The sequence below is a fragment of the Streptomyces roseicoloratus genome (assembly GCF_004117935.1).
GTDB classification, from domain to species: domain Bacteria; phylum Actinomycetota; class Actinomycetes; order Streptomycetales; family Streptomycetaceae; genus Streptomyces; species Streptomyces roseicoloratus.
In genome coordinates this window covers 1-56,152 of the sequence record NZ_SDOY01000091.1, presented here as the reverse complement: position 1 = coordinate 56,152, position 56,152 = coordinate 1, and the positions used below count along the sequence as shown (strand labels likewise).

The window sequence follows — 56,152 nt, the reverse complement described above, 5'->3', positions numbered from 1 at the left end:
CCCGGCCTTCTCGCCCCCGGCCTTCGTGCCGGCTTCCGCGTCCTGGCCCGCGGCCTCGGCCTCGGCCTCGCGCGCGGACGCGACGACGGCCTGGCTGTCGTCGATGAGGCCGGGCGGCGGGGCGATGACGGCGCGCTGGTTCTCCAGGTCGATCTCGGTGACGATCTCCGAGACGAAGGGGATCATCAGCTCGGTGCCGTCGGGCCGCTCGACGATGAAGAGGTCCTGCGACGGCAGGTGGGAGATCTCGGAGATGACGCCGATCTCGGTGCCGTCGGCGAGCACGACGTCGAGGTCGACGAGCTGGTGGTCGTAGTACTCGTCCTCCTCCTCGGGCAGCTCGTCCGGGTCGATGTCGGCGATGAGGAGGATGTTGCGCAGGGCCTCGGCCCCGTTGCGGTCCTTGACGCCCTCGAAACGCAGCAGCAGCCGGCCGCTGTGCACCCGGCCGGATTCGATGGTCAGCGGCCCGGCGGAGGCCGGGTCGGTGTGCAGGACGGCGCCGGGTCCGAGCCGGAGCTCGGGCTCGTCGGTCCGCACCTCGACGCTGACCTCGCCCTTGATGCCGTGGGCGCGGCCGATGCGCGCGACTACCAACTGCACTGGTGATCTCTCCTGTCGTACGGCAACGGGCCGGGGTGGGCGGTCAGCCCTCCCCGGCCCGTGCCGGTGTCAAACTTCAGCGGACCTGGTCCACGTCGACGAGGTCGACGCGGATGCCACGGCCGCCGATGGCGCCCACGACGGTGCGGAGCGCACGCGCGGTGCGGCCGTTGCGGCCGATCACCTTGCCGAGGTCGTCGGGGTGGACCCTGACCTCGAGGACGCGGCCGCGGCGCAGGTTACGCGAGGCGACCTGCACGTCGTCGGGGTTCTCGACGATGCCCTTCACGAGGTGCTCGAGAGCCTCCTCGAGCATGGTCAGGCCTCGGGAGACTCAGCGGCCTCGGCCGAGGAAGCAGCCTCGGCCTCGTCCGCCTTGGCCTTCTTGGCCTTCGGGGTGATGGCCTCACCCTTGGCGTCGTCGCCCTCGAGAGTCTTGGCGAACTCGTCGAAGGAGGCGCGCTTGGCTTCCTTGGTCGCCGGGGCGAGCAGCGGCTTCTCCGGGGCCGGGAGGCCCTTGTGCTTCTGCCAGTCACCGGTGAGCTTCAGGATGGCGAGAACCGGCTCGGTCGGCTGGGCGCCGACGGACAGCCAGTACTGCGCACGCTCGGAGTCGACCTCGATGCGCGACGGGTTGTACGTCGGGTGGTAGAGGCCGATCTCCTCGATCGCACGACCGTCCCGGCGGGTGCGGGAGTCGGCGACGACGATGCGGTAGTGCGGCTGGCGGATCTTGCCGAGGCGCTTGAGCTTGATCTTGACTGCCACTGGAGTGGTGTCTCCTGGTCTTGACGTGGTTGGGCACTTGAGATGCCACGTGGGGTTGCGGTACTCGGGTGCCCGATGGACGCGTCAGCCGGAGGAGAGAGGGGTCCTGTGCGACTGTCGAGTACAGCTAGCCATTGTGCCACACGCCGTGGGGTGGGCCGTCCGCGGTCCACCGGCTCCGGATCCCCCGTCACGGTCCCCGTCGCGGATCCACGCGCCCCGGACCACCGGCCCGCGTCCGCCGGCCCCGGGTCCCCCGTCCCGGGTGCGTCGCCGAGGCGGGTCAGTTCGCGGCGCCCACCGTCTCCGGGATGCGGAACGGCTTTCCGCAGCCGCCGCAGACGATCGGCGCCTGGGCGAGCACGGACGGCACCACGCGCACGTTGCGCCCGCAGTCGCAGACGGCCTTGACCCGGACGCCTCCGCCGGACGAGCCGTGCCGGGCGGCCGGGCCGCGGAAGGAGCGCTTGGTGTCGGCGGCGGTCGCGACGGTGTGGGCCTTCAGCGCGCGCTGGAGGCGCTCGATGGTGGGCCGGTAGCGTCGCCGGGCCTCCGGATTCAGGGTGACCAGGGAGAAGCCGCTGCTGGCATGCGGCTCCTCGGGGTGGTCCAGGCCCAACTCCTCGGCGATCGCGAGGAATCTCCGGTTGTGATAGCGGCCGGCCCGTGAGGTGTCGCGGACACCTCGGGCGGCGGCGATGCCGTGGACTGCCTCGTGAAGCAGTCGTTCGAAGGAGAGCTCGGCGCCACAGGCTGACGACGACTCTCCGATCAGGGACTCGGGCGCGGCAAGGTCCGGCAGCTCGGGGTGGTGCCGCTGAATGTCGGCCCACGCCTGTGCCAGCTCTGCGGCGAGAACAGGTGGTGTCGTGCTCACGTCGGGTACAACGAGCCGGATCCCCTCCGGGTTCCATTACGGGGCAACTCAAATATTTTGCACGTACCCGTCAGTCGGTACGGATGTGTGGGGAGCGCGCGTAGCGGCGCATACGCCCCGGCGCACGGGCAGGTCACGCGCGCCGGCGCGGTGTGTGGGAGGACAGTACCGGGCGTCTGCCCGAACTCGGGCATCACCCCCTCCTCCGGCGGGAGTTCATGGCCGGATTCCGCGCCCGGCGTCCGGCGCGGAAGCCCGTCGCGCCCCAGCACTGGACGACGGCGCGCTCGCGCTGTTCCCTGACTACGGGGGGTCGTCGTCCGAGTACGGATCCGAGTGACGGATTGGGGCGCTTTCCATGACACCTACGCTCGTCCCGCACCACCCCGCCCGCGACTGGGCCGAGATCCAGGAGCGGATGCTCGTCCCGCTGTACGAGGCGGTGTACGGCCGGCTCGGCGTGGGCGCCGGCTCGCGGGTGCTCGGCCTCGGCTGCGGCTCGGGCCTGGCCCTGCTGATGGCGGCCGGGCGCGGGGCGCGGGTGGCCGGCGTCGACCGGGACCACGCGCGCGTGGCACTGGCGCGGGAGCGGCTGCCCGAGGCTCCGCTCGTGGTGTCCGGTCCGCCCTGTGGCCCCGTGCCGGTGCCGCCGGAGGGCGGGACGCCCGGGCTGCGTGTCGTCGCGGAACTCCCGGAACCGTCGGAGCTCTCGGACCTCGGGCTCGCGGACCTCGGGCTCGCGGACTCCCGGCCCGCGGACTCCGGGCTGCGGGAGAGTGCCCCGTACGACGTGATCACGGCCTTCCACGGCACGGTGACCGCAGAAGGTACGGCCGGATCGGCCGGCTCGGCCGGACGTCTGGCGGCGGTCACTCCGATGGCCGAACCGGGTGCGGCGTTCGTGCTCGCCGGCTGGGGCCCCGCGGAGCGGTGTGCGACGAGCTCGGTGCTGCGGGTCGCGGCGCGGCTGACGGGCGGGTGCCCGGCGGGCCGGGACGCCCTGGAGGAGACGGCCGAGGCGGCGGGTCTGCGGCCGGACGGCTCGGGTCGGGTGGCGTGCCCGTTCGGCTACGCCGACCGGGACAGCGCGGTGCGCGGACTGCTGTCGACGGGCGAGTTCGACGCGGCCGTCCGGGCGACGGACCCGGACCAGGTCGAGAAGGAGCTCCTGGAGGCCCTGGAGCCGTACGTCCGCGCGGACGGGACGGTGTGGATGGCGAACGTCTTCCGGTACGTGATCGCCCGAATGGCCTGAAACCGTGCCGGAACCGCCGGCCTCCCCCGCCTCGCGCCCCCACCACCCGCCCCGATGACCCCGGCCCCGCCCAAGCTCCGGCCCGCCCCACCCGGCCCCGCCTACAGCCCTTCCCCTTCCCCTTCCGCTTCTCCCTCCTCCCTCCCCTCCTTCCCCAGGCGCGGAATGCCCGCCGCCCGGTAGGCCTCCGCCTCCTCCAGGGTCTCTTCGGCCAGGAGGGCCTCGGCCAGGGCATCGAGCTTCTCGCGGTGCTCGCGGAGTTGGTTCAGGGCGCTCTCGTAGCACTCCTCGACGATGCGGCGCATCTCCTCGTCGACGGTGTCGAGGGTGGCGGGTGCGGCGGAGAGGCCGTAGGCCTGCTGGGCGTCGCCGGGGATGGCGGTGAGGCGGCCGACGCGTTCGCTCATGCCCCAGCGCCCGGCCATGCCACGGGCGATGGTGGTGACCTGTTCCAGGTCGCTCTCGGCGCCGGTCGTGATGACGCCGAAGACGACCTGCTCGGCGGCCATGCCGCCGAGCGCGCCGATGATCCGGCCGCGCAGGTAGTCCTCCGTATAGGCATATTTATCCGACTCGGGTGTGGACAACGTGACGCCGAGGGCGCGGCCGCGCGGGACGATGGTGATCTTGCGGACGGGGTCGGCGCCGGGCTGGAGCATGCCGAGGAGGGCGTGGCCGCTCTCGTGGTAGGCGGTGCGGCGGCGCTCCTCCAGGGGCATGACGAGGGGGCGTTCGGCGCCGAGCTGGACCTTTTCGAGGGCGTCGGAGAGGTCGGACCGGGTGACGGTCTTCTGGCGGCGCTTCACGGCGAGGAGGGCGGCCTCGTTGGCGAGGTTGGCGAGTTCGGCGCCGGTCATGCCGGGGGTGGTCTTGGCGACGTGCTCGAGGTCGACGTCCTGGGCGAGCGGGATCTGCCGGGTGTGGATCCTGAGGATGGCCTCGCGGCCGCCGCGGTCCGGCGGGTTGACGTGGACGATCCGGTCGAAGCGGCCGGGGCGGGTGAGGGCCGGGTCGAGGACGTCGGCGCGGTTGGTGGCGGCGAGGACGATGACGCCTTCGGAGCCGGTGAAGCCGTCCATCTCGGTGAGGATCTGGTTGAGGGTCTGCTCGCGCTCGTCGTGGCCGCCCATGCCGGCTCCGCCGCCGCGGGCGCGGCCGATGGTGTCGATCTCGTCGATGAAGATGATCGCGGGCGCGACCTTGCGGGCCTCGTTGAACAGTTCGCGGACGCGGGAGGCGCCGACGCCGACGATCATCTCGATGAACTCGGAGGCGGAGGCGGAGAAGAAGGGCACGCCCGCCTCGCCGGCGACGGCCCGGGCGAGCAGGGTCTTGCCGGTTCCGGGCGGGCCGGCGAGCAGCACGCCGCGGGGCATCTTGGCGCCCATGTCGCGGTAGGCGCCGGGGTTCTTCAGGAAGTCGACGACGTCGTTGAGCTCGCCCTCGACCTCGTCGATGCCGGCGACGTCCTCGAAGGTGGTGCGCCGGCCGGCTTCGAGCTCGACGGGCTTGGGCGGGGCCTTGCGGCCGAGCATGCCGCCCGCGCCGCCCATGCCGGCGCTCATGCGGCGGGCGATGAACACCCACAGCAGGACGAGCAGCAGCATGGGGGCGAGCGAGATGAGCAGGTTGGCGAGGAAGCTGCGTTCCTGGACGACGGGTTCGGCCGTGACGGTGACGTTGTTCTTGGTGAGCTGGGCCCACAGGTCGTCGTCGGCGAAGGCGGGCCGCTGGGTGGTGAACTTGGTGTAGTCGCCGTCGCCGTTCGGGGCGGGCTGTTTGTTCTTCAGCTGGCCCTGGATGGCGTCGCCCTTGGAGTAGATCTTGGTGACGTTGCCGGCGGCGACCTGCTTGTCGAACTCGGTGTAGGAGATCGTCGGCCCGTCCTTCTCGTTGAAGAAGGACAGGACGAGGTTGGCGATCAGGTAGACGACGAGTGCGGTGAGGATGAGCCCGCCCCAGCCGCCGGGCATCTTCTTCCTGGCCGGCGGGGGCGGCGGTGCCCCTTCCGAGCGCCAGGGCTGGTCGGTCCGGTCGCGCGGGGGTACGGGGTTGGCCACGGGCTCTCCTCGGGGTGGCAGTGGCCCCAGTATCGAAGAGCGCCCTCTTCCCGGCATTCCGGATGATCCGGGCGAAGGAAAAGGGGCCCGGGGCGGTTTCCCACCACCCCGGACCCCTTCCCGGACGTCCTCACCGCCGGGCCCCGCCCGTACGGCATCACCTCTGGCCCCGCCCGTACGGCATCACCTCTGGCCCCGCCCGTACGGCGTGACGGTCGGCCCCGCCCGTACGGCCTCATCACCGCCGGGCCCCGCCCGTACGGCCGGAGCCGCAGGCGGTGCGTGCACCGCCCGGAGCAGATGGATCAGCCCATGAACTTCTTGAACTCGTCCGGCAGCTCGAAGTCGCCCGGGCCCTGGCCCGCCGCCGGCAGGCCGAAGGCGCCGCCGGCCTGCGCCTGCTCGCGCTTCGCCTGGGCGGCCTGTTCCTCGGCCTTGCGCTTCATCGGGTTGCCGCTCTTGCGCTTGCCCTTGGCCTGCTTGATCTGCTTCTTCTGCCGGCCGGGGCCGCCGCCCATGCCCGGGATCCCCGGCATGCCCGGCATGCCGCCGCCCTGGGCCATGCGCGACATCATCTTGCGGGCCTCGAAGAAGCGCTCCACGAGGCCCTTGACGGCGCTGACCTCGACGCCGGAACCCTTGGCGATACGGGCGCGGCGCGAGCCGTTGATGATGGTCGGGTCCTGGCGCTCGGCCGGGGTCATCGACTTGATGATGGCGCCGACGCGGTCGACCTCGCGCTCGTCGATGTTGGCGATCTGGTCCTTCATCTGGCCCATGCCGGGCAGCATGCCGAGGAGCTTGGAGATGGAGCCCATCTTGCGGACCTGCTCCATCTGGGCCAGGAAGTCGTCGAGGGTGAACTCCTGGCCCTTCTTGGACGCCAGCTTGGAGGCCATCTTGGCGGCCTCTTCCTGGCTGAAGGTCTGCTCGGCCTTCTCGATGAGCGACATGATGTCGCCCATGCCGAGGATGCGGGACGCCATGCGGTCCGGGTGGAACGCGTCGAAGTCGTCCAGCTTCTCGCCGTTGGAGGCGAACATGATCTGCTTGCCGGTGACGTGCGCGATGGACAGCGCGGCACCACCGCGGGCGTCGCCGTCGAGCTTCGAGAGCACCACGCCGTCGAAGCCGACGCCGTCGCGGAAGGCCTCGGCGGTGTTGACCGCGTCCTGACCGATCATGGCGTCGACGACGAAGAGGACCTCGTCGGGCGAGACGGCGTCGCGGATGTCCGCGGCCTGCTGCATCAGCTCCTGGTCGATGCCGAGGCGGCCGGCGGTGTCGACGATGACGACGTCGTGCATCTTCGACCGGGCGTACTCGATCGAGTCCTTGGCGACCTGGACCGGGTCGCCGACGCCGTTGCCGGGCTGGGGGCCGTAGAAGCCGACGCCGGCGCGGTCGGCGACGACGCCGAGCTGGGTGACGGCGTTGGGGCGCTGGAGGTCGCAGGCGACGAGCAGCGGGGTGTGGCCCTGGCCCTTGAGCCAGAGGCCGAGCTTTCCGGCGAGGGTGGTCTTACCGGCACCCTGGAGACCGGCCAGCATGATCACGGTCGGCGGGTTCTTGGCGAACCGCAGTCGGCGGGTCTCGCCGCCGAGGATGCCGATGAGCTCCTCGTTGACGATCTTGATGACCTGCTGCGAGGGGTTCAGCGCCTTGGAGACCTCGGCCCCGACGGCCCGCTCCTTGACGTTCTTGATGAACGCCCGGACGACCGGCAGCGCGACATCGGCTTCGAGCAGGGCGATACGGATCTCGCGCGCGGTGGCGTCGATGTCCGCCTCGGACAGGCGCCCCTTGCCGCGGAGGTTCTTGAAGGTCGCTGCAAGGCGGTCGGAGAGGGTATCGAACACGGCGGTCGCGGATCCTCGGTGTCGGGGGCGGGTGGACTGTCCTCCAGGGTATCCGGCCGTTCGGCGTGTGTGGCTTCGCCCGTCGGATCGAGGGCGAAGCGACGGAATCCCCGACGTGGGCGGGGAGTGCTCGCCGTGGGCGGGGAGTGCTCACCGCAGCGCCTCCTCCAGGGTCTTCGCCAGCCCCGCCGCCTCCTCCGGCGCGAGGAGGGAGCCGTCCGGCCGGGTCACGTAGAGGGTGTCGACGGCGTTGGCGCCGAGGGTGGAGACGTGGGCGCTGCGCAGCCGGACGTCGGCGCCTTCCAGGGCGCGGCCGATGCGGTGCAGCAGGCCGGGGGCGTCCTGGGCGCGGACCTCCAGGACGGTGGCGAGGCGGGAGCCGGCCTCGGCGACGGTGACCCGGGGCGGTGGGGCGGTGACGCCGCGGCGCCTGGGCTGGGCGGCGTCGCGTTCGGCGAGCCGGGCGGGGACGTCGAGGGAGCCGTCGAGGGCGCGGGCCAGGTCGGCGCGGAGCCGGTGGGCCTCGGGCAGGGAGCCGTACTCGGCGGCGACCCGCCAGTCGAGGATGAGGACGGGGCGGCCTTCGCCGAGTTCGCGGGGCAGGGCGACGGCGCGCAGTTCGGCGGCGCGGACGGTGAGGCGGTGGAGGGCGAGGACGCCGGCGACGGCGGGCAGGACGCCGGGGCGTTCGGGCACGGCGACGAGGAGTTCGACGCCGACCGGTTCGGGTTCCTCGCCGGCCTGGACGGGTTCGGTGTGGAGGGCGAGGACGGGTTCGCCGGTGCGCAGGGCCTCGATGCCGAGGCGTTCCTGTTCGGCGCTGGGCGCGGCGGCCTCGGGGTCGGGGAGTTCGTCGCCGGCCAGGACGGCGGCGACGCGTTTGACGAGGTCGGTGACGAGGGAGGCGCGCCAGGACGACCATGCGGCGGGTCCGGTGGCGAGGGCGTCGGCCTCGGTGAGGGCGTGGAGGAGTTCCAGGGTGCCGAGGGTGCCGACGGCGTCGGCGACGGTCCGTACGGTGGCGGGGTCGTCGAGGTCGCGTCGGGTGGCGGTGTCGACGAGGAGCAGGTGGTGGCGGACGGCGGTGGCGATGACGGCGGTGTCGGCGCGGTCGAAGCCGATGCGGGTGGCGACGTCGCGGGCGATGGTCTCGCCGGCGACGGAGTGGTCGCCGGGCCAGCCCTTGCCGATGTCGTGGAGGAGGGCGGCGACCAGCAGCAGGTCGGGCCGGTGGACGCGGCGGGTGAGGGAGGCGGCGCGGACGGCGGTCTCGACGAGGTGCCGGTCGACGGTCCAGGTGTGGACGGGGTTGCGCTGGGGGCGGCACCGGACGCGTTCCCAGTCGGGCAGGAGGCGGGTGACGATGCCTTCGGCTTCGAGGGCTTCCCAGACGGGGACGGTGGTCTCGCCGGCGCCGAGCAGGGTGACGAGGGCTTCGCGGGCTTCGGCGGGCCAGGGCACGGGGAGGGGTGCGGCGGTGGCGGCGAGCCGGCGGACGGCGTGCAGGGAGAGCGGGAGGCCGGCCTGGGCGGCGGCCGCGGCGGCCCGCAGGGGCAGGGCGGGGTCGCGTTCGGGCCTGGCGCCGAGGGCGAGGACGGCCTCGCCGTCCATCTCGACGACGCCTTCGGCGAGCGGGGTGCGGGGTGGTGGCGTCTTGGCGGCGCCGGAGCGGCCGAGGAGGGTGCGGAGCCTGGGCCGGGTGGTGCGGGCCTTGATGACGCGGTTCACCTCGCGCCAGGTGACGTCGGAGGCGTACGAGACGGTGCGGGCGGCCTCGTAGACCTGGCGGAGCAGGGTGTCGGCGTCGAGGAGGCCGAGTTCGGAGGCGACGGCGTCCTGGTCCTGGAGGGCGAGCCGGTCGGTGGTGCGGCCGGTGGCGAGGTGGAGGGCGTCGCGGGCGTCGAGGAGGCGGCGGCGGGCGTCGTCGAGGCCTTCGCGGGGGGCGTCGGCGAGCCAGGAGGCGGCGACGGCGCGCAGGGCCTGGGCGTCGCGGAGGCCGCCGCGGGCCTCCTTGAGGTCGGGTTCGAGGAGGTACGGGAGTTCGCCGGAGCGTTCGGCGCGCTCGCGGCACAGGGCGTCGAGTTCGGGGAGGCGGCGGACGGCCTGGTTGCGCCAGTCGGCGAGGACGGTGGTGCGCAGGGCGGCGACGAGGGCGGGGTCGCCGGCGACGGGCCGGGCGTCGAGGAGGCCGAGCTGGACCTTGAGGTCCTCGCCGGCGGTGCGGCGGGCCTCGGCGGTGGTGCGGACGGAGTGGTCGAGGGCGAGGCCGAGGTCCCATACGGGGTACCAGAGGCGGTCGGCGAGGGCGGCGATGGTGCGGGGGTCGGCGCTGCCGTCGTGGAGGAGGAGCAGGTCGAGGTCGCTGCGCGGGGAGAGTTCGCCGCGGCCGTAGCCGCCGACGGCGACGAGGGCGACGCCGCGGGGCGGTGCGGCGGCCTCGAACAGTCCGGCGAGCCAGTCGTCGGTGAGCCGGGCGAGGGCGGCACGGCGCGGCGGCCCGGACCGCGCCTTCTCGGTGAGAAGGCGCAGCCGGGCCGCCGCGTAACCGCTGGGTCCCGAATCGTCGGTTTCCTTGTGTGCGTCGAGGCTCGTCACCAGCGGCTCCTGTCCGTTTCCGGGGGTTACAGCGCGTCGGGTCCGCGTTCGCCGGTGCGGACGCGTACGGCGGTCTCGACCGGCACGCTCCACACCTTTCCGTCACCGATCTTGCCGGTGCGGGCGGCCTTCACGACGACCTCGATGAGCTGTTCGGCGTCGTCGTCCTCGACGAGGACCTCGATGCGGATCTTGGGGACGAGGTCGACGGTGTACTCGGCGCCCCGGTAGACCTCGGTGTGGCCGCGCTGGCGGCCGTATCCGCTGGCCTCGGTGACGGTGAGCCCGTGGACGCCGAAGGCCTGGAGGGCCTCCTTGATCTCGTCGAGCCGGTGCGGCTTCACGACCGCGGTGATGAGCTTCATGCGTCCACCTTCGTGTTCTGCGTCGGAGCGGCGGCGGGGACAGCGGTGCTGCGGGGGGCGATGCCTCCGCCGGCGCCGCTGAAGTCGTAAGCGGTCTCGGCGTGCTCGACCTGGTCGATGCCGGAGACCTCGTCGTCCTCGCTGACCCGCATCCCGATCGTCTTGTCGATGATCAGGGCGAGGATCGCGGAGGCGATCAGAGAGTAGGCGAGGACGGCGAAGACGCCGATGGCCTGCTTGCCCAGCTGCTCGAGGCCGCCGCCGTAGAAGAGGCCCTTGGCGTCGGACTGGACGCCGCCGGTGGCGAAGAAGCCGACGAGGAGGGAGCCGATGATGCCGCCGACGAGGTGGACGCCGACGACGTCGAGGGAGTCGTCGTAGCCGAACTTGAACTTGAGGCCGACGGCCATGGCGCAGAGCAGGCCGGCGATGGCGCCGATGGCGATGGCGCCGAGCGGGGAGCAGGAGCCGCCGGACGGGGTGATGGCGACGAGGCCGGCGACGGCGCCGGAGGCGGCGCCGAGGGTGGTGAAGGCGCCGTGGCGGATCTTCTCGTAGGCGAGCCAGGCGAGCATGGCGGCGGCGGTGGCGACCTGGGTGTTGACGAACATGACCGCGCCGACGCCGTCGTCGTTGCCGAGCCACGAGCCGGCGTTGAAGCCGAACCAGCCGAACCAGAGGAGGGCGGCGCCGAGCATGACGAGGGGGAGGCTGTGCGGGCGCATCGGGTCCTTCTTGAAGCCGACGCGCTTGCCGATGACGAGGATCACGCCGAGGGCCGCGGCGCCGGCGTTGATGTGGACGGCGGTGCCGCCGGCGAAGTCGATGACGCCCATCTCGAACAGCCAGCCGCCGGAGCCCCAGACCCAGTGGGCGACGGGGAAGTAGACGACGGTGGCCCACAGGGTGATGAACAGGGCCCAGGCGGTGAACTTGACGCGGTCGGCGAGGGCGCCGCTGATGAGGGCCGGGGTGATGACGGCGAACATCAGCTGGAAGACGGCGAAGACGTACACGGGGATGGTGTAGCCGTCCCACAGGTCGGTGATGCCGATGCCGCTGAGGCCGACGTACTCGGAGGACCAGCCGAAGAGGGAGGCGGAGTCGGTGCCGAAGGCGATGCTGAAGCCGTAGAGGACCCACAGGATCGTGACGATCCCGAGGCTGATGAAGCTCATCATCAGCATGTTGAGGGTGGACTTGACGCGGACCATGCCTCCGTAGAAGAAGGCGAGACCCGGGGTCATCAGCATGACCAGGGCGGAGCAGATGAGCATGAACCCGGTGTTCGCGGCGGACAGCGTGGGCGTGTCTGCCGCCAGGGTCGTGATGGCTGCTGCCATCGGCGTCTCCTCGTCGTCGGTACGGCCTGTGCGGGGGCGGGGCCGGAGAGCGGCTTCGGCCATGAGGGGTGGCCGGTTATGCGCCAGAGATTCGCGCAGGCCGGTTTCCGCCGATGCCGCTCGATGTTTCACGGCAGTGACGAAGCCGCGGGCCGTGTTACGCCGCCGTGAACGCGAGGGTCACGGACATGTAACGCCCCCGCCTCCGGGGGCCGCGACCATCGCCCGGGGAGCCCCCGGGCCGCCCGCCCCCGCGCCCCGCTCGGCCCCCTCGCTCCTGAGGCCCTCCGTGAGTGCGCGCGCCGGCTCGGGCGCACAAGGAGTCCGGCCGCGCCGTCCGTCCGTGTGTCCTTGCGGCGGGGGAGCCGAGTCGGGCTTACGGGACGGCCGGCGCGGCCGGGGTCTGCGGGGTGGTGCGGTGGTACGGGGCGGGGACCGCGGGGCTCAGACGGCTTCGGCGGTCTCGGGGAGCAGCGCGGTGAGCCGGTCGGTGAGCTGGACGACCTCGGCGACGTCGCCGTAGTCGCGGGCGGCGGTGTCGACGGTCTTGCGGAGCCGGGTGTTCACGCGTTCGGACCGGACCTTGCGGGCGATGCCCAGGGCCTTCTCGGCGAGGACGACGGACTGCTCGGGCTCGCGCTTGAGGAGGTGGACGGTGGCCATGCCGATGAGGTTGAGGGCGTACGAGCGCTGGTGTTCGGGGTCCTTCTCGAAGAGGTCGACGGCCCGCTCCATGACGGGTTCGGCCAGGGAGGCGTAGGTGGGCGAGCGGCCGGCGACGTAGGCGAGGTCGCGGTAGGAGTGGGAGTTCTCCCCGTTGAGCTCCGCCTCGGAGAAGAAGCGGATCCAGTCGGGCTCGGGCTCGCCGTCGAGGCCGACGTCGGCGAAGGTGTCCTCGGCCATCCGCACGGCCCGCTTGCACTTGGAGGGCTGGCCCATGTTGGCGTAGGCGCGGGCCTCCATCGCATACAGCATGGCCTGGGTGCGCGGGGTGGCGCAGTCCCGACTGCCGTACTGGGCGAGGTGGATGAGTTCGAGGGCGTCGTCGGGCCGGCCGAGGTGGATCATCTGGCGGCTCATCGAGGACAGGATGTACGAGCCGAGGGGCTTGTCGCCGGCTTCCTTCGCCGCGTGCAGGGCGAGGACGAAGTACTTCTGGGCGGTGGGCTGGAGGCCCACGTCGTAGCTCATCCAGCCGGCGAGCTCGGCGAGTTCGGCGGCGCACTTGAAGAGCCGCTGGGCGACGGCGGCCGGCTGGGGCTCCTGGAGCAGGTCGGTGACCTCGTGGAGCTGGCCGACGACGGCCTTGCGGCGCAGGCCTCCGCCGCACTGGGCGTCCCACTGGCGGAACATGGCGGTGGTGGACTCGAGCAGGTCGAGCTCGACGGGCGAGAGCCGGTGCGGGCGGCGTTCGTCGGCGGCCGCGGGCCGCTCGGGCTCGGCGACCGGGGTGGGCACCAGCCAGCGCTGCATGGGCTCGATGAGCGCGGGCCCGGCGGCGAGCTGGAGCGAGGAGCCGAGGAAGCCGCGGCGGGCGAGCATCAGGTCGCTGCGGGAGAACTCGCTGAGCAGGGAGACGGTCTGCGGTCCGGCCCAGGGCAGGTCGACCCCGGACACGGACGGCGACTGGTGGGCGGTGCGCAGTCCGAGGTCCTCGACGGCGACGACGGAGCCGAAGCGCTCGGAGAACAGCTCGGACAGGATCCGCGGGATGGGCTCGCGGGGCTGCTCGCCGTCGAGCCAGCGGCGCACCCGGGAGGTGTCGGTGGAGATGTGGTGCGCGCCCATCTGGCGTGCCCTGCGGTTCACCTGGCGCGCGAGCTCGCCCTTCGACCAGCCGCTGCGCACGAACCACGAGCTCAGCTGCTCGTTCGGGCGCTTGCCGGCAGTCGTACCGTCTGCGCCGTTGCCGCCCACTGGAACGCCCCCATCCACCTGATGTCGTCTGCGCGAACCCTTGCCAGAATGCCGTGTTCCGCGGCGCCCGTCCGGCGTTTTCGCTCCTTCGAACGGAAAAACGGCTTGCCTCCGGCATACCCGCTCGTGCGCTCCACCCCGGGGGGTTCGTGCACCGAAGGTAATCCTACGATCACCCGTCCGGGCATGGCGTTTCAAGAAACGCCACCATTCGCCACCCCTTCGAATGAACTCGCCGCGGGCGGAACGCGATTCACTTGACAGGTGAAGGATCGGGATCGGTGAACCGGGGCACGGGGAGGCGCGTGTCGCGGTCCGCACCACCGGCCGCACCACCGCACGCCCTGGGCAGCGGCGGACCGTGGCAGAACGTGACGGCGGATCCCGTTCCGTAACCACCAGCGCGTCCGACCCGTTGGAGGGGGCATGGGCTTCACGATCGGCGGCATTCGTGAGAAGCGGACCGGCTCACGGCGCCGCGTACGCACCACGGAGTGCACAGCGGTGGCCGAGTACACCGGACTGTGGGGCTGGGACGTCGTCCCGGGAGCGCGGGCGGCCGGCGGCCGGTGTTCCTGCGGCGATCCCTCCTGTACGGCCCCGGGCGCGCATCCTCTCTCCTTCGCCGAGCCGGTGCCGGCCGGGGCGGGTCTCGACGTCGCGACCAAGGCGTGGTCGGAGTACCCGGGAGCAACGATTCTGCTGCCGGTCGGCCGGTCCTTCGACGTGATCGAGGTGGCGGAGGCCGCGGGCCGGCGGGCGCTGGTCCGCCTGGAGCGGATGGGGCTGCCGCTCGGGCCGGTGTGCGCGACGCCGACGGGCCGGGCGCGGTTCTTCGTGGCCCCGGGCGCGGCGGCCGAGCTCCCGCAGCTGCTGTACCGGATGGGCTGGGACGACGCCGGCCTGGACCTGCACTGCCTGGGCGCGGGAGCGCACGTCACGGCCCCGCCGTCGGACCTGGGCGGTCTCGGCCCGGTCCGCTGGCTGCGGCCGCCGACCCTGGACACGGCCGGGGCGCCGCCGCAGGCCCGGCTGCTGCTGGGCACGCTCGCCTACATCTGCCACCGCACGCACTTCTGACGGACGCCGCCGGGCCGGCCGGCACGCGCCGCGAGGACGGGAAGGGCCCCTGCCGTTGAGCTGCGGCAGGGGCCCTTTCTCATACGCGGTGCGCGGTCCGGCGCGGTGCGCGGTCCTGGACGGGTGGCCGGTCCGGCGCGGTGCGCGGTCCGGACGGGATGCGCGGTCCTGGACGGGAAGCGCGCCGGGTCTGAGCCCCCCGAGGAGCGCGCCGGGTCTCAGTCCCCGATGAGGGCGTCGACGAACGCGCCCGGCTCGAAGGGGGCCAGGTCGTCCGGGCCCTCGCCCAGGCCGACGAGCTTGACCGGGACGCCCAGCTCGCGCTGGACGGCGACGACGATGCCGCCCTTGGCGGTGCCGTCGAGCTTGGTCAGGACGATGCCGGTGATGTCGACCACCTCGGCGAAGACCCGGGCCTGGATGAGGCCGTTCTGGCCGGTGGTGGCGTCGAGGACGAGGAGGACCTCGTCGAGCGGGCCGTGCTTCTCGACGACGCGCTTGACCTTGCCGAGCTCGTCCATGAGGCCGGTCTTGGTGTGCAGCCGGCCGGCGGTGTCGATGAGGACGACGTCGGCCTTCTCGGCGATGCCCTCCTTGACCGCGTCGAACGCGATCGACGCCGGGTCGCCGCCCTCGGGTCCGCGCACGGTGCGCGCGCCGACCCGCTCGCCCCAGGTCTGCAGCTGGTCGGCGGCGGCGGCGCGGAAGGTGTCGGCGGCGCCGAGGACGACGGACTTGCCGTCGGCGACCAGGACGCGGGCGAGCTTGCCGGTGGTGGTGGTCTTGCCGGTGCCGTTGACGCCGACGACCATGACGACGCCCGGGGTGTCCTCGGGGCTCTCGGTCTTGACCGTGCGGTCGAGGTCGGCGCCGAGGAGGGTGATCAGCTCCTCGCGGAGCAGACCGCGCAGCTCGTCGGGCGTGCGGGTGCCGAGCACCTTGACGCGCTCGCGCAGCCGCTCGACGAGCTCCTGGGTGGGGGCGACGCCGACGTCGGCGGTGAGGAGGGTCTCCTCGATCTCCTCCCAGGTGTCCTCGTCGAGGTGCTCGCGGGACAGCAGCGAGAGCAGCCCCTTGCCGAGCGAGTTCTGGGAGCGGGCGAGCCGGGTGCGGAGCCGGACGAGACGGCCGGCGGTCGGCTCGGGCACCTCGATCTCGGGAGCCGCGAGCTCCTCGGCGGCGGGCTCCTCGACGACGACCGGGGCCTCGGGGGCCTCGGCGGCGGGGAGCTCGACCTCCTCGACGGTGCGGCGTGGTTCTTCCCGCGGTGTCTCCGCCTCGTCGCCGACGTGCGGCTCGGCGGGCGGAGCGGTGATGGTCGGCGTGGTGGACGGCGGCTGGGCCGGCGGCAGCTGCTTCTTCTTGCGGCCGCTGACCACGAGCCCGCCGGTCACGACGACCGCGACGGCCAGAGCGATGACTACAGCAAGGATGAGTTCCATAACGTCGTCCAGTATCGGCCACGACGGCGGCGGGAGCGGAGTACGCCGTGAAGGGGTCGGGAGCGTTGCGCGTAAAGTGTGCGAGTTCCCCCACATCTGTACGACGGAGTACCCCTATGCCCCACGCGTCCGAGTCCGAAGACGCGCAGAGCGGCGGCGCCCTGGAGAGCCGCGGCCTCGAACCCGTGCCCGACGCCGAGCGGACCGGCCGGGTCCGCGAGCTGTTCCCGACGTGGGTCGCGGCGAACATCAGTGTGCTGCTGCTCACCATGGGCGCCGGCCTGATCGTGTCCAACGGCCTGAACTTCTGGCAGGTGCTGGTGGTGGCGGTGGCCGCGCCGGTCCTGTCGTACGGGATCGTCGGTCTGATCTCGATCGCGGGGAAGCGGGGCGGAGCGCCGGGCATGGCCTTGTCGCGGGCGGTCTTCGGTCAGCGCGGAAACCTTTTTCCCGGCGCGCTGATCTGGGTGGCGCGCTGGGGCTGGGAGACGATCAACGCGGTCACCGGCGCGTACGCGGTGCTGACGGTGCTGGATCTGCTGTTCGGCGTGCGGTCGAACACGTTCCTGATCGTGGTGACGCTGCTGGCCTTCGTGTCCTGCACGTTCCTGGTGTCGGGGCTCGGGATCACCGCGCTGCGGGTGTGCAGCACCTGGTCGACGTATCTCTTCGGCGCCTTCTCCGTGCTCGTCCTGGTCTACCTGGTGGCGGACACGGACTGGTCGGCGGTGTTCGCGAGGCCGGCCGGTTCGACGGCGATGCTGGTCGCGGGCGTCGGCACGATCGCGGCGGGCGGGATCAGCTGGGTGCCGTCGGGCCCGGACTTCACGCGCTACCTGCCGCGCACGGCCTCCTCGAAGGGCGTGGTCGGCTCGACGGTCGGCGGTGCGGGGATCGTGGTGCTGCCGATGGTGCTGATGGGCGCGGTGATGGCGGTGGCGACGCCGGACCTGGCCTCGGCGCAGGACCCGGTGTCCTTCATCGGCGAGCTGCTGCCGGCCTGGATCTCGGTGCCGTACCTGCTGATCGCGCTGATCGGGATGCTGCTGATCAACTCGATGTCGATGTACTCGGCGGGCTTCACGGCACAGACGCTGGGCATCCGGGTGTCGCGGGCGGCGGCGGTGAGCGTCAACGCGGTGATCAGCCTGGTCTTCGGTTTCCTGCTGATGGTGGTGGCGAGCAGCTTCATCGGTTCGTTCATCTCGTTCCTGACGCTGCTGGCGGTGGCGTTCTCGGCGTGGATCGGCGTTTTCGGCGTCGACATGCTGAGCCGTCGGACGTACGACGCGGAGGCGCTGATGGACACGACGCGGACGAGTGCGTACTGGTACCGGGGCGGTTTCGCCTGGCAGGCGATGACGGCGTGGGGCGTGGCCCTGGTGGCGGGCCTGCTGTTCACCCGGGTCGAGTGGTTCGCCGGCCCGCTGGCCTCGTCCTGGATCGGCGAGAACGGCCTGGGCTGGGCGGCGACGATCGTGGTGGCCGGCGTGCTGTACGCGGTGCTGCCGCGGGAGCGCGGGGCGGCACGGGCCGCGGCGGGCCCGGCCGAGGGGCGCGGGGACGCGGCCGGGGGCGTTTCCGGGGGCGTTTCCGGGGAGGGCGGGGCCCCGGCCGAGGGGTGCGAGACCGTTTCCATCTGACGCCGCGTCAGTTACCGTCCCCCTTCGCAGGCATTCCACCCGCGGAGGGGGACTTCCCATGCCGTTCACCGTCGTCCGCTTCAACCTCGTCGACCCGCACGCCGATCCGGAGTCCCTCTCGGCCCGCTACCGGGCGGCTCTGGAGATGGCGGCGTACGCGGACGCGCGGGGCGTGGACACCGTGCAGACCGAGGAGCACCACGGCGCCGCGAACAACTGGCTCCCCTCCCCCTTCGTCTTCGCGGGCGCGGTGTTCGGCGCGACGCGACGGATCGCGGTGACGGTCTCGGCGGTCATCGGGCCGCTGCACGACCCGCTGCGGCTCGCGGAGGAGATCGCCGTGCTGGACCTGCTGAGCGGCGGGCGGCTGGTGACGGTCGCCGGGATCGGCTACCGGCCGGAGGAGTACGAGGAGCGGGGCGTGGACTGGGGCCGCCGCGGCAGGCTCCAGGACCTGCTCCTGGAGACGCTGCTGGCGGCGTGGTCGGGCGAGCCGTTCACGTATCGGGGCCGTACGGTGCGGGTCACCCCGCGGCCCTTCACCCAGCCGCATCCGCTGCTGCTGGTCGGCGGCTCGTCGAAGGCGGCGGCGCGGCGGGCGGCACGGCTCGGGCTGCCGCTGTTCCCGAGCGCGCACCTGCCGGAGCTGGAGGCGTACTACCGGGAGCAGTGCGCCGCGTTCGGCACGGAGGGCTGGACGATGATGCCGGAGCGGGAGACGCCGCTGCTGCACGTCTCGGAGGATCCGGACCGGACCTGGGCGGAGTACGGGGAGCACTTCCTGCACGAGGCGCGGACCTATGCCTCCTGGCAGTCGAAGGACATCCGCTCGGCGGTGCGCTCGGCGGCCGTGACGGTGCCGGAGCTGCGGGCGGAGGGCGTGTACCGGGTGGTGACGCCGGAGGAGTGCGTGGCGCTCGGCGGGGAGCTGGGCAGTCTGGTGCTGCATCCGCTGTGCGGCGGGATGCCGGTCGAGGAGGGCTGGCGGAGCGTGCGGCTGTTCTGCGAACGCGTACTGCCCCGGCTCGGGGCGTAGGCCTCGGGCCGGGGCAGTTTCGTGGGCGAGGAGGGGGCAGCGGGGTTTAGCCCATCTCCTCCAACGCCTTGCCCTTGGTCTCCCTGACGTACCTGAGCACGAAGGGGATCGAGAGCACGGCGAAGACCGTGTAGATGACGTACGTGCCGGAGAGGTTCCAGTCGGCGAGGGACGGGAAGCTCGCGGTGATGGCCCAGTTGGCGATCCACTGCGCGGAGGCGGCGACGCCGAGGGCGGCGGCACGGATGCGGTTGGGGAACATCTCGCCGAGGAAGACCCAGACGACCACGCCCCACGAGAGGGCGAAGAAGAGCACGAAGACGTGGGCGGCGACGAGCGCCACGACGCCCTGGGTGGTGGGCAGCTTGCCGTCGACGAGGTCGGCCGAGAAGGCCCAGGCCTCGAAGGCGAGGGCGATCGCCATGCCGACGGAGCCGACGAGGGCGAGCGGCTTGCGGCCGACCCGGTCGACCAGGACCATCGCGATCACGGTGCCGACGATGTTGATGATCGACGTGGTGAACGAGTAGAAGAACGAGCTCGACGGGTCGACGCCGACGGACTGCCAGAGCGTGGCGGAGTAGTAGAAGGCGACGTTGATGCCGACGAGCTGCTGGAAGACGGAGAGTCCGATGCCGACCCAGACGATGGGCAGCAGCTTGAACCGGGAACCGGCCGCCATCAGGTCCCTGAAGGTGGACTTGTGCTCGCTGCGCATGGCCTGGTCGATCTCGGCGACCCGGCGGTCCAGGTCGACGCCGTGGCCCTCGACCTCGGCGAGGACCTCCTTGGCCCGGTCGACGCGGCCGACGGAGATGAGGAAGCGGGGGGACTCGGGGATGGCGAAGGAGAGCAGGCCGTAGAGGACGGCGGGGACGACCATCACGCCGAGCATCCACTGCCAGGCCTCGAGTCCGGCGATCTCGCCGCGCTGGTCGCCGTCGGCGATCTGGAGGATGCCGTAGTTGACCAGCTGGGAGATGGCGATGCCGATGACGATGGCGGCCTGCTGGAAGGAGCCGAGGCGGCCCCGGTACGCGGCGGGCGCGACCTCGGCGATGTAGGCGGGGCCGATCACGGAGGCCATGCCGATGGCGAAGCCGCCGACGATCCGCCAGAAGGCCAGGTCCCAGAGGGCGAAGGGCAGCGCGGATCCGACGGCGCTGACGGCGAAGAGCACCGCGGAGATCTGCATGCAGCGGATGCGGCCGATGCGGTCGGCGATCCGGCCGGCGGTGGCGGCGCCGATGGCGCAGCCGATCAGGGCGATGGCGATGACCTGGGCGAGGGTGCCGGAGCCGATGTCGTAGCGGTCGCGGATCGCCTCGACCGCGCCGTTGATGACGGAGCTGTCGTAGCCGAAGAGGAAGCCGCCCATCGCGGCGGAGGCCGTGATGAAGATGACGTGGCCGATGTGGTCCGGATGGGCCGAACGGCCTGACGAAGGCGGTGTGGGCGCCTGCGCGGTGCTGGTCACGGGGACTCCTCGGGGCTCCGGCAGCATCGCCGGTGCGGTGGGGGGCGAGCCCTTCCAGTGGGGCACAGGTTCACGCCGCGCACCACTTGAAGGTAAAAGCAACGTTGCAGAGACTATTCCTTCAGGTTTCGAAGTCAAGAGTTGATGTCGTATGACTTGAAACGCATCCTGGATCGCCTTGCGTTCACAAGTTGAATCGATCTTGGGGTGTGAAGGTGAGGCACCGGAAGAGGGAGCCGGCCGGGGCGGCAGGTCAGCGCAGCCGCTGGCTGATGACCTTCGAGACGCCGTCGCCCTGCATCGACACGCCGTACAGCGCGTCGGCGACCTCCATCGTCCGCTTCTGGTGCGTGATGACGATCAGCTGCGAGGACTCCTGGAGCTCCTGCATGATCCGGATCAGCCGCTGCAGGTTGGTGTCGTCCAGCGCCGCCTCGACCTCGTCCATCACGTAGAACGGGCTGGGACGCGCCTTGAAGATGGAGACCAGCAGCGCCACGGCCGTCAGCGAGCGCTCGCCGCCGGACAGCAGCGAGAGCCGCTTGACCTTCTTGCCCGGCGGCCGGGCCTCGACGTCGACGCCGGTGGTGAGCATGTCGTCCGGGTCGGTGAGCACGAGCCGTCCCTCGCCGCCGGGGAACAGCCGGGAGAAGACGCCTTCGAACTCCCGGGCGGTGTCCCGGTACGCCTCCGTGAAGACCTGCTCGACGCGCAGGTCCACCTCCTTCACGACCTGAAGGAGGTCCGCCCGGGTCTTCTTCAGGTCCTCGAGCTGCTCCGAGAGGAACTGGTGCCGCTCCTCCAGCGCCGCGAACTCCTCGAGTGCGAGCGGATTCACCTTCCCGAGTTGCTGGTACGCCCGTTCGGCGGCCTTGAGCCGCTTCTCCTGCTCCGCGCGGACGAAGGGCCGCGGCTGGTTGCGCGGGTGCCCGGGGTCGTCCGGAACGGTCTCGCCCTCGGCGGGCGGTGACGGCGGTACGGGCTGGTGGGGGCCGTACTCCTCGACGAGCACGGTCGGCTCCACGCCCAGCTCCTCCAGGGAGCGGGCCTCCAGCTGTTCGATCCGCAACCGCTTCTCCGCGCCGAGGACTTCGCCCCGGTGCACCGAGTCGGTGAGCTTGTCCAGCTCCGCCTTGAGGTCGCGGCCCCGGCCGCGGGCGGCGGCGACGTCCTGCTCGCGGGCGCGCCTGGCGGCGTCGGCGAGCGCCCGCTCCCGCTCGGCGCGGGTCAGCGAGACCTCGACGTGGGCGAGCAGCTGACGGGCGCCCGACGCGACCGCCGAGGCGACCTCCGCCTCGTGGCGCAGCCGTGCCCGGCGCTGCTGGGCGCGGGCCCGCGCCTCGCGTTCGGCGCGGGCCGCGCGGTCCAGGGAGTCGGCCCGGCCGGCGAGGCCCTTGACGCGTTCCTCGTGGGTACGGACCTGGAGCCGGGCCTCCATCTCGGTCTGGCGCGCGTTGGAGCCGTCGATCGCGAGCCGGTCGCGCACGGAGGTGTCGGGCTCGTCCGCCCCGCCCTCCCCCGCCGCGGCGCTCTCCTCCGCCACGAGCAGCCGCTCGGTCAGTTCCTCGGCCTCGGCCAGCGCCTTCTCCAGGGCCTCCGCGGCGCGCGCGGCCGCGGAGGCGGTGCGCTCGGCCTCCCCCGCCGCTCCCCTGGCCTGCCCCGCGAGCCGTCCGAGGCGCTGGGCCACGGCCGACTTCTCCCGGTCCGCGGCCCGTCGCCGCTCGCCCAGTTCCTCCACCAGGACGGCGGCGGCGCGGCGCCGCTCGGCGGCCGCCACCTTGGCCGCCTCCAGCTCTTCGCACCGCACGTCGAGGCCGGCGAGCTCGGCCGCCGCCTCGTCCACGGACGCCTGCACCTCCAGCAGGCTCGGCGCCCCGGCGGACCCGCCCTGTGCGAAGTGCGCCCCGAGCAGGTCGCCTTCGGCGGTGACCGCGACGAGGCCCGGGTGGGCCCGTACGACCTCGACGGCCCGGTCGAGACCGTCGACCACGACGACGTCCTTCAGCAACCGGCCGACCGCGCCCATGAGTTCGTCCGGTCCTTCGACCAGCCGGGCCGCCGGGACGGCGCCGTCGACGGCGGGCGGCGCGGGCGGCTCGGCGGCCCCGGCGAGCAGCAGGGAGGCACGGCCCGCGTCCTGCTTGCGCAGCAGGCGGAGGGCCTCGGCCGCCGTGGCCGGGTCGGTGACGGCGAGGGCGTCGGCGGCGGCGCCGAGGGCCGCGGCGACGGGGATCTCGTGGCCGGGGGCGACGGTCAGGAGTTCCGCCGCCGGGCCGAGGAGGCCGGTGAGGCCGGCGGTGAGCAGGGTGCCGGTGCCGTCCTTGCGGCGCAGACCGAGGGCGAGGGCGTCGCGGCGGGCGCGGGTCGCGGCGCGGGCGCGGTCGGCGTCGGCGGCGGCCTCGCGGGCGGTGGTGAGCGCGGCTTCGGCGTCGGCCAGCTCGCGGCGGGCGGTCTCGTGGCGTTCGGCGAGTTCGGTGTCGTCGGCTTCGAGGCCGTCGACCTCGGCCTTCAGCTGTTCGTACTCCTCCTGGGCGGCGACCGCGCGTTCCCGGGCCTCGTCGCGCGCGGCGGCGAGGCGGTCGATCTCGGCCTGGGCGGACGCGGCGCGCGAGCGGGCGGCGTTGACCTGGCCGTGCAGCCGGGCCAGGCCCTCGCGGCGGTCGGCGATGGCGCGGGCGGCGTCCTTGAGCCGGCGTTCCTCGACGGCGAGGGCGCGTTCGAGCTCGGCGCGGTGGGCGACGGTGTCCTCGAGGGCCCGCTGGGCGGCTTCGAGGGCGGCCTCCAGTTCGGCCTCCTGCTCGCGGATCCGGGCGGCCTCGCGTTCCATGTCCTCCGGGTCGCGGCCCCGCCGCTCCTCCGGCGGCTGTGCCGTGGCGCTCTTCACGCGCGCGTCGGCGAGCGAGACCGTGCCGCGCACCCGCTCGGCGAGCTGCGACAGCTCGTACCAGGTCTGCTGGGCGCGCTGGAGCCGCGGCGCCAGCCGGCGGACCTCGTCCTCCAGGGCGGCCTCCCGGGCGAGCGCCGTCTTCAGTTCGGCCTCGGTGGCCTCCTTGCGTGCGAGCAGGGCGGCCTCGTCGGCGACCTCGGCCGTCAGGGCTTCCCGGAGGCGTACGAGGTCGTCGGCGAGCAGCCGGAGGCGTGCGTCGCGCAGGTCGGCCTGGATGACGGCGGCGCGGCGGGCGACGGCGGCCTGCCGGCCGAGCGGTTTGAGCTGGCGGCGCAGCTCGTCGGTGAGGTCCTGGACGCGCGCCAGGTTGGCCTGCATCGCGTCGAGTTTCCGCAGCGCCTTCTCCTTGCGCTTGCGGTGCTTGAGGACGCCGGCGGCCTCCTCGATGAAGGCGCGGCGGCCCATGGGGTCGGCGTGCAGGACGGAGTCGAGCTGGCCCTGGCCGACGATGACGTGCATCTCGCGGCCGATGCCGGAGTCGGAGAGCAGGTCCTGGATGTCGAGCAGCCGGCAGGTGTCGCCGTTGATCTGGTACTCGCTGCTGCCGCCCCGGAACATGATCCGGGTGAGGGTGACCTCGGCGTAGTCGATGGGCAGCGCGCCGTCGGAGTTGTCGATGGTCAGCGACACCTCGGCACGGCCGAGCGGCGGCCGCCCGGTCGTGCCGGCGAAGATGACGTCCTCCATCTTGCCGCCGCGCAGCGACTTGGCGCCCTGTTCTCCCATGACCCAGGACAGGGCGTCCACGACGTTGGACTTGCCCGAGCCGTTGGGCCCGACGACGCAGGTGATTCCCGGTTCGAACCGCAGCGTGGTGGCGGAGGCGAACGACTTGAAACCGCGGAGCGTCAGGGCCTTGAGGTGCACGCCTGCGGACTCTACCCGGGGTCCCGGGTTTCACCCGTGAAGGTGCAGGGCACACCCTTGGCCAGGGAGGGTGGGACACCTGGGGGCAGGGCGCCCGCGCGAGAAAGAGGTGCGCAAGAAAGAAGGGACGCCGAAGCGCCCCTTGCATATCCAGTTGTGCGGCAAGAGTGTTTCTCACCTGGCCCCTCGGGTCGGGGACTCAGGTGAGCGCGGGCTCCGCCTTGGTGACGTCGAGATCGATGCTGTCCAGCAGCGACTCTCCCGTGTGCTGAGCGGCGGCAGCGTTGAGCGCGTCGTTCTCCGACTGGATCCGTACAAGCTCGGACTCCAGGTCCTGGACGCGCTGCTGAAGCCGTCGCATCTCGGAGAGGAGTCGCGGGTCGGAGCCGCCGACGTAACCGAGAAGCGCCTTTGCCATGATGGATGGTCCTCCACACTGAGTGACCGACCGAAGCGGTGTGGGTCGTGAGGGATTCGCACCCGCGGTGCTCGACCATGCTCTTTGTCGTGCCCGTTCTCACGGTCGAACAGCTAAGGTGCGCGGGGCTTCCAGAGTCTCACCAAAAAGTTTGACGGTCAACACGATCACGCCCGACATCAAGGGGTCACCGGGGGGCTGCGGCCGCGGAAAGGGCGGCGGCGCCTCGCAACTCGGTGCCCGAGGGGCGTGGAGATCATCCTTACTCGCGCAGCCTGGCACGGCAAGCCCTTCTTGGCAACCACCAGGCCGTTTTCGCTTCCGCGACCGTTCACCGCACCCCCGTCCGAGAGCGTTCGAGGCCGTCGGACAGGGGTGCGGGAGGGGTCGCGGGACGGGGCGTCAGCGGATGGCGAAGGTCTCGTAGCCGCCGCGCGGGGTGGCCCATATCTCAGTGACGCCGTCCACGCGCCCGGGCGTGTCGGCGGAGCGCAGCCAGTCCAGCAGTCGGTGGCAATTCTCACTCGGCCCCTCGGCCACGACCTGGACCCGGCCGTCGTCGAGGTTCAGGGCGAAGCCGACGAGCCCGCCGATCTCCAGGGCGTTTGCCCTGGTGAACCAGCGGAAGCCCACTCCCTGTACCCGGCCGCGCACCCAGGCGGTCATCCGTACGTCGTCAGTCATGCCTGCACGCTAACGGGCGAATTGCGGAAGGAGCACGTCAGCCCGGCGTGTCATGGCGTACAGTCCGTGCGGAACGGGGATCGCCCGATCGGCGGAGCCCTGTCCGGCGCTCCTCCGGGAGCCCCGCAAAAGCAAAGATCAGCAAAGATCGCAGTTCACGGGCCCGGATGCGCCGGGCCGGACGCGGCGGGCCGGTGCACCGGTCCGGTTCGAGGTTTCACAGGTCAGGAGGCGAGCGGATGGGACGGCATCGCGGCGAACGGCGCGGCGCGCCCGTACGCACCGGGCTGCTCGGCGTCTCCGCCGCGGTCGCGGTCGGTGCGATCGGCGTGGCCTCGGGTCTGCTGCCCGGCGGCGAGACGTTCTCGGTCGGCAACGCCGGCAAGGAGACGCCCCGGGTGGAGGCCGCCGACCGGCAGGCTCCGAGCCTGACCACCCAGGGCGGCTCCTCGGTGTCCCCGGCGGACCGGTCGGCGAACCCGGGCGGCGGTACGGGCGCGGGCAAGGGCACCGGCAAGGGCGCGGCGAACGGCAAGGCCGCCTCGCCGTCGGCGGCCCCGTCGCCGAAGCCCACCCCGTCGAAGACCGTGACCGCGCCCCCGGGCCCGAAGCACTCGACGGTGACGCCGGCGCCGAAGCCCGAGCCGAAGTCCGAGCCGGTGAAGACGGCCGCCCCGACCCGGGCCCCGGCCACCGTGGCCCCGGCCTCCCCGTCCGCCACCGTCCGCTCCGCCGCCGCGCGGGAGCGGGCCGCGGAGGCCGAGGTCGTGCGGCTGGTGAACCTGGAGCGCGCCAGGGTCGGCTGCGTCGCGGTCCGCCCGGACGCCGAGCTCGCCGCCCTGGCCGGTGCCTTCAGCGCGGACATGGCCGCGCGGAACTTCTTCGACCACACCGACCCCGACGGCGACTCGCCGTGGACCCGCGCGCAGCGGGCGGGCGTGATGAACCTCGGCGGCGAGAACATCGCCCGCGGCCAGGTCGACGCGGCCGCGGTCATGACGTCCTGGATGGCCAGCGACGGCCACCGGGCGAACATCCTGAACTGCGACTACAGGACGCTGGGCGTGGGCGTCAGCTTCGCGGACGGCGGTCCGTGGTGGACGCAGGACTTCGGCTTCTGAGGTCCGCGCCCCGCGTCCACGCGTGAAAGGGCCCCGTCACCTTGCCGGTGACGGGGCCCTTTCGCGTGCGGTGGATCAGGCGGCGGCCTTGCCGAGGGCGAAGGTGCGGGCCGTGCCGGCGACGCGGCGGCCGAGGTGCTCCGCGGTCGCGATGTCGGCCTTGTGGACGCCCTCCGGACCCAGGTCGTTGTGGGTCTGGGCGCCGGCGCCGGAGAAGAAGCCGAGGCGGTTGATGTCGTTCTCGGAGGCCTCGCTGGTGTTCCAGCCGGGCTTCAGGCCGAGGTTGACCCAGGTCATGCCGTGCTGGCCGGCGAGGGTCTGGAAGAACTGCAGGGTGTGCAGCTTGTCGCCGCTCTTCGAGGCGGAGTTGGTGAAGCCGGCGGCCAGCTTGTCCCGCCAGGTGTCGGTGAACCAGCGCTTCGAGGAGGCCTCGGCGAACTGGTGGAACGCGCCGGACGCCGTGCCCATGTAGGTCGGCGAGCCGAAGACGATCGCGTCGGAGCCGTCGAGGAGCTCCCACTGCGCCTCGGTGATCTCGTCGACCTTGATGAGGTGGACGGTCGCGCCGGCCTCGACGGCACCGTCACGGACGGCCTCGGCGAGGACGGCGGTGTGGCCGAAGCCGGAGTGGTAGGCGATGGAGACGACGGGCGTGGTCATGGAGGGACTCCTCGGCGAGGGGTGGGGGGACGCCAAGAAGTAGAGCACTAACTTTCCGAAAGCGCAATGCTGTGGTTAGCGCTGACTGACGCGCAGCGCTGCGTGCGCGTATGGTGGGAGGCATGAGTGACGCCCTCGCCTACGACGTGTTCGCGAAGACCTGCCCTTCGCGCGGCACGCTGGAGCACGTGACCGGCCGGTGGGGCGGCCTGATCCTGGGCGCCCTCCACGAGGGCACGTTCCGCTTCAACGAGCTGCGGCGCAGGGTCGACGGCGTGAGCGAGAAGATGCTGTCGCAGACGCTGCACGCGCTCGAACGCGACGGGCTCGTCCACCGCGACGCCCAGCCCACCAATCCCCCGCGCGTCGACTACCGGCTCACGCCGCTCGGCCACGAGGTCGCCGGGCAGCTGCTCGGCCTGATCCGCCTGGTCGAGGGCCGGATGGACCGGGTGCTCGCCGCCCGCGAGGCCTACGACGCGGAGCACGAGCCGGTCACCGGACGAACGGCGTGATCCGCCGCACCCCTCGTCGCGCCGTGCCCCGCCGCACCCCTCGTCGCGCCGTGCCCCGCCGCACCCCTCGTCGCGCCGTGCCCCGCCGGGCTCCGGTCCGGCCTACGCCGTGACGACCCGCGGCGGCCGCTGGCAGCGCGGGCAGAAGTAGCTGGAGCGGTTCATCCAGGGGCGCCTGCGCAGGGGCGTGCCGCACCTCCGGCACGGCTCGCCCTCCCGCCCGTACGCGTCCAGGGAGCGGTCGAAGTAGCCCGACTCGCCGTTCACGTTCACGTACAGGCTGTCGAAGCTCGTGCCGCCGGCCGCGAGGGCCGCGTTCATCACGTCCCGGACGTGGCCGAGGAGCTCGGCCGCCTTCGGCCGGGTCAGCGTCGCCGTCGGGCGGTCGTAGTGCAGCCGCGACCGCCACAGCGCCTCGTCCGCGTAGATGTTGCCGACCCCGCTGATCAGCGACTGGTCGAGCAGCGCCCGCTTGATCGTGGTCCTCCGCAGGCGCAGCGCACCGGCGAAGGCGGCGTCGTCGAAGGCGGGGTCCAGCGGGTCGCGGGCGATGTGCGCGATCACGTCGGGCAGTCCGTCGGCGCTGTCCGGGGCGGTGTCGTGCAGCGAGAGTCCGCCGAAGGTCCGCTGGTCGACGAAGCGCAGCTCGGTGCGGTCGGAGTCGGTGAAGCGGAGGCGGATCCGCAGGTGCTTCTCGTCCGGGGCGTCCTCGGGCTGGACGAGCAGCTGGCCGCTCATCCCGAGGTGGCCGAGCACGGACGCCTCGCCGCCTTCGAGCGGCAGCCACAGGTACTTGCCGCGCCGCCGGGCGATCCCGAAGCGCTGTCCCTTCAGCCGGGCCGCGAAGTCCGCCGCGCCCTCCGGGTGGCGCCGTACGGCCCGCGGGTGCAGGACCTCGGCCTCGGCGACGGTCCGGCCGGCGACCCACCGCTCAAGACCGCGCCGTACGACCTCGACCTCGGGCAACTCGGGCACGGGACGCACTCCTCGGGACGGCTTCCTGGACTGACGTCCGCAGCCTACAACCGCTCGGGAACACCGCTGCCCCCGTCCCCTGGAGCGGGGACGGGGGCAGCGGTGGAACGAAGGACGAAACGGACGATCAGGCCGTGGCCTGCTCGTCGGAGGCGTTCTCGGCCGCGGCCTTCGCCGCCGCCGCGCGCTGGTCCGCGGCGGCGCGGATCTCGCGCCACGCGGACTCGGCCGCCTGCTGCTCCGCCTCCTTCTTGCTGCGGCCGGTGCCGGTGCCGTACGAGACACCACCGACGCGGGCAGCAGCAGTGAAGGTCTTCTCGTGGTCCGGGCCCTCCTCGCTGACGAGGTACTCCGGAACGCCGAGACCCTCGGCCGCGGTCAGCTCCTGGAGGCTGGTCTTCCAGTCCAGGCCGGCGCCGAGGTTCGAGGACTTCTCGATCAGCGGGTCGAAGAGCCGGTGCACCAGCTCGGACGCCGCGTCGAGGCCCTGATCGAGATAGACCGCGCCGATCACCGCTTCGAGGGTGTCGGCGAGGATGGACGCCTTGTCCCGGCCGCCCGTGCCTTCCTCGCCCCGGCCGAGCCGGATGAACGAGCCAAGGTCGAGGCCGCGGCCCACGTCCGCCAGTGCGCGCGAGTTGACCACCGCGGCCCGCAGCTTGGCCAGCTGGCCTTCGGGCAGGTCGGGGTGGGTGCGGTACAGCGTGTCCGTGACCACCAGGCCGAGCACGGAGTCCCCGAGGAACTCCAGCCGCTCGTTGGTGGGCAGACCGCCGTTCTCGTACGCGTACGAACGGTGGGTGAGCGCACGCACCAGAAGGGCGGACTCGAGCTGATACCCGAGCCGCCCTTCCAGAAGCGTGTGGGACGAGGCCGAATTGACGTGGTCAGACATCGTGCCTCTCACCGGCCCCTCAGACGGAGAGGACCTGGCGCTTGTTGTAGGTGCCGCAGCTCGGGCACGCGATGTGCTGCTGCTTCGGCTCCTGGCAACGCTCGCACGAAACCAGGGGGGTGACCGCAGCCTTCCACTGCGACCGGCGGTGGCGCGTGTTGCTGCGCGACATCTTCCGCTTCGGAACAGCCACGGCTACTTCTCCTGCTTCTCGTCGACACCGGATGCGGCATCGCTCATGTTGTCCTTCTCGTCGGCTCCCAGTGAACCGGCGAGTCCCTGCAGTGCCGCCCAACGCATGTCGACGGCGTCATGGTGGTGGTCCGGGTTCTCGTTCAGGTTGGTTCCGCACTCGGAACACAGACCTTCACAGTCCTCCCGGCACACCGGCTGCATGGGCAGTGCGAGCACCACCGCATCGCGCAGCACGGGCTCGAGGTCGAACATGCCGTCCTCGAGGGGAATCATGTCCTCGTCGTCCTCGGCTTCGTCGTCCGCGACCGCCTTGCTGCGGCCCCGGTCGTCGGAGTCGGGGTACGAGAACATCTCCTGGAAGTCCGCGTCGACATCAAGCTCGACGGGCTCCAGACACCTTACGCACTCCCCCTCGGCCGATGCACGGGCGGTGCCTGTGACAAGCACCCCTTCCATGACCGACTCGAGACGGAGCTCGATCTCCACCGGGGCGCCCTCGGGCACCTCGACGACCCCCGCGATCCCCAGGTCCCTGGGGGCGTCGACCGTGCGGGAGAGCCGCTGCATGGCACCAGGACGCCGCCCCAGCTCGTGCGTGTCGAACACGAGGGGGTTGCGATGGTCGAGGCGCGTGCTCAGGGCTCTTCCTGCTTTCGGATCGTTCACCACGTGAGGGGGCTGCCTGGCGCGGGCAGCACGGATCGCGGACATACGCGCGACCGAACAGCCAGAATACTGGACGCTTCGCTCAGGGCCCAATCCGGGTCGTGAGCCCGCTCCCCGTACGGGTCGGCGAGCCCTCGCCGGCGACCGGGCACGGCCCGCGCCCGGTCCGCGTCAGTGACCCTGCTCGTACCGGCGCAGCTGCTCCAGGTCGATCATGCTCGTGTCGAAGAAGCTGGTCTCGTCGAGGGCCGCGGTCTGCGGCTGCTGCTGGACCTGGGGCTGCGGCTGCTGCTCGTAGCCGTACTGCTGCTGGTAGCCGTACGGGTCGGCCTGCTGCTGATAGGCGTACGGGTCCTGGACCGGCTGCTGGTAGCCGTAGGGGTCCTGGACGGGCTGCTGCGGGTACCCGTACGGGTCGGGCTGGACCTGCTGGGACGGGATCTGGACGGCGGGCCGCGGCTGCTCGGCGGCCGGCTCCGGGTCGGCCAGCTCCGCGAGCCCGGCGAGGTAGTCGGCGTCGCTGGTGTGGAGGGGGTTGCCCGCCGCGTCCTGGGCGGCCATGTGCTCGCCGAGGGCGTCGCTGGCGATCCGGCCGTGCAGCTTCTGCCGGCCGCGGCCGACCGCCTCCAGGGTCTTGCTCAGGACGGCCTCGAAGGCGCCCAGCTTGGCGTCCACGTAGCCGTCGGCCCGCTGGATCAGGGTCTGCGGGTCGGCGCTGTACTCGGGGGCGTCCTCGTCCGCGTACCCCTCGGCGTCGAGGCCCGGGCCGCGGCCGAGGAGCTTCTCGCGGCCGCGGTCGACGGAGGCGATGGTCTTGTTGAGGACGACCTCGAAGTTGGCGAGCTTGGAGTCGACGTAGTCGTCGGCCTCGGCGCGGATCTCCTCGGCCTCGCGGCGGGCCTCGGCGAGGATCCGCTCGGCCTCGTCCTGCGACTGGCGGGCGACCTGGGTGTCGGAGATCAGCGAACCGCGCTCGGCGTGGGCGGCCTCGATGATCCGCTCGGCCTCCCGGCGGGCCTGCTCGACCATCTGCTCGCGGCCGCCGAGCAGCTCCTGCGCCTGGGCGAGGGAGCCGGGCAGGGCCTCGCGGACCTCTTCGAGCAGCGCGAGCAGCTCGGCCCGGTTGACCACGCAGGACGCCGACATGGGCATGGAGCGGGCGCTCCGGACCGTATCGACGATCTCGTCGAGCTTCTTCTGCACGTCCACCGGTGCTCGCCACTCTCTACAGCTGGATGGAGACGGACGGGACGACTGTAAGGCCAGTGGGGCCCTGTCCGGGACCAGGTGACGGAGCGTCAGTGGAGGTGGCCGGCGGTCACTGCCCGGAGCGCTTCTCGGCGAGCCGCTCGGTGAGCCGGTCGAGCACCGTGACCGGCACCAGGTGGGAGACGTCGCCGCCCCAGGCCGCGACCTCCTTGACCAGGGAGGACGACATGAAGCTGTACGTCGGGTTGGTGGGCATGAAGAGCGTCTCGACGCCGGAGAGGCCGTTGTTCATCTGGGCCATCTGCAGCTCGTAGTCGAAGTCGCTGACGGCCCGGAGTCCCTTGACGATGGCGGGGATCTCGCGCTGCTTGCAGAAGTCCACCAGCAGTCCGTGGAAGGACTCGACCTCGACGTTGCCGAAGTCGGCGGTGACCTCGCGGATCAGCTCGATCCGCTCGTCGACGGTGAACAGGCCCCGCTTCGCCGGGTTGATCATCACCGCGACGTGCACGATGTCGTACAGCTTGGAGGCGCGGGCGATGATGTCGAGGTGTCCCTTGTGAATCGGGTCGAACGACCCGGGACAGACGGCGCGGCGCAACTTGGTTCCCTCGCTCTCCGGTCCGGTCATCGTGCGTCTTCGCACGTAGAGGCGGCGCGACCGTACCAAAACGTGCCTTCGCCGTAGCGACGGGCCCGCAGGGGTGCGAAGCCGTCCGGCCAGCCGAACTCGCCGCCGCGGGTGCTGCGCTCCACGGTGACGAGGGCATCCTCGGCGATCCAGTCCCCCGCGCGCATTGTGAGGAGGATCTCTCGAAGATCGTCGTCGGGGACGGCGTAGGGCGGGTCGAGGAAGACCAGGTCGTACGGCTCGGCGGGCGCCGGTCCGGTCACGATCTGTTCCGCCTTGCCCGTACGGAGCTCGGCACCGGGCAGGCCGAGCGAGCGGATGTTCTCGCGCACGGTGCGGGCGGCGCGCTGGTCGGCCTCGACGAGGAGGGCGTGGGAGGCGCCGCGGGACAGCGCCTCCAGGCCGACGGCTCCGGAGCCCGCGTACAGGTCGGCGACGCGCGCGCCGGCGAGGCCGTGGAAGGACTCCCAGGTGGAGAAGAGGCCTTCCCTCGCCCGGTCGGAGGTGGGCCGGGTGCCGGTGCCCGGGGGCACGGCGAGTCGGCGTCCGCCGGCCGTGCCGGCGATCACGCGGGTCATCTGGGGTCCTCGGTCTCCGTCAGCGGTTGCGTACGCCTCAGCTTAGGTGGATCCGCCCGGCGGGGAGACGGGCGCGGGCCGGTCAGCCCTTCTCCAGGTATTCCTCCCGGTCCTTGTCGAGCAGGGCGTCGAGCGCGGTGCGCAGCGCCGGGTGGGCGGTGAGGTCGGGGTCGGCGAGGACGAGGGCGGTGGCCTCCTCGCGGGCGGCGGCGATGACCTCCTCGTCCTCGATGACGGCGAGGACCCGCAGCGAGGAGCGCACGCCGGACTGGGCCTGGCCGAGGACGTCGCCCTCGCGGCGCTGCTCGAGGTCGATCCGGGAGAGTTCGAAGCCGTCGAGGGTGCCGGCGACGGCGTCGAGCCGCCGGCGGGCGGGGCTCGCCTCGGGCATCTCGGAGACGAGCAGGCACAGTCCGGGGGCGGAGCCCCGGCCGACGCGGCCGCGGAGCTGGTGGAGCTGGGAGACGCCGAAGCGGTCGGCGTCCATGATCACCATGGCGGTGGCGTTGGGCACGTTCACGCCCACCTCGATGACGGTGGTGGCGACCAGCACGTCGGCCTCGCCCGCGGCGAAGCGGCGCATGACGTCGTCCTTGTCGTCGGGGTGCATCCTGCCGTGCAGCACCTCGACGCGCAGTCCGGCGAGCGGGCCGCCGCGCAGCTGTTCGGCGACGTCGAGGACGGCGAGCGGCGGCCGCTTCTCGGCCTCGTCCTCGGGGCTCGCCTTCTTCCCGGTCTTCCGGTCCTCCTCGTCGCCGATGCGCGGGCAGACCACGTACGCCTGGTGTCCGGCTTCGACCTCCTCGCGGACCCGCTCCCATGCGCGGGCGAGGAAGTGCGGCTTGTCGGCGGCGGGCACGACGTGGCTGGCGATCGGGGAGCGTCCGGCGGGCAGCTGGTCGAGGACGGAGGTCTCCAGGTCGCCGAAGACGGTCATCGCGACCGTACGGGGAATGGGCGTGGCCGTCATGACGAGCAGGTGCGGCGGCTGCTTGCCCTTGCCGCGCAGGGCGTCGCGCTGTTCGACGCCGAAGCGGTGCTGCTCGTCGACGACGACCAGGCCGAGGTCGTGGAACCGCACCTTGTCCTCGATCAGCGCGTGCGTGCCGATGACGATGCCGGCGTCGCCGCTGACCAGGTCGAGCAGGGCCTGGCGGCGTGCGGCGACGCCCATGGAGCCGGTGAGCAGCACGATCTTGGTGGCGTGTTCGGCGCCGCCGAGCATGCCTCCCTCGGCGAGGTCGCCCATCATCTCGGTGACCGACCGGTGGTGCTGCTGGGCGAGCACCTCGGTGGGGGCGAGCATCGCGGCCTGGCCTCCGGCGTCGACGACGGCGAGCATGGCGCGCAGCGCGACCATGGTGTTGTGCGTCACGGTGAAGTGGTCCGTCACGTACGCGTGGTCGGGGTGCGCGACGCTGATGCACTGGACGGGCTTCCGCGCCACGTACTCGACGGAGCGGACGGCCCGCCTGAGGGCGTGGTGCTTCGGTCGTGGACGTACTCGGGCCGCTTCGCGGGACAGCCTGAACGGGGCGTACTCGTCAGGGAGGCCGACGGAGACGTCGAACGCGGCCTTCCTCGGCAGGACGCGCGCCCGTCCCCCCAGTGAGCGCACGAGCCAGGCCACGTCCTCGGCGAGCCGCGGCGAGGCCGATGCGAAGGACGCGCTCATGCCGTCCCCGTGGAGGGTGCCGCCGGTGTCCATGAGGCCTTGGAGCAGGGCGAGCCTGTTCTTGATCGACGTGTTCTTGAACGCGGCGGGAACGCATGTGTCGTGGGATGACGCACCCCACGCGCCGAGGTCGCGGAGGGCCTGGACTACGGGGTTGCGTACGTCGCCTGCGCCGTGGGTCGGCCGGATCGTGTGGTCACCGGTGGAACCGGTCACGGGCACGAGGTGGCAGAAGGGCGCGACGGCCGCCGCCACCGCGTCGCGGATCTCCGGGTCGATCGCGGACAGCCGCAGGCCGTGCCGGAAGGAGCCGTTCCCGAGCAGCACCCCGAAGAGGTAGGGGTCCAGGGGCAGCGGCGCGTCACCACCGAGGTCGACGGGAGTCGCCACGGGCACGTACCACTTCGGCGATCCGTCCGCCTCGACGAGGTCGTCCCGGATCTCCCGGGTGGTCATCACCTCGGGTGCCCGGCCCCGGTGCCACCCGTCGCTCGTCCCCACGATCCAGAGGTGTTCGTCGTCGCATTCCACCGTGGTGTCGTCCGAGAGGACCAGTCGCCACACGTCACGCTCCCCCTGCGGAAACACCCCGTCGACCAGCGCGATCTCCGCGGATGGCGTGACCACCTCGTCCCCGGCCCGCAGGTCGCCGATGCGCCGGAAGCCTTCGGGCGTGAGCACGAGGGAGTCGAGCGGCTGGGCCTTCCCGCTGCCGACCTCGCCCTGGAGGAGGCGGTGCATGGGGTGGTCGGTGGCGAGGTCGTCGAAGATCTCCTTCGAGACCTTCCGCTGACCGTCGGTGAGGGTGAAGGGGAGCCGGGCGTCGAAGGCGGTGAGCAGGCCGGCCGCGGCGGGGCGGCGGGGGACGGCGGGCAGCTGGGTGTCGGCGTGCCGGCGGCGGGCGAGGGCGACCTGGAGGACGAAGGCCTCGTCCCACTTGAGGCGGTCGCGGGCGGCGGCGATGTCGGCCTTGGTGCGGGGCCGGTGGATGCGGGTGAGCGCGTCGGGCAGGTCGGTGAGGCCGCGGCCCTCGCGCAGGGCGGGCGGCAGCGGGTCGACGAGGCCTTCCCAGCCGGTGGCGGCCATGGAGTCGAGCGCGATGCCGACGGACTGCTCGATGGCCCAGGACTCCAGCTGCTTGCAGGCCGGGTAGAGGGGCAGCAGTTCGCTCGCGAAGGCCTTGACGGTCTCGGTGCCGCTGTCGGCGTCGAGGAGCTTGTACTCGGGGCGGGCGAGCTGGAGGCGGCGGTTGAAGACGCCGACCTTGCCGGCGAACATGGCGCGCCGGCCGGGCAGGAGTTCCTTCTGGTGGAAGTGGACGGCGCGGCCGAAGAAGACCAGCTGCATGCGGCCGCTGCCGTCGGTGATGGTGACCTCGAGGCGCAGGCCCTTGCCGCGGCCGCCCTTGTCGAAGGTGTGCACGCGCGCGTCGGCGACCTGGGCGACGACGGTGACGTGTTCGTCCAGCGGCAGGTCGGCGAGCGTGGTCAGCTCGCCGCGTTCGGCGTACCGCCGGGGGTAGTGGTGGAGCAGGTCGCCGACCGTGTGCAGGTCCATGTGCTCGGCCATCACCTTGGCGGTGGCGGCGCCGAGCAGCTTCTTGAGTGGTTCGTCGAGCGCGGGCACGCGGTCCATTGCACACCACGGCACCGACAGCCGTCGCGCAGCCGCGGCGGAACGCGCGGGCGGCGGGGTCCGCCCCGGCCCGGCGCCCGGACCTACTCGACGCCGATGAGCAGCGGCGGCGCGCCGTCACCGGCGTGGTAGACGGTGGTGTCGACGGCCAGGTACGTGGTGCGGACGTGCTGTTCGAGGGTGGTGGCGAGGGCGGCGGGCGTGTCGTCGGCGACGACGAGGGTGACCAGTTCGCCGCCCGCCGAGAGCATGCGGTCGAGCACGGTGACGGCGGTGGCGGTGAGGTCCTGGCCGATGACGGCGACGTCGCCCTCGATGAGGCCGAGGACGTCGCCGGCCTGGCAGACGCCGGCCGAGGTGAAGGACTGGCGTTCGGCGACGGCGAGTTCGGCGTAGCGGGTGGCGCCGGCGGCGGCCGTCATGGCGACGACGTCCTCGTCGAAGCGGCGGTCGGGTTCGTGGACGGCGAGGGCGGCGATGCCCTGGACGGCGGCGCGGGTGGGGATGAGGGCGACCCGGATGCCCTCGGCCCTGGCCTGTTCGGCGGCCGCGGCGGCGATCTGCCGCAGCTCGGTGTCGTTGGGCAGCAGGACGACCTCGCGGGCGTGGGCCCGGCGGATCGCCTCGGCGAGGTCGGTGCCGGTGGGGGTCTCGCCGGGGCGGGCGACGAGGGTGGTCGCGCCGGCCTCGGCGCACAGTCCGGCGAGTCCGTCGCCGGGCAGGACGGCAACGACGGCGCGTCCGGCGGGTTCCGGCCGGGCCTCGAAGTGGGTGACGCGGATGCGGTACGGGCGTCCCGCCTCGACGCCGGCCTCGACGGCCGCACCGGCGTCGTCGACGTGGACGTGGACGTTCCACAGCCCGTCGCCGCCGACGACGACCAGGGAGTCGCCGAGCGCGTCGAGCCGGGCCTTCAGGGTCTCCACGGCGGTGTCGTCGGCCTCCAGGAGGTAGATGACCTCGTACGCGGGTCCGCCGGGCCCTCCCTCGGGCGGGCAGTCGCCGAGGACGACCGGCGCGTGCGGGGGTTCGGCGGAGGGCGCCGGGGTCTCGCCGGTGAGGGCCTCCACGAGCGCGCCGAGCACCGCCACCAGGCCGCGTCCTCCGGCGTCCACGACGCCGGCGCGGCGCAGTACGTCCAGTTGGCCGGGGGTCGCGTCCAGGGCCGTCCGCGCCCCGTCGTGGGCGTTCCTGGCCACCGTCACGAGCTCGCCGCCGGCCGCGCAGGCGGCGGCCGCCGCGTCGGCGACGGTGAGGAGGGTGCCCTCGACGGGGTGGGCGACGGCCCGGCGGGCGGCTTCGGCGGCGCTCGCGAGGGCGCGGGCGAGGTGGTCGCCGTCACCGCCCTCGGCGAGGACCGCGGACATGCCGCGGAGCAGCTGGGAGAGGATGGTGCCGGAGTTGCCGCGGGCGCCGATCAGTGCGCCGTGCGCCATCGCCCGTATGATCTCCGCCACGTCGGGGGCCTGGGGGGAGCGCTTCGCGAAGGCCTCGTCGGCGGCCCGGGCGGCGGACTCGACGGTGAGGTACAGGTTGGTCCCGGTGTCGCCGTCCGCGACGGGGTAGACGTTGATGGCGTCGATCTCCTCGCGCTCCCTGCCGAGCGCCGCCAGCGCCCCTGCGCACCAGGATCGGACCGCTTCGGCGTCGAGGGTCTGCGGGACTCGCGGCAACGGGTGGTCCTCCTGTGCGTCGCGGTGGGTTCACCGCAGGGTAGACCCGCGTCCGTCCGGGGCCCGGGGCGGGGGCCGGGCGGCTCATGGTAGTTTCGTTCCACGGAAGCAGTCGTTGTATGCTGCTTCGGTTGCCCGGCATCGTCGGGCCATTCCCCCGGCAAACCACTTCAGATCCCTGATCCGATTCCGGTGCGCCGGATTTCACTGTAAATCTGAAGTCTTTGGAGTGACCCGTGGCTGCCAACTGCGACGTCTGCGGCAAGGGGCCGGGCTTCGGCAACAACATTTCGCACTCGCACCGCCGTACGTCTCGTCGCTGGAACCCCAACATCCAGCGCGTGCGTGCCGTGGTCGGTCGGACGCCGAAGCGGCTCAACGTCTGCACCTCGTGCATCAAGGCCGGCAAGGTCTCGCGCTAATTGGTGCTCCCCCGCGGAAGCGGGGACAGCCCCGCCGACGTCTCGTCGTAGCGCAGCCTCCCGGTTGCCTTGAAAGGCCGGTTCACCTCGGTGAACCGGCCTTTTGCCATGCCCGGGCGTTCTGCCGTGGTCGGCTCTTTGCCGTGCCCGGGCGTTCTGCCGTGCCCGGGCCCGGGCCGGTCGGCCCGGGCGCCGGTCGGTCAGCGCAGGCGCCAGGCGTGGTCGACCGGCCCGATGCCGCCGCCCAGCGCGAAGCCCGCGGCGATCGCTCCGGTCACGTACGCCTTCGCCTGGCGTACGGCCTCCGGCACCGTCAGTCCCTTCGCGAGTCCCGACGCCACCGCCGAGGCGAGCGTGCAGCCCGTCCCGTGGGTGTGCCGGTTGTCGTGGCGCGGGGCGCGCAGCCAGAGCTCCTCGGAGCCGTCCGTCAGCAGGTCCACGGCCTCCTCGCCGGAGGGCAGGTGGCCGCCCTTGATCAGGGCCCATCGCGGCCCGTACGCCAGGATCGCGCCGGCCGCGCGCCGCATCCCGTCCTCGTCCTCGACGACGACGCCCGTGAGCTGGGCCACCTCGTCCAGGTTCGGGGTGGCGACGGTGGCCGTCGGCAGCAGCCTGGTGCGGACGGCGTCGAGCGCGGAGGCCGCGAGCAGCGGGTCGCCGTGCTTGGAGACGCCCACCGGGTCCACCACGACGGGCACGCCGGTGGCGGCGGTCGTTCCGGCGAGCAGGTCGGCGACCGTCTCGACGAGCACCGCGGAGGCCAGCATGCCGGTCTTGACCGCCTGGACGCCGATGTCGTCGACGACGGCCCGGTACTGGGCGCGTACGGCATCCTCGGGCAGCTCCCAGGCGCCGTGGACGCCGCGCGAGTTCTGGGCGGTGACGGCGGTGAGCACGCTCATGCCGTGGACGCCGAGCGCGAGCATGGTCTTGAGGTCGGCCTGGATTCCGGCGCCGCCGCCGGAGTCGGATCCGGCGACGGTGAGGACCAGGGGCGGCCGGGCGGTCACTCGCCGCCGCCGAAGTGGTCCCAGCCGCCCTTGCTGTGCCAGGGCGCGCCGTCGACGGTCACCTGGGGCAGCGCGGAGGGATGGAGGACCTCGCCGATGACCTTCCAGCGGGCGGGGAGCTTCACGTCGGGCGGGAAGGTGGCGACGATCGCGTGGTCCTCTCCCCCGGTGAGGACCCACTGGAGCGGGTCGACGCCGACGGCCTGGCCGATGTCGTTCATCTGGCTGGGGATGTCGATGAGGCCGGAGCGCAGGTCGATGCGGACCTTGCTGGCCTCGGCGATGTGGCCGAGGTCGGCGATCAGGCCGTCGCTGACGTCGCACATGGCGGTGGCGCCGAGCCCCGCGGCCGCGGGACCGGCGTGGTACGGCGGTTCGGGGCGGCGGTGCGCCTCGACGAAGGCGCGCGGGGAGCGGAAGCCGCGGGAGAGCACCGCGTATCCGGCGGCGGACCAGCCGAGCCAGCCGGTGTAGGCGACCACGTCGCCGGGCTGGGCGCCGCCGCGGGTGACCGGGTCGTGGTTGCGCAGGTCGCCGAGGGCGGTGATGGAGACGGTGATGGTGTCGCCGCGGACCACGTCGCCGCCGACCACCGCGGCGCCGGCGACCTGACATTCGTCGCGCAGTCCGTCCATGAGTTCGACGGGCCAGGTGACGGGCAGTTCGGCGGGCACGACCAGGCCGAGCAGGAGCGCGGTGGGCACGGCGCCCATGGCGGCGATGTCGGCGAGGTTCTGGGCGGCGGCCTTGCGGCCGACGTCGTAGGCCGTGGACCAGTCGCGGCGGAAGTGGCGTCCTTCGAGCAGGATGTCCGTGCTGGCCACCACCCGCCGGTCCGGGGCGGAGACGACCGCGGCGTCGTCGCCGGGCCCGATCCGCACCGCGGGCGTGGAGGTGAGCCGGGAGGTGAGCTCCCTGATGAGCCCGAACTCGCCGAGCTCTCCGACTGTGCCCTTCACCGCGATTCACCTCGTGTCGTCGTGCCGGCCGCCGCGCCGCTCCGCCGCTCCTCGCCGTGCGGGTCGCGGGCCGTCACCGTGCCGGATACCGTCAAGTAGACCGTCAACTTCTCATGCGCGTACGCCACCCCGCGTGCGCCTCCGAGCTCGGAGGTCTCCCCGCGGCCCGCGGCGACGCGGTACCGTGGCGTCTCTTTCTCCCACAAGATCCTCGTGGTCGCCCTGGAGGTTCCGTGGTACAGGCGTACATCCTTATTCAGACCGAGGTGGGCAAGGCGTCGACCGTCGCCGAGACCATCGCGAAGATCACGGGGGTGATCCAGGCCGAGGACGTGACCGGTCCGTACGACGTCATCGTGCGTGCGGAGGCGGACACCGTGGACGCGCTGGGCCGCATGGTGGTCGCCAGGGTCCAGCAAGTGGAAGGCATCACGCGCACCCTCACCTGCCCGGTCGTGCATATCTAGCCCCCGTCTACCCTTGGCCGGTGACGTCTTCCCACCGGCCCTTCGGCCTGGCCGCTTCCGCCGCCGCCCTGCTGCTGGCCGCCACCGGCTGTTCCGCGTCGGACGCGGAGACGTCGGTGCCGGTTCCCGGCCCTCCGGCGGCCGAGGCCGCCCTCTGCCGTGCCCTCGCGAAGGAGCTGCCCGGCACCGTGGCGGGTCAGGAGCGGGCCGGCACCGAGCCGGAGTCCGAGCTGACCGCCGCGTGGGGGGATGCGGCGATCGTACTGCGCTGCGGCGTGCCCCGGCCCGAAAAGATGAACGATCCACAGGCCCAGGGCGTCGACGTCGACGGCGTGGGCTGGCTGGTCGAGCAGCGCGCCGGCGCCGGACCCCGCTTCACCACGACGTACCGCAGGACCTATGTCGAGGTGTCGCTGGACGCGCGGTACGCGCACGACATGGGCCCGCTCGTGGATCTCGCCGCCGCCGTGAAGAAGGCCGTCCCCCCGAGTCTGTGACCCGGGGGCACGGCCCGTGGCACCGCCGGGTCAGCGCAGTCCGGTGGAGCGGTTCAGCGCGGCCTGGATGAGCCGGTCGACGAGCTCCTGGTAGCCGACGCCGCTCTCCTGCCACATGCGCGGGTACATGGAGATGGGCGTGAAGCCGGGCATGGTGTTGATCTCGTTGATGACGAAGTCGCCGTCCTCGGTGAGGAAGAAGTCGGCGCGCACCAGGCCCTCGCAGGAGACGGACTCGTAGGCGAGGACCGCGAGCCGCTGGACCTCGGCGGTGGCCTCGTCGCCGATGGGCGCGGGCACCAGGCCGGAGGCGGAGTCGATGTACTTCGCCTCGAAGTCGTAGAAGTCGTGGTCGGTGACCGGCGGGATCTCGGCGGGCACGCTGGCGCGCGGGCCGTCCTCGAACTCCAGGACGCCGCACTCGATCTCGCGGCCGCGCACCAGCGCCTCCACGATGATCTTCGGGTCGAAGCGCCGGGCCTCCTCGATCGCCTCGTCGAGGCCGGAGAGGTCGTCGACCTTGGTGATGCCGACGGAGGAGCCGCCGCGGGCGGGCTTCACGAAGAGCGGCCAGCCGTGGTCGGCGGCGAACTCCACGATCTTCTTGCGGGCCGCGGCCGGGTTCTGCTCCCACTCGCGGGGGCGGACGACCTCGTACGGGCCGACCGGCAGGCCGAAGGAGACGAAGACCCGCTTCATGTACTCCTTGTCCTGGCCGACGGCGGAGGCGAGGACGCCCGCGCCGACGTACGGGATGCCGGAGAGCTCCAGGAGGCCCTGGAGGGTGCCGTCCTCGCCGTACGGGCCGTGCAGCATCGGGAAGACCACGTCGACCTCGCCGAGGGCCTTCGGCAGGGAGCCGGGCTCGTTGAGGACGACCTCGCGGCCGGCCGGGTCGACGGGGAGGACCACGTTGCCGGTGTCGGACTCGGCGAGCTCGGCGACGTCCGGGAGGGAGCGCTCGGTGATCGCCATCCGCTCGGGGGCGTCGGCGGTCAGCGCCCAGCGCCCCTCCCGGGTGATGCCGATGGGCAGCACGTCGTACTTGTCCCGGTCGATGGCGCGCAGGACGGCACCGGCGGTGACGACGGAGATGGCGTGCTCGGAGCTGCGTCCGCCGAAGACGACGGCCACGCGCGGCTTGCGGGGGCTCTGGGTGTTCTCGCTCATAACGCGTTGAGCGTACCCTGCGGCGTCCGAACTCCTGAGCGCCCCGCTTCCGCTTCGCGCGTCCGGCTCAGCGGCGTGTCACCGGCGTTCCGCCTTGGCGCTGCGCGACATCAGTTCCTTGAGCGCGACGACCGGCGGCTTGCCCTCGTGGACGATCGAGACGACGGTCTCGGTGATGGGCATGTCGACGCCGTGGCGGCGGGCCAGATCGAGCACGGACTCGCAGGACTTGACGCCCTCGGCGGTCTGCTTGGTGGCCGCGATGGTCTCCTGGAGGGTCATCCCGCGGCCCAGGTTGGTGCCGAAGGTGTGGTTGCGGGAGAGCGGCGAGGAGCAGGTGGCGACCAGGTCGCCGAGGCCCGCGAGGCCGGAGAAGGTGAGCGGGTCGGCGCCCATGGCGAGGCCGAGCCGGGTGGTCTCGGCGAGTCCGCGGGTGATGAGCGTGGCCTTGGAGTTGTCGCCGAGGCCCATGCCGTCGGCGATGCCGACGGCGAGGCCGATGACGTTCTTCACGGCGCCGCCGAGTTCGCAGCCGACGACGTCGGTGTTGGTGTACGGGCGGAAGTACGGGGTCATGCAGGCGGTCTGGAGCCGCTGGGCGACCGTCTCGTCGGCGCAGGCGACGACGGCGGCGGCCGGCTGCCGGGCGGCGATCTCCTTGGCCAGGTTGGGGCCGGTGAGCACGGCGACGCGCTCGGCCGGGACGTCCGCGACCTCGGTGATGACCTCGCTCATCCGCTTGGCGGTGCCGAGTTCGACGCCCTTCATGAGGGAGACGAGGACGGTGCCGGGGGCGAGCAGCGGCTTCCAGGCGGCCAGGTTGGCGCGCAGGGTCTGGGAGGGCACGACGAGGACGGTGAAGTCGGCGTCGCGGGCGGCCTCGGCGGCGTCCGCGGTGGCGGTGATGCCCTTGGGGAGTTCGACGCCGGGGAGGTAGTCGGGGTTGGTGCCGGTGCGGTTGACGGCCTCGGCGAGTTCGGCGCGGCGGCCCCAGAGGCTGACCTCGCAGCCCGCGTCGGCGAGCACCATGGCGAAGGCGGTGCCCCAGGATCCGTTGCCGAAGACGGCTGCCTTGGTCACTTCTTGCCTTCCTCGGCGGCCTTGCGGCGCTGCTGCAGCCGGGCCTTGCGGTGGTCGTACGGCTCGGCGGGGGCCTTCTCGCCGCGGATCTCCTCCAGGAGCCGGGTGATGGCCGCCATGATCTCCTCGGTGACCTCGCGGAGCACGTCGGGCGTGGGCTCGAGGTCGTGGAAGCGGGAGAGGTCGACCGGCGGGCCGGCCTGGACGACGAGCGTCTTGCGCGGCAGCAGCCGGAGCTTCTTCTCCTTGGCGTACGGCGGCATCGCGAGGTTGGCGCCCCACTGGGCGACCGGGATGACGGGGGCCTTGGTGAGCAGGGCGACGCGGGCGGCGCCGGTCTTGCCGGCCATGGGCCACATCTCGGGGTCGCGGGTGAGGGTGCCCTCGGGGTAGAAGGCGACGCACTCGCCGCGCTCGATGGCGGCGACGGCGGCCCGGAAGGCGTCGAGGGCGTTGGTGGTCTCGCGGTAGACCGGGATCTGGCCGGTGTTGCGCAGCATCATGCCGACGAACGAGCCCTTGAAGAGCCCGGCCTTGGCGAGGAAGCGGGGCACGCGCCCGGTGTTGTACTGGTAGTGCGCGTAGGACAGCGGGTCCAGGTACGAGTTGTGGTTGACCGCGGTGATGAAGCCGCCCTCGGCCGGGATGTGCTCCGTTCCGCGCCAGTCCCGCTTGAAGAGCACCACCAGCGGGGGTTTGGCGATGACCGCCGCCAGGCGGTACCAGAAGCCGATTCTGCGGCGGGACACTCGTGCACCTTTCTCCGGACTGCGCAAGGGGTCAAGTGTCGCCCCATGCTCCTGGCCTGTCGAGGACACCGTACGCCCCGGGGCTCCGGCCCCTCGCCCGGGCGGGACAGAATGGGCCGCGATGAAGACAAGCGCCGCCGGCGACGCCGGTCAAGACGCTGGCGACGGCTGGTCGCTGGTGGTGCCCCTGAAACCGCTGACCCGGGCCAAGAGCAGACTGGGCGCGGCGGTGGACGCCGGGCTGCGGCCCCGGCTCGCGCTGGCCTTCGCGGAGGACACCGTGGCGGCGGCGCTGGCCTGCGCCGCGGTACGGGATGTGGCGGTCGTCACGGACGATCGGACGGCAGGGGCCGCGCTGACGGCCCTGGGCGCGCGGATCGTGCCGGACCTGCCGGGCGCGGGGCTCAACGCGGCGCTGGCGCACGGGGCCCGCGCGGTGCGCGCGGTGCGGCCGGGGGCGCGGGTGGCGGCGCTGAACGCGGACCTTCCGGCGCTGCGGCCGGCCGAGCTGGCCCGGGTCCTGGCGGTGGCGGGGCAATTCCGGCGGGCTTTTCTCGCGGACGCCGCCGAAATAGGTACGACATTCCTCTCGGCGGGCCCCGGGGTGGAATTGGAACCGGCATTCGGAGGGGCTTCCCGACGTCGGCATTTGTCGTCGGGCGCGGCGGAAATCCGCCTTCCGGGGGTGGATTCCGTGCGCCGGGACGTGGACACGGGCGACGATCTGGCGGCCGCGCTGGAGCTGGGCGTGGGGCCGCGGACGGCTGCCCGCTGGGTGCGCGCGGCCGGATAGGCTGCGGCCATGCAGGCGACCGCGTACGCGTACGACTCCGAGACCCGCAGCGGCAGTGTGCTGCTCGACGACGGCACCCCGGTGGAGTTCGGGGCCGAGGCCTTCGAGGCGGGCGGGCTGCGGCTGCTGCGTCCGGGGCAGCGGGTGCGGATCGAGACGGAGGGCGAGGGCGCGGCCCTGCGGATCACGCTGGTGACGCTGCAGACGTTCTAGCAGGCCCTTCAGGGGGCTCGAGACGCGCCGCGGGCCGGGCTCCCCCAGGGGGGAGTCCGGCCCGGCGTGTGAGTACCCGCTGTCCTACTTCTTGGCGGCGGTCTTCTTCGCGGTGGTCTTGCGCGCCGTCGTCTTCTTGGCGGGCGCCTTCTTCGCGGTGGCCTTCTTCGCCGGCGCGGTCTTCTTCGCGGCGGTCTTCTTGGCCGCGGCGGCGGTGGTCTTCTTCGCCGGGGCCGCCTTCTTCGCGGCGGCGGCGGTGGTCTTCTTGGCCGTGGTGGCCTTCTTGGTGGCCGTGGTGGCCTTCTTCGCGGTCGCGGTGGTCTTCTTCGCGGCGGCGGTGGTCTTCTTCGCCGGGGTCGCCTTCTTCGCGGCGGCCTTCTTGGCGGTGGTGGCCTTCTTCGCGGCCGCCTTCTTCACGGTGGCGGAGGCGCCACCACCGCTCAGGCTGCCCTTCGGGGCCTTCTTGACGGAGACCTCGCCTCCCTTGGGGAGCTTCTTCGAGCCGCTGACCAGGTCCTTGAAGCCCTGACCCGCACGGAAACGCGGAACCGAGGTCTTCTTGACCCGGACCCGCTCACCCGTCTGCGGGTTGCGGGCGTAGCGGGCCGGACGGTCGACCTTCTCGAACGAGCCGAAGCCGGTGACCGAGACCCGGTCCCCGGCGACGACCGCGCGCACGATGGCGTCGAGCACGTGGTCGACGGCGTCGGCCGCCTGCTGGCGGCCGCCCATCTTGTCGGCAATCGCTTCTACGAGCTGCGCCTTGTTCACGTCTTCCCCTTCGGAGACATTGCCGGAACGAAAGTGTTCAAGCTTTTTCGCACGTTAGGCATGTATATACCGCAAATCAAACACGAAACGGGCTAATCACCCTAGTGCCGCAACGGAGAAGTGCCGTTGCGGAGTTCCTGGTGTCAGTCGTCTTCAGGGAATCGGCCCTCGTCGAGGTCCTTCATCAACCGGTCCAGACGCGTTGCCGCGTCCGTGAGATCGTGCTTCGCCGCGGCCGTGACGACCAGCAGCTTCCGGGACAGCGCCATCCTTACGCCCTCCGGGACTTGCAGTTCGCGCACCCTTCTGTGCGCTTCCTTCAATCGGGCGGCGACTGCCTCGTAGAGCTCGAGTTGGCTGTCGCGTTCCATGCACCGATTGTGCCATCTAGGGCGAGTTGTCGCCCGACAGGGTCTCAACAAGCGACTGCGCCCCCCACCGGACGGTGGGGGGCGCAGTACTGGAAAAGCGCTGCTCAGACGGCAATTGTACGGGGCTTGAAGGAGGGCCTGGCCGCCTCGTAGGCCGCGATGTCCGCTTCGTTCTGAAGGGTGAGGCTGATGTCGTCCAGACCGTTCAGCAGACGCCAGCGGGCGTTCTCGTCGAGCTCGAAGTCGGCGTCGATCCCGGGCGCGAGGACCTTGCGGGCCTCCAGGTCGACGGTGACCTCGACGGTCGGGTCGGCCTCGGTCGCCTCCCACAGCGCGTCGACGGTCTCCTGCGGCAGGACGACGGTCAGCAGGCCGTTCTTCAGCGAGTTGCCGCGGAAGATGTCGGCGAAGCGGGAGGAGATCACGGCCTTGAAGCCGTAGTTCTGGAGCGCCCAGACGGCGTGCTCACGGGAGGAGCCGGTGCCGAAGTCGGGACCCGCGACCAGGACCGTGGCGCCCTGCCGCTCGGGGCGGTTGAGGACGAACTGCTCGTCCTTGCGCCAGGCCTCGAACAGGCCGTCCTCGAAGCCGTCGCGGGTGACCTTCTTGAGCCAGTGCGCGGGGATGATCTGGTCGGTGTCGACGTTGCTGCGGCGCAGCGGAACGGCCCGGCCGGTGTGCGTGGTGAAAGCTTCCATGGTTCCTCAGACCCCCGCGGTGGTGGCGACGTCGGACAGATCGGCCGGGGAGGCCAGGTGACCCAGGACGGCGGTGGCGGCGGCGACCTGGGGGGAGACCAGGTGGGTGCGGCCGCCCTTGCCCTGCCGGCCCTCGAAGTTGCGGTTGGAGGTGGACGCGGAACGCTCACCGGGGGCCAGTTGGTCGGGGTTCATGCCCAGACACATCGAGCAGCCCGCGTGCCGCCATTCGGCGCCGGCCTCCTTGAAGACCTTGTCCAGGCCCTCCTCGACGGCCTGCAGGGCGACCCGGACCGAGCCCGGGACGACCAGCATGCGCACCCCGTCGGCGACCTTGCGGCCCTCCAGCAGGGAGGCCGCGTTGCGCAGGTCCTCGATGCGGCCGTTGGTGCAGGAACCTACGAAGACGGTGTCGACCCTGATGTCGCGCAGCGGCTGTCCGGCGGTCAACCCCATGTACTCCAGGGCCTTTTCGGCGGCCAGGCGCTCCGAAGCGTCTTCGTACGAAGCCGGGTCGGGGACGTTCGCCGAAAGCGGCGCACCCTGGCCGGGGTTGGTGCCCCAGGTGACGAACGGGGCCAGCTCGGCGGCCTCGATGACGACCTCGGCGTCGAAGACGGCGTCCTCGTCGGACTTCAGCGTCTTCCAGTACGCCACGGCGGCGTCCCAGTCCTCGCCCTCGGGGGCGTGGGCACGGCCCTTGAGGTAGGCGAAGGTGGTCTCGTCGGGGGCGATCATGCCCGCCCGGGCGCCGGCCTCGATCGACATGTTGCAGATGGTCATCCGGGCCTCCATCGAGAGCTTCTCGATGGCGCTGCCGCGGTACTCCAGGACGTAGCCCTGGCCGCCGCCGGTGCCGATCCTCGCGATGATCGCCAGGATCAGGTCCTTGGCGGTGACGTCCTCGGGCAGCTCGCCGTTCACCGTGATGGCCATGGTCTTGGGGCGGGCCATGGGCAGCGTCTGGGTGGCCAGGACGTGCTCGACCTGGCTGGTGCCGATGCCGAAGGCCAGACCGCCGAAGGCGCCGTGCGTCGAGGTGTGCGAGTCGCCGCAGACCACGGTCATGCCGGGCTGGGTCAGTCCCAGCTGCGGTCCCACGACGTGGACGACGCCCTGCTCGACGTCGCCCAGCGGGTGCAGGCGCACACCGAACTCGGCGCAGTTCTTCCGCAGGGTCTCCAACTGGGCGCGGGAGACCGGATCGGCGATCGGCTTGTCGATGTCGAGGGTCGGGGTGTTGTGGTCCTCGGTGGCGATGGTGAGGTCGAGGCGCCGCACCTGCCGGCCGTTCTGCCGGAGGCCGTCGAAGGCCTGGGGGCTGGTCACCTCGTGCAGCAGGTGCAGATCGATGAAGAGGAGGTCGGGCTCGCCCTCGGCGCGCCGGACGACGTGGTCGTCCCAGACCTTCTCCGCGAGTGTCCTACCCATCGCTTTCCCTCCGGCCGGCGGCTGCGCCGACACCACTAGAGACCCGTTTCGCGAGCCGTTGTGCGGCCGCCTCACCAGAGTGACGGGTTCCTCGGAAAATTGAACTTGCGTTTCACAGAGTGAGACGCGAATATCGTTGCATGGACAACTCTAGCGGCGTAGGCGTTCTCGACAAGGCAGCCCTTGTCCTGAGCGCCCTGGAGTCCGGTCCGGCCACCCTCGCAGGTCTGGTCGCGGCGACGGGACTCGCACGACCCACGGCACACCGACTGGCCGTGGCACTGGAACACCACCGGATGGTGGCCCGCGACATGCAGGGCCGGTTCATCCTCGGACCGCGGCTGGCGGAGCTCGCCGCCGCGGCCGGTGAGGACCGCCTGCTCGCGACCGCCGGGCCGGTGCTGACGCATCTGCGCGACGTGACGGGCGAGAGCGCCCAGCTCTACCGGCGCCAGGGCGACATGCGCATCTGCGTGGCGGCGGCCGAGCGGCTGTCCGGACTCCGGGACACCGTCCCGGTCGGTTCGACGCTCACGATGAAGGCCGGTTCGTCCGCGCAGATCCTCATGGCCTGGGAGGAGCCCGAGCGGCTGCACCGCGGCCTGCAGGGCGCCCGCTTCACGGCGACCGCCCTGTCGGGCGTACGGCGCCGCGGCTGGGCCCAGTCGATCGGCGAGCGGGAGCCGGGCGTCGCGTCCGTCTCCGCGCCCGTACGCGGCCCCTCGAACCGCGTGGTGGCCGCCGTGTCGGTCTCGGGCCCGATCGAGCGCCTGACCCGCCACCCGGGCCGCATGCACGCCCAGGCGGTCATCGACGCCGCCGCGCGGCTGACCGAGGCCCTGCGCCGCAACGGCTGATCCTCCGCCCCTCTCTCCACCTGTTCGTTTCCGGCCCACCGCTCCAACGCCGCAGCGGTGGGCCGGAGTTGTGTCCGTGATCACGTCCGCCGGCCCGCGGACGTGATCATGGTGGCAGGAAACGGCGAAGAAGCCCTCCCCCGAAGGGAAGGGCTTCCTCGTGTGGTACCCCCGACCGGATTCGAACCGGCGCTACCGCCTTGAGAGGGCGGCGTGCTAGGCCGCTACACAACGGGGGCAAGATCTGGAAAGATCCGCTGGCCTACCTGGACTCGAACCAAGACTAACTGAACCAGAATCAGTCGTGCTGCCAATTACACCATAGGCCACTGGTGGTATAGACCAGTTGGTACCCCCGACCGGATTCGAACCGGCGCTACCGCCTTGAGAGGGCGGCGTGCTAGGCCGCTACACAACGGGGGCCCTAGCGATCCTGCATCGGGATCACCTGGGAGCTACCCAAGTGATCCCGCGGGAAGGATCTGTACCCCCGACCGGATTCGAACCGGCGCTACCGCCTTGAGAGGGCGGCGTGCTAGGCCGCTACACAACGGGGGCTTCGTGGATGCCATCCACGGTTTGCAGATGAGCTCTGCGAGCTGGCCTACCTGGACTCGAACCAAGACTAACTGAACCAGAATCAGTCGTGCTGCCAATTACACCATAGGCCACCGGGGCGCGATCCCTCCGAGGAGAGGATCTTGCTCTGGCTTGCGCTTTCGGGTCTTTCCGGCCTTTCGGCCCGTTCCCCTCGGCGCAGGAAGAACATTACCCGAAGGAGGACGGTGCTCCAAAACGCGTATCCCCGCGCAGCACTCCGGGCAGCTGGTGGAGGTCGGTGATCCGGGTCAGCTCGGGCCTGCCGCCGCTGTCCGCGCGGTCCAGCCACACCCCGAGGAGCCCCGCCTCGACCGCGCCCCGCGCGTCGATGTCCGGCTGGTCGCCGACGTACGCCACCTGCTGCGGCGCGAGCCCCAGGGCCGTGCACGCCGCGTGGAAGGCCTCGGCGGCGGGCTTGGCCACGCCGAGTTCGGCGGCGCACACCACCGCCTCGAACCGCTCCCGTACGCCGAGCGTCCGCAGCTTGTGGTCCTGGGCGTGGATGCTGGAGTTCGACAGGACGCCGTGCCGGTAGTCGCCGGCGAGCAGGTCGAGGACGGGCACGGCGTCCGGGAAGAGCTCCCAGGCGGCCTCGTAGTGCGCCACGTACCGCTCGAACCAGGCGTCGGCCTCGCCCGCGGTCATCGCGGGCTCCGCCAGGAAGTCCCTGACCCGCGCCCGCCGCTGCTCCTGCCAGTCCCCGCCGCCGGCCTCGTAGCGCCGCCAGTGCAGCTCCGTGAGCTCCTTCCAGCGCCCGAGGGCCTGCTCCACGGACCCGTACCGCCCGAGCAGCCCCTCGACGGCCAGGTGTGCCCGCATCCCGGCCCGGTCGGCCCGGGCGTAGTCGAAGATCGTGTCGTCGACGTCCCAGAGCACCGCGCGGATGGTCATGGGACGAACGTACCCCCGTCCCGGGGCGGGACGGGGGTACTTCGGGCACGTCGGCCGGACGGCCCGGGCGGGGTGGCGCCCGGCGACCGGACGCGGGACTCAGCCGGCGAGCTTCGCCAGGGCCGCGTCGATGCGGGCCAGGGTCTTCTCCTGGCCCAGGATCTGGAGCGACTCGAAGAGCGGAAGGCCGACGGTGCGGCCGGTGACGGCGACGCGGACCGGGGCCTGGGCCTTGCCGAGCTTGAGGCCGTGGGCCTCGCCGGCGGCGAGGACGGCGTTCTTGAGGGACTCGGGGTCGTTCCAGTCGGCGGCCACGAGCTTCTCGCGGGCGGTGGTGAGGAGGGCGGCGGGCTCGCCCTTCATCGCCTTGTCCCACGAGGGCTGGTCGAAGACCGGCTCCTTGAGGAACAGGAAGTCGACGTTGGCCGTGATGTCCGACAGGACGGTCAGGCGGGTCTGGGCGTGCGGCGCGATGGCCTCCCAGGCGGCCCGGTCGAAGTCCTCCGGGGCCCAGTTGGCGTGCGGGGCCCGCAGCCACGGCTCGCACGCCGCGGCGAAGTCCTTCACGTCCAGCATGCGGATGTGGTCCGCGTTGATGGACTCGGCCTTCTTGAGGTCGAAGCGGGCCGGGTTGGCGTTGACGTCCGCGATGTCGAACTTCTCGACCATCTCCGGGATGGTGAAGATGTCCTGGTCGGCGGAGAACGACCAGCCCAGGAGCGAGAGGTAGTTCAGCAGGCCCTCGGGCAGGAAGCCGCGCTCCCGGTAGAGGTTGAGGGAGGCCTGCGGGTCGCGCTTGGAGAGCTTCTTGTTGCCCTCGCCCATCACGTACGGCAGGTGGCCGAACCGCGGGATCTCCCTGGCGACGCCCAGCTCGATCAGGGCCTTGTAGAGGGCGATCTGGCGCGGGGTGGAGCTCAGCAGGTCCTCGCCGCGCAGGACGTGGGTGATCTCCATCAGGGCGTCGTCGACCGGGTTGACCAGGGTGTACAGCGGGGCGCCGTTGGCGCGCACGATGCCGTAGTCCGGGACGTTCTCCGGGGTGAAGGTGAGCTCGCCGCGGACCAGGTCGGTGAAGGTGATCGCCTCGTCCGGCATCCGGAAGCGGACGATGGCCTCGCGGCCCTCGGCCTTGTAGAGCTCGATCCGCTCCGCGGTGAGCTCGCGGCAGTGGCCGTCGTAGCCGGAGGGCCGGCCGGCGGCGCGGGCGGCCTCACGGCGGTCGTCCAGCTCGGTCTGGGTGCAGTAGCAGTGGTAGGCGTGGCCGCCGGCGAGCAGCTTGTCGGCGACGTCCTTGTAGATGTCCATCCGCTGCGACTGGCGGTAGGGCGCGTGCGGGCCGCCGGTCTCGGGGCCCTCGTCCCAGTCGAGGCCGAGCCAGCGCAGCGAGTCGAGGAGCTGCTCGTAGGACTCCTCGGAGTCGCGGGCCGCGTCGGTGTCCTCGATGCGGAAGACCATGGTGCCCTGGTTGTGCCGGGCGAAGGCCCAGTTGAAGAGGGCGGTGCGGACCAGGCCCACGTGGGGGTTGCCGGTCGGGGACGGACAGAAACGGACGCGGATCGCGTTAGCCACGCTTGATCACCTTGTTGGTGAGAGTGCCGATGCCTTCGATGGTGACGGCGACCTCGTCGCCGACGGTGAGGGGGCCGACCCCGGCGGGGGTGCCGGTGAGGATGACGTCGCCCGGGAGCAGCGTCATGGCCTCGGTGATGTGGACGACCAGGTCCTCGATGGAGCGGATCATGTCGCTCGTACGGCCGAGCTGTCGCTGTTCGCCGTTGACCGTCGCCTGGACGGTCAGGTCGCTCGCGTCGGCGATGCTCAGGCCGGTCTCGATCCAGGGGCCCAGCGGGCAGGAGGTGTCGAAGCCCTTGGCGCGGGCCCACTGGGCCTCGCGCTTCTGGACGTCGCGGGCGGTGACGTCGTTGGCGCAGGTGTAGCCGAGGATGACGTCCTTCACGCGGTCGCGGGGCACCTCGCGGCACATACGGCCGATCACCACGGCCAGTTCGGCCTCGTGGTGCAGCTCGTCGGAGAAGGAGGGGTACTCGATGGCGTCGCCGGGGCCGACGACCGAGGTGGTGGGCTTGAAGAAGGCCACCGGGACCTCGGGCACCTCGTTGCCGAGCTCCTTGGCGTGCTCCGCGTAGTTGCGGCCGATGGCCACGACCTTGTTGGGGAGCACGGGCGGGAGGAGCCGTACCTTGCTCATCGGGACCTTGGTGCCGCTGAGCTCGAAGTCGGTGTACGGGATGCCCTTGATGATGTCGAGGACCAGGCCGCCGGACTCGACGGTCCCCTCGCCCTCGACCGCGCCGAAGGCGACGTTGCCGTCGATGGAGAATCTGGCGATGCGCACGAGTGCTGTCGCCCCTCACTTGCTACTGGCTGGAGTCTGACGCTCCAGGCTAACGCGCGGGGGCGGGCGCCTCGGGTTCTTATCGCGCGGGCTGCGGCTGCGGCTGGTACGGCGCCGGGGCGGTCATGAGGATGGTGCGGCGCGGGTTGGCCGTGACGCCCGGGAGCTCGGCGGCGTACTCGGGCCGGGCGCCCCGGCCGAGCTGTGCCGCGTCCTCGAGGTGGGCGAGGGTGGAGCGGCGGGGGTTGGCCGTGGTGCGGAGCACGAACGTCTTCATCGCGGTGTCGGACCCTTGTCTGGGGGGCGGGTGGGCTGCGGCACCCATTCTGTAAAGCGTCAGGCTAAACATGCAATTCCCTGCGAATGCACGGCGGATTCAACGAACTAGGTGTGAGTTTGCTCACCACGAGCGGAACATTCCGGGCATTACGCACCGCCATCCGGGGTAACCGAAACGGACATTCCTCCACTGAATGCGCCATTCCGCTCCTGATCATGGCGACTGGGACACCGGTGCGCTTCGGTCACTTCGTGGGGATGTGCCCGATTCCTCCGTGATCATCTTCTACATGGGGTGACGTATCGTGCACACGTTGTCATGCCCCTTCGGGTGCACCTCACGGCCCTTGTTGGAGATCCAGCACTGTGCTGGAATTCCACGCACCGCCGCGGGCTTGAGGCCGGCGCGCAGGGGGCGCAACGCAGCGCCGGCCGAGTGGCGGGAAAGGGGGGATCTGCGCCGGTCACCGACGACCACCACCGGGACGCACCTGCGTCCCCACACGCCGACACCGTCCTCTCCGTTCACCCGGAAGGACGCCTGGTCCAGAGGTTGCGACGCTAGTGCAGGGACGTTTCAAGAGGGATGGCACGGGCTCCTCCCAGGCCCGCAAGGGCCGAGGGGAAGCTTCGGCGGAGCAGGAGCCGCGTGCCGGGACCCAGCACGGTTCCCCGGCCCCGCAGCCCCAGAACCCCAGGAAGGGCGAGGGCGGTGACGGCGCCGCCCGCGGCACCGCCGCGGACGCCGCGACCGAGCACGCCCCGCTCCCCAAGCTCCAGTCCGAGAACTCCGTCGGGCCCCGAATAGCCCTGCGCAACTGGCGCATCTCCACCCGCCTCGTGGCGCTGCTGACCCTCCCCGTGGTCGCCGCGACCAGCCTCGGCGGCATCCGCATCAGCGAGTCGCTCCAGGACATGGAGCAGCTCGACCAGATGCAGCTGCTCACCAGGCTGACCAAGCAGGCCACCACCTTCGCGGAGGCCCTGCAGAAGGAGCGCGACCTCTCCGCCGGTCCGCTCGCCAACAAGAAGTCGGCCAGCGACTACCAGGTCGCCAACCCGCGCAAGGCGACCGACCGCGCCTACAAGGCCTTCCTCGACGCCACCAACGACATCCCGGCGGCCGAGGGCGACGAGTCGCTGCGCAGCATCCGGCAGAACGTCAGCCAGATCGCCTCGCAGGTCAGCCAGCTCGGTTCGATCCGCACCACCGCGTACGAGGAGGGCGTCGCCCACTCGGTGACGGTCGAGGCCTACAGCCGCCTCATCCGCTCGCTGCTCAGCCTGTCCCAGGACATGGCGCAGGCGACCAGCAACCCGGAGATGATCAAGCGGACCCGCGCGCTCGCCGCGTTCTCGTCCGCCAAGGAGTACGCCTCCATCCAGCAGGCGATCATCGCCTCCTCGCTGCCGCCGAACGACAGCCGGCCCGGGAAGATCGAGCAGGGCGACCGCCTGTACGGCGACGCCGCCCTCACCAGTGAGGGCGTCGAGCTCAAGTCCTTCAAGTCGATCTACGAGTCGACCGGCGGCGACGCCGAGGAGCTCACCGCCACGCTGAGCAACGGCAACCCGTCGATCGAGGCCGCCGACAACTACGCCCAGCGGATGCTGAAGTCGGACCGCGGGCTGCCCGGCGTCAAGCGCGGTCACCTCAACTTCACCGACGAGTACGGCACCAAGATGCGTGCCATGCAGACCATCGAGGCGACGCTGCTCGGCGAGATGGAGACCAAGGCCCGTGAGCTGCGCCAGGAGTCGCAGCGCGACGCCATCATCAACGGTGCCCTGATCCTCCTCGTCCTCGGCGTGTCGCTGGTCGGCGCCTTCGTCGTGGCCCGGTCCATGATCCGGTCGCTGCGACGGCTGCAGGACACCGCGACCAAGGTCGCCCAGGACCGTCTGCCCGAGCTGGTCAAGCAGCTCTCCGAGTCCGACCCGCAGGACGTCGACACCTCCGTCGAGTCCGTCGGTGTGCACTCCCGCGACGAGATCGGCCAGGTGGCCGCGGCCTTCGACGACGTGCACCGCGAGGCGGTCCGCCTCGCCGCCGAGCAGGCCCTCCTCCGGGGCAACGTCAACGCGATGTTCACCAACCTCTCGCGGCGTTCCCAGGGCCTCATCCAGCGTCAGCTGTCGCTCATCTCCGAGCTGGAGTCCCGCGAGGCCGACCCGGACCAGCTGTCCTCGCTGTTCAAGCTCGACCACCTCGCGACGCGCATGCGCCGTAACGGTGAGAACCTCCTCGTCCTCGCCGGTGAGGAGCCGGGCCGCCGCTGGACCCGCCCGGTCCCGCTGGTCGACGTCCTGCGTGCCGCCGCGTCCGAGGTGGAGCAGTACGAGCGCATCGAGCTGGCCGCGGTGCCGGCGACCGAGGTCGCCGGCCGGGTCGTCAACGACCTCGTGCACCTCCTCGCCGAGCTGCTCGAGAACGCCACCTCGTTCTCCTCGCCGCAGACCAAGGTCCGCGTCACCGGTCACGCCCTGCCCGACGGCCGGGTGCTCGTCGAGATCCACGACACCGGCATCGGCCTCTCCCCCGAGGACCTCGCCGCGATCAACGAGCGGCTCGCCTCGCCGCCCACCGTGGACGTCTCGGTCTCCCGCCGCATGGGTCTGTTCGTGGTCGGCCGCCTGTCCCTGCGGCACGGCATCCGGATCCAGCTGCGTCCGTCCGACTCGGGCGGCACCACCGCGCTCGTCATGCTCCCGGTCGACGTCGCCCACGGCGGCAAGAAGCCCGCGCCGAAGGCCGGCCAGGCCGGTCAGGGCGCCGTCCCGCAGGGCCAGGGTGCCCCGGGCGGCCGGCTCACCGGTGGTCCCGGCGCCGGCGGTCCCGGTGCCGGCGGCCGTCCGGGCGGTGCCCCGGGC

Annotated in this window: 51 protein-coding genes and 5 tRNA genes (1 of these 56 cut by a window edge); 13 read left to right on the top strand and 43 right to left on the bottom strand. The window is 72.0% G+C overall.

Annotation, left to right across the window (positions count from 1 at the left end; genetic code table 11):
• The 4 genes from rimM to ESG85_RS08860 form a co-directional block, all read right to left on the bottom strand.
• On the bottom strand, window positions 1–603 hold the 5' portion of the coding sequence (gene rimM, locus ESG85_RS08875) for a ribosome maturation factor RimM (protein WP_128977502.1). Its footprint begins 69 nt before the window's first position; only the first 603 of its 672 coding nucleotides appear in the window; its start codon is at window positions 601–603; its stop codon lies beyond the left edge, outside the window.
• 76 nt (window positions 604–679) lie between these two features.
• Entirely contained in the window at window positions 680–919 is a 240-nt protein-coding gene (locus tag ESG85_RS08870; protein WP_056566048.1) for an RNA-binding protein, read from the bottom strand.
• 2 nt (window positions 920–921) lie between these two features.
• A complete protein-coding gene (gene rpsP / locus ESG85_RS08865; protein WP_128977501.1) occupies window positions 922–1,371 on the bottom strand; it encodes a 30S ribosomal protein S16 in 450 nt (149 codons plus the stop codon).
• Window positions 1,372–1,654: 283 nt separating this feature from the next.
• Window positions 1,655–2,248 (bottom strand): hypothetical protein, encoded by a 594-nt coding sequence (locus ESG85_RS08860; protein ID WP_128977500.1) that lies wholly within the window; start codon window positions 2,246–2,248, stop codon window positions 1,655–1,657.
• 358 nt (window positions 2,249–2,606) lie between these two features.
• On the opposite strand from ESG85_RS08860, the gene ESG85_RS08855 reads away from it, so the two are divergent.
• Window positions 2,607–3,503 (top strand): class I SAM-dependent methyltransferase, encoded by an 897-nt coding sequence (locus ESG85_RS08855; RefSeq protein ID WP_128977499.1) that lies wholly within the window; start codon window positions 2,607–2,609, stop codon window positions 3,501–3,503.
• 101 nt (window positions 3,504–3,604) lie between these two features.
• Here the strand turns inward: ESG85_RS08855 and ftsH are convergent, their stop codons facing one another.
• From ftsH to nsdA, 6 genes are all read right to left on the bottom strand, one after another.
• Window positions 3,605–5,563, bottom strand: coding sequence for an ATP-dependent zinc metalloprotease FtsH (gene ftsH / locus ESG85_RS08850; RefSeq protein WP_128977498.1), 1,959 nt, complete (start codon window positions 5,561–5,563; stop codon window positions 3,605–3,607).
• A gap of 305 nt (window positions 5,564–5,868) precedes the next feature.
• Window positions 5,869–7,422 carry a signal recognition particle protein gene (ffh, locus tag ESG85_RS08845; RefSeq protein WP_128977497.1) on the bottom strand — a complete coding sequence of 518 codons (1,554 nt, stop codon included), beginning with the start codon at window positions 7,420–7,422 and terminating at the stop codon, window positions 5,869–5,871.
• 150 nt (window positions 7,423–7,572) lie between these two features.
• Window positions 7,573–10,017, bottom strand: a complete 2,445-nt coding sequence (locus ESG85_RS08840; RefSeq protein ID WP_128977496.1) for a [protein-PII] uridylyltransferase — start codon at window positions 10,015–10,017, stop codon at window positions 7,573–7,575.
• Window positions 10,018–10,043: 26 nt separating this feature from the next.
• Window positions 10,044–10,382 carry a P-II family nitrogen regulator gene (locus tag ESG85_RS08835; protein ID WP_128977495.1) on the bottom strand — a complete coding sequence of 113 codons (339 nt, stop codon included), beginning with the start codon at window positions 10,380–10,382 and terminating at the stop codon, window positions 10,044–10,046.
• The gene (locus ESG85_RS08830) at window positions 10,379–11,725 is read right to left on the bottom strand and encodes an ammonium transporter (RefSeq protein WP_128977494.1); all 1,347 of its coding nucleotides are present in this window, start codon (window positions 11,723–11,725) and stop codon (window positions 10,379–10,381) included. The genes ESG85_RS08835 and ESG85_RS08830 overlap by 4 nt, the downstream gene beginning before the upstream one ends.
• A 444-nt stretch (window positions 11,726–12,169) precedes the next feature.
• A complete protein-coding gene (gene nsdA, locus ESG85_RS08825; RefSeq protein WP_128977493.1) occupies window positions 12,170–13,642 on the bottom strand; it encodes a transcriptional repressor NsdA in 1,473 nt (490 codons plus the stop codon).
• 426 nt (window positions 13,643–14,068) lie between these two features.
• Between nsdA and ESG85_RS08820 the strand changes: the two genes are divergently transcribed.
• Window positions 14,069–14,722 (top strand): bifunctional DNA primase/polymerase, encoded by a 654-nt coding sequence (locus ESG85_RS08820; RefSeq protein WP_128977492.1) that lies wholly within the window; start codon window positions 14,069–14,071, stop codon window positions 14,720–14,722.
• Between the two features lie 218 nt (window positions 14,723–14,940).
• Here the strand turns inward: ESG85_RS08820 and ftsY are convergent, their stop codons facing one another.
• A complete protein-coding gene (gene ftsY, locus ESG85_RS08815) occupies window positions 14,941–16,164 on the bottom strand; it encodes a signal recognition particle-docking protein FtsY (protein WP_128977491.1) in 1,224 nt (407 codons plus the stop codon).
• Between the two features lie 116 nt (window positions 16,165–16,280).
• Here ftsY and ESG85_RS08810 point away from each other — a divergent pair, with 116 nt between their 5' ends.
• A complete protein-coding gene (locus tag ESG85_RS08810) occupies window positions 16,281–17,807 on the top strand; it encodes a cytosine permease (RefSeq protein WP_246094890.1) in 1,527 nt (508 codons plus the stop codon).
• Window positions 17,808–17,865: 58 nt separating this feature from the next.
• On the top strand, window positions 17,866–18,843 hold the full coding sequence (locus tag ESG85_RS08805) for an LLM class flavin-dependent oxidoreductase (protein ID WP_128977490.1): 978 nt from the start codon (window positions 17,866–17,868) through the stop codon (window positions 18,841–18,843).
• A 46-nt stretch (window positions 18,844–18,889) separates the two neighbouring features.
• On the opposite strand, the gene ESG85_RS08800 is transcribed toward ESG85_RS08805, so the two are convergent.
• From ESG85_RS08800 to ESG85_RS08780, 4 genes are all read right to left on the bottom strand, one after another.
• Complete coding sequence (locus ESG85_RS08800; RefSeq protein WP_128977489.1) at window positions 18,890–20,320, bottom strand: sugar porter family MFS transporter; 1,431 nt, start codon at window positions 20,318–20,320, stop codon at window positions 18,890–18,892.
• A gap of 253 nt (window positions 20,321–20,573) precedes the next feature.
• The gene (gene smc / locus ESG85_RS08795) at window positions 20,574–24,134 is read right to left on the bottom strand and encodes a chromosome segregation protein SMC (protein WP_128977488.1); all 3,561 of its coding nucleotides are present in this window, start codon (window positions 24,132–24,134) and stop codon (window positions 20,574–20,576) included.
• 199 nt (window positions 24,135–24,333) lie between these two features.
• On the bottom strand, window positions 24,334–24,552 hold the full coding sequence (locus tag ESG85_RS08790; RefSeq protein WP_128977487.1) for a hypothetical protein: 219 nt from the start codon (window positions 24,550–24,552) through the stop codon (window positions 24,334–24,336).
• A 402-nt stretch (window positions 24,553–24,954) separates the two neighbouring features.
• Window positions 24,955–25,236: an acylphosphatase gene (locus ESG85_RS08780; protein WP_128977486.1), complete on the bottom strand. Its 282-nt coding sequence runs from the start codon at window positions 25,234–25,236 to the stop codon at window positions 24,955–24,957.
• Window positions 25,237–25,475: 239 nt separating this feature from the next.
• Here ESG85_RS08780 and ESG85_RS08775 point away from each other — a divergent pair, with 239 nt between their 5' ends.
• Window positions 25,476–26,357, top strand: a complete 882-nt coding sequence (locus ESG85_RS08775; protein ID WP_128977485.1) for a CAP domain-containing protein — start codon at window positions 25,476–25,478, stop codon at window positions 26,355–26,357.
• 75 nt (window positions 26,358–26,432) lie between these two features.
• Here ESG85_RS08775 and ESG85_RS08770 read toward each other — a convergent pair whose 3' ends face one another.
• A complete protein-coding gene (locus ESG85_RS08770) occupies window positions 26,433–27,017 on the bottom strand; it encodes a flavodoxin family protein (RefSeq protein WP_128977484.1) in 585 nt (194 codons plus the stop codon).
• A gap of 122 nt (window positions 27,018–27,139) precedes the next feature.
• Between ESG85_RS08770 and ESG85_RS08765 the strand changes: the two genes are divergently transcribed.
• Window positions 27,140–27,532, top strand: a complete 393-nt coding sequence (locus tag ESG85_RS08765) for a winged helix-turn-helix transcriptional regulator (protein ID WP_164986196.1) — start codon at window positions 27,140–27,142, stop codon at window positions 27,530–27,532.
• A gap of 102 nt (window positions 27,533–27,634) precedes the next feature.
• Here ESG85_RS08765 and mutM read toward each other — a convergent pair whose 3' ends face one another.
• The 9 genes from mutM to ESG85_RS08720 all read right to left on the bottom strand — a co-directional run bounded on the left by mutM (window position 27,635) and on the right by ESG85_RS08720 (window position 37,664).
• Window positions 27,635–28,507 carry a bifunctional DNA-formamidopyrimidine glycosylase/DNA-(apurinic or apyrimidinic site) lyase gene (gene mutM, locus ESG85_RS08760; RefSeq protein WP_128977482.1) on the bottom strand — a complete coding sequence of 291 codons (873 nt, stop codon included), beginning with the start codon at window positions 28,505–28,507 and terminating at the stop codon, window positions 27,635–27,637.
• A gap of 127 nt (window positions 28,508–28,634) precedes the next feature.
• On the bottom strand, window positions 28,635–29,402 hold the full coding sequence (rnc, locus tag ESG85_RS08755) for a ribonuclease III (protein WP_128977481.1): 768 nt from the start codon (window positions 29,400–29,402) through the stop codon (window positions 28,635–28,637).
• A 19-nt stretch (window positions 29,403–29,421) separates the two neighbouring features.
• Window positions 29,422–29,595, bottom strand: coding sequence for a 50S ribosomal protein L32 (rpmF, locus tag ESG85_RS08750; protein WP_030195083.1), 174 nt, complete (start codon window positions 29,593–29,595; stop codon window positions 29,422–29,424).
• 2 nt (window positions 29,596–29,597) lie between these two features.
• Window positions 29,598–30,308 carry a YceD family protein gene (locus ESG85_RS08745; RefSeq protein ID WP_246094889.1) on the bottom strand — a complete coding sequence of 237 codons (711 nt, stop codon included), beginning with the start codon at window positions 30,306–30,308 and terminating at the stop codon, window positions 29,598–29,600.
• 126 nt (window positions 30,309–30,434) lie between these two features.
• Window positions 30,435–31,472 carry a F0F1 ATP synthase subunit B gene (locus tag ESG85_RS08740; RefSeq protein WP_128977480.1) on the bottom strand — a complete coding sequence of 346 codons (1,038 nt, stop codon included), beginning with the start codon at window positions 31,470–31,472 and terminating at the stop codon, window positions 30,435–30,437.
• Window positions 31,473–31,581: 109 nt separating this feature from the next.
• Window positions 31,582–32,073, bottom strand: coding sequence for a pantetheine-phosphate adenylyltransferase (coaD, locus tag ESG85_RS08735; RefSeq protein ID WP_181018996.1), 492 nt, complete (start codon window positions 32,071–32,073; stop codon window positions 31,582–31,584).
• 26 nt (window positions 32,074–32,099) lie between these two features.
• Window positions 32,100–32,681, bottom strand: a complete 582-nt coding sequence (gene rsmD, locus ESG85_RS08730; RefSeq protein WP_128977478.1) for a 16S rRNA (guanine(966)-N(2))-methyltransferase RsmD — start codon at window positions 32,679–32,681, stop codon at window positions 32,100–32,102.
• 82 nt (window positions 32,682–32,763) lie between these two features.
• Window positions 32,764–35,991, bottom strand: coding sequence for a helicase-related protein (locus ESG85_RS08725; protein WP_128977477.1), 3,228 nt, complete (start codon window positions 35,989–35,991; stop codon window positions 32,764–32,766).
• Window positions 35,992–36,074: 83 nt separating this feature from the next.
• Window positions 36,075–37,664, bottom strand: coding sequence for a DAK2 domain-containing protein (locus ESG85_RS08720; RefSeq protein WP_128977476.1), 1,590 nt, complete (start codon window positions 37,662–37,664; stop codon window positions 36,075–36,077).
• Window positions 37,665–37,900: 236 nt separating this feature from the next.
• Between ESG85_RS08720 and rpmB the strand changes: the two genes are divergently transcribed.
• A complete protein-coding gene (gene rpmB, locus ESG85_RS08715; protein ID WP_003957616.1) occupies window positions 37,901–38,086 on the top strand; it encodes a 50S ribosomal protein L28 in 186 nt (61 codons plus the stop codon).
• 200 nt (window positions 38,087–38,286) lie between these two features.
• Here the strand turns inward: rpmB and thiD are convergent, their stop codons facing one another.
• Window positions 38,287–39,096: a bifunctional hydroxymethylpyrimidine kinase/phosphomethylpyrimidine kinase gene (gene thiD / locus ESG85_RS08710; RefSeq protein ID WP_128977475.1), complete on the bottom strand. Its 810-nt coding sequence runs from the start codon at window positions 39,094–39,096 to the stop codon at window positions 38,287–38,289.
• Window positions 39,093–40,055, bottom strand: coding sequence for a thiamine-phosphate kinase (locus ESG85_RS08705; protein WP_128977474.1), 963 nt, complete (start codon window positions 40,053–40,055; stop codon window positions 39,093–39,095). Before ESG85_RS08705 ends, thiD begins: the two co-directional genes overlap by 4 nt.
• A 233-nt stretch (window positions 40,056–40,288) precedes the next feature.
• On the opposite strand from ESG85_RS08705, the gene ESG85_RS08700 reads away from it, so the two are divergent.
• On the top strand, window positions 40,289–40,522 hold the full coding sequence (locus tag ESG85_RS08700; protein ID WP_128977473.1) for an Lrp/AsnC ligand binding domain-containing protein: 234 nt from the start codon (window positions 40,289–40,291) through the stop codon (window positions 40,520–40,522).
• Between the two features lie 20 nt (window positions 40,523–40,542).
• Complete coding sequence (locus ESG85_RS08695) at window positions 40,543–41,019, top strand: DUF3515 domain-containing protein (protein WP_128977472.1); 477 nt, start codon at window positions 40,543–40,545, stop codon at window positions 41,017–41,019.
• 30 nt (window positions 41,020–41,049) lie between these two features.
• Here the strand turns inward: ESG85_RS08695 and ESG85_RS08690 are convergent, their stop codons facing one another.
• From ESG85_RS08690 to ESG85_RS08680, 3 genes are all read right to left on the bottom strand, one after another.
• Entirely contained in the window at window positions 41,050–42,189 is a 1,140-nt protein-coding gene (locus tag ESG85_RS08690; protein WP_128977471.1) for a D-alanine--D-alanine ligase family protein, read from the bottom strand.
• 78 nt (window positions 42,190–42,267) lie between these two features.
• Window positions 42,268–43,269: an NAD(P)H-dependent glycerol-3-phosphate dehydrogenase gene (locus tag ESG85_RS08685; RefSeq protein ID WP_128977470.1), complete on the bottom strand. Its 1,002-nt coding sequence runs from the start codon at window positions 43,267–43,269 to the stop codon at window positions 42,268–42,270.
• Window positions 43,266–44,018 (bottom strand): lysophospholipid acyltransferase family protein, encoded by a 753-nt coding sequence (locus ESG85_RS08680; RefSeq protein ID WP_128977469.1) that lies wholly within the window; start codon window positions 44,016–44,018, stop codon window positions 43,266–43,268. The genes ESG85_RS08685 and ESG85_RS08680 overlap by 4 nt, the downstream gene beginning before the upstream one ends.
• A 121-nt stretch (window positions 44,019–44,139) precedes the next feature.
• On the opposite strand from ESG85_RS08680, the gene cofC reads away from it, so the two are divergent.
• Window positions 44,140–44,811 (top strand): 2-phospho-L-lactate guanylyltransferase, encoded by a 672-nt coding sequence (cofC, locus tag ESG85_RS08675; RefSeq protein WP_128977468.1) that lies wholly within the window; start codon window positions 44,140–44,142, stop codon window positions 44,809–44,811.
• A 9-nt stretch (window positions 44,812–44,820) separates the two neighbouring features.
• A complete protein-coding gene (locus tag ESG85_RS08670; protein ID WP_128977467.1) occupies window positions 44,821–45,024 on the top strand; it encodes a hypothetical protein in 204 nt (67 codons plus the stop codon).
• A gap of 84 nt (window positions 45,025–45,108) precedes the next feature.
• Here ESG85_RS08670 and ESG85_RS08665 read toward each other — a convergent pair whose 3' ends face one another.
• The 4 genes from ESG85_RS08665 to leuC form a co-directional block, all read right to left on the bottom strand.
• Entirely contained in the window at window positions 45,109–45,795 is a 687-nt protein-coding gene (locus tag ESG85_RS08665) for an HU family DNA-binding protein (protein WP_128977466.1), read from the bottom strand.
• Between the two features lie 143 nt (window positions 45,796–45,938).
• Complete coding sequence (locus ESG85_RS08660; RefSeq protein WP_128977465.1) at window positions 45,939–46,166, bottom strand: SCO5555 family protein; 228 nt, start codon at window positions 46,164–46,166, stop codon at window positions 45,939–45,941.
• Between the two features lie 104 nt (window positions 46,167–46,270).
• Window positions 46,271–46,864 carry a 3-isopropylmalate dehydratase small subunit gene (gene leuD, locus ESG85_RS08655; protein ID WP_128977464.1) on the bottom strand — a complete coding sequence of 198 codons (594 nt, stop codon included), beginning with the start codon at window positions 46,862–46,864 and terminating at the stop codon, window positions 46,271–46,273.
• 6 nt (window positions 46,865–46,870) lie between these two features.
• Window positions 46,871–48,295: a 3-isopropylmalate dehydratase large subunit gene (gene leuC / locus ESG85_RS08650; RefSeq protein WP_128977463.1), complete on the bottom strand. Its 1,425-nt coding sequence runs from the start codon at window positions 48,293–48,295 to the stop codon at window positions 46,871–46,873.
• A gap of 140 nt (window positions 48,296–48,435) precedes the next feature.
• Between leuC and ndgR the strand changes: the two genes are divergently transcribed.
• On the top strand, window positions 48,436–49,152 hold the full coding sequence (ndgR, locus tag ESG85_RS08645) for an IclR family transcriptional regulator NdgR (protein WP_128977462.1): 717 nt from the start codon (window positions 48,436–48,438) through the stop codon (window positions 49,150–49,152).
• Between the two features lie 163 nt (window positions 49,153–49,315).
• Here the strand turns inward: ndgR and ESG85_RS08640 are convergent.
• The 9 genes from ESG85_RS08640 to ESG85_RS08600 form a co-directional block, all read right to left on the bottom strand.
• Window positions 49,316–49,391, bottom strand: a tRNA-Glu gene (locus ESG85_RS08640).
• Between the two features lie 18 nt (window positions 49,392–49,409).
• A tRNA-Gln gene (locus ESG85_RS08635) sits at window positions 49,410–49,481 on the bottom strand.
• Window positions 49,482–49,499: 18 nt separating this feature from the next.
• Window positions 49,500–49,575, bottom strand: a tRNA-Glu gene (locus tag ESG85_RS08630).
• A gap of 62 nt (window positions 49,576–49,637) precedes the next feature.
• Window positions 49,638–49,710 (bottom strand) — tRNA-Glu (locus ESG85_RS08625).
• Window positions 49,711–49,751: 41 nt separating this feature from the next.
• Window positions 49,752–49,823 (bottom strand) — tRNA-Gln (locus ESG85_RS08620).
• 97 nt (window positions 49,824–49,920) lie between these two features.
• Window positions 49,921–50,643, bottom strand: coding sequence for an HAD family hydrolase (locus ESG85_RS08615; RefSeq protein ID WP_128977461.1), 723 nt, complete (start codon window positions 50,641–50,643; stop codon window positions 49,921–49,923).
• Window positions 50,644–50,742: 99 nt separating this feature from the next.
• Window positions 50,743–52,215, bottom strand: coding sequence for a glutamate--tRNA ligase (gltX, locus tag ESG85_RS08610; protein ID WP_128977460.1), 1,473 nt, complete (start codon window positions 52,213–52,215; stop codon window positions 50,743–50,745).
• Complete coding sequence (locus ESG85_RS08605; protein ID WP_128977459.1) at window positions 52,208–53,002, bottom strand: fumarylacetoacetate hydrolase family protein; 795 nt, start codon at window positions 53,000–53,002, stop codon at window positions 52,208–52,210. The genes gltX and ESG85_RS08605 overlap by 8 nt, the downstream gene beginning before the upstream one ends.
• Window positions 53,003–53,081: 79 nt before the next feature.
• Window positions 53,082–53,279, bottom strand: a complete 198-nt coding sequence (locus tag ESG85_RS08600) for a hypothetical protein (protein WP_128977458.1) — start codon at window positions 53,277–53,279, stop codon at window positions 53,082–53,084.
• 566 nt (window positions 53,280–53,845) lie between these two features.
• Between ESG85_RS08600 and ESG85_RS08595 the strand changes: the two genes are divergently transcribed.
• On the top strand, window positions 53,846–56,152 hold a 2,307-nt coding region (locus tag ESG85_RS08595), incomplete at its 3' end, for a sensor histidine kinase (protein ID WP_128977457.1).

Coding starts and splice junctions, on each gene's coding strand:
- ESG85_RS08870 (WP_056566048.1), bottom strand. CDS start 919: ATGCTCGAGGAGGCTCTCGAGCACCTCGTGAAGGGCATCGTCGAGAAC.
- ESG85_RS08855 (WP_128977499.1), top strand. CDS start 2,607: ATGACACCTACGCTCGTCCCGCACCACCCCGCCCGCGACTGGGCCGAG.
- ESG85_RS08835 (WP_128977495.1), bottom strand. CDS start 10,382: ATGAAGCTCATCACCGCGGTCGTGAAGCCGCACCGGCTCGACGAGATC.
- ESG85_RS08830 (WP_128977494.1), bottom strand. CDS start 11,725: ATGGCAGCAGCCATCACGACCCTGGCGGCAGACACGCCCACGCTGTCC.
- ESG85_RS08820 (WP_128977492.1), top strand. CDS start 14,069: ATGGGCTTCACGATCGGCGGCATTCGTGAGAAGCGGACCGGCTCACGG.
- ftsY (WP_128977491.1), bottom strand. CDS start 16,164: ATGGAACTCATCCTTGCTGTAGTCATCGCTCTGGCCGTCGCGGTCGTC.
- ESG85_RS08810 (WP_246094890.1), top strand. CDS start 16,281: ATGCCCCACGCGTCCGAGTCCGAAGACGCGCAGAGCGGCGGCGCCCTG.
- ESG85_RS08805 (WP_128977490.1), top strand. CDS start 17,866: ATGCCGTTCACCGTCGTCCGCTTCAACCTCGTCGACCCGCACGCCGAT.
- ESG85_RS08790 (WP_128977487.1), bottom strand. CDS start 24,552: ATGGCAAAGGCGCTTCTCGGTTACGTCGGCGGCTCCGACCCGCGACTC.
- ESG85_RS08780 (WP_128977486.1), bottom strand. CDS start 25,236: ATGACTGACGACGTACGGATGACCGCCTGGGTGCGCGGCCGGGTACAG.
- ESG85_RS08775 (WP_128977485.1), top strand. CDS start 25,476: ATGGGACGGCATCGCGGCGAACGGCGCGGCGCGCCCGTACGCACCGGG.
- ESG85_RS08770 (WP_128977484.1), bottom strand. CDS start 27,017: ATGACCACGCCCGTCGTCTCCATCGCCTACCACTCCGGCTTCGGCCAC.
- ESG85_RS08765 (WP_164986196.1), top strand. CDS start 27,140: ATGAGTGACGCCCTCGCCTACGACGTGTTCGCGAAGACCTGCCCTTCG.
- rnc (WP_128977481.1), bottom strand. CDS start 29,402: ATGTCTGACCACGTCAATTCGGCCTCGTCCCACACGCTTCTGGAAGGG.
- ESG85_RS08745 (WP_246094889.1), bottom strand. CDS start 30,308: ATGTCCGCGATCCGTGCTGCCCGCGCCAGGCAGCCCCCTCACGTGGTG.
- rsmD (WP_128977478.1), bottom strand. CDS start 32,681: ATGACCCGCGTGATCGCCGGCACGGCCGGCGGACGCCGACTCGCCGTG.
- ESG85_RS08725 (WP_128977477.1), bottom strand. CDS start 35,991: ATGGACCGCGTGCCCGCGCTCGACGAACCACTCAAGAAGCTGCTCGGC.
- ESG85_RS08690 (WP_128977471.1), bottom strand. CDS start 42,189: ATGAGCGAGAACACCCAGAGCCCCCGCAAGCCGCGCGTGGCCGTCGTC.
- cofC (WP_128977468.1), top strand. CDS start 44,140: ATGAAGACAAGCGCCGCCGGCGACGCCGGTCAAGACGCTGGCGACGGC.
- ESG85_RS08670 (WP_128977467.1), top strand. CDS start 44,821: ATGCAGGCGACCGCGTACGCGTACGACTCCGAGACCCGCAGCGGCAGT.
- ESG85_RS08660 (WP_128977465.1), bottom strand. CDS start 46,166: ATGGAACGCGACAGCCAACTCGAGCTCTACGAGGCAGTCGCCGCCCGA.
- leuD (WP_128977464.1), bottom strand. CDS start 46,864: ATGGAAGCTTTCACCACGCACACCGGCCGGGCCGTTCCGCTGCGCCGC.
- leuC (WP_128977463.1), bottom strand. CDS start 48,295: ATGGGTAGGACACTCGCGGAGAAGGTCTGGGACGACCACGTCGTCCGG.
- ndgR (WP_128977462.1), top strand. CDS start 48,436: ATGGACAACTCTAGCGGCGTAGGCGTTCTCGACAAGGCAGCCCTTGTC.
- ESG85_RS08615 (WP_128977461.1), bottom strand. CDS start 50,643: ATGACCATCCGCGCGGTGCTCTGGGACGTCGACGACACGATCTTCGAC.
- ESG85_RS08600 (WP_128977458.1), bottom strand. CDS start 53,279: ATGAAGACGTTCGTGCTCCGCACCACGGCCAACCCCCGCCGCTCCACC.